Below are 57,671 nucleotides of genomic sequence, written 5' to 3' on the forward strand. Positions count from 1 at the left end.
GCGCAGATCGATCACGTCATCAACGAACTTCAGTCGAGGACATGTTCTGAGGCCGGCCCGTTGTAGATCGCTTCCAGCATGACCTCCATCTTTTCCAGACCGCTGCGGGTCAGCTCAATGTTTGGGTGCGCATTGCGATCTGTCGCCACAATATCGCGCTGTTGTAAGTGCTTGATCCACCGTGACGTCGTCAAAATTGGTATATCGTTTGTTTGGGCGATCTCATTGAGATCAAGAGTGCGGCCTTCCGCTTCGGCAAAGTAGGTGGACAGCAATATGGCCCCAATCGGATCTGGGCTTAGATCTCCGCCGAACAGCCTTTTTCGAACATCGTTCGCATGGCGCAGGCCAAGCGCCACCTCCCAAAGACGGGCTGGTGGCAAGCGGCGGTTACCTTCCTTCCAAAACAGAGTGGCAACCAGCCGGTTGTGATCCCGAAAGCAGGTGACGAGCATGTTCGCGGCCACGCTGCTTCCATCTGGTCGCAGATACCGTTCTTGCAGACGGATTGGGGCCGCACCGTTTTGCAGGCTCGTCAAAGCTTGAGCACTACGCTGGCGGTCGCGCAAGTCGGTTAGTTCAAGGTGTGATTGACCAATCACATCAAGCTCTCTCCTACAAACAAGGTATAAAAACCTTAGCCGACCGCCAGAATCACTTCCTGAACTGTACATACACAGTGAGCTGACGGCACTGTAGTTCTCCCAATTATGGTATTTTGTAGTGTATGGTAGGATTCTGCTTTAATAACAACCATACTTGTTGGGAGCCGAACCGGCGCTCTGAACCGCCCAGTATGAGGCTGTTTGGCAAGATCCCAGGAGGTGATCATAACCCCGGTTCAAAATACCTGCTTTCAAGAGTGGCCGACTTTTCTCGCTGTGATCGACTTTGGGAGAAAGCGGCCCGGCGAGTTTAAGAGCCGAGCCCTGTCGAGAAACACATGATTTTCGATGGCACCCCTGAAGTGCTGGACGCAGCCAATAATCGAGGGCCAGGGTGCGCGACAAACCCTGTCGCTTTGTCTCACTAGTCGGAAACCCGATTTTGGAGGTTTTCCGTCATTGCCTATCGTTAGCGAAGAACTGGAGCCGTTCTGTGTACCGCCCGCCCCTCGTGCTTCGCCTGGTTCATAGCGCTGGTCATGGCGGCGTGACTTCCTCGTAGCAGCCGGCCCGACGAAGCTGGCGAATGATCCCGTTAAATGCGGCTGTGACGCCTTGGGCACGACCAATCTCATTGTCCTGTGCTGCCGCGTCCCAGAACAAGGTAAGCGGCCATTTCTCGGGGCAACTCGTCGCGCACGAACGTCAGCGGATGCGCGCGAAGCGAGAGCTGCAGCGCCCGGTAATCCTCGATCACCTCTCGGCCATCAGTCAGCGGCCGCAGTGCGACGTCTGGCTCAAGACCTTCCGCGCTGAAGGTCTCGGCGGATCGATCGGCTGCCGCGAAAAGCGGCAGCGGAGCCTCGCCGAGCCCCCTCACCTTCCAAAGGCCTTGCCGACGATCGACGCTGAAGCCGTGGAAGGCATCGCCGTCAGCCAGCTTTTCGATCGCCGCGCGCTGCACGCCAGACCGTCGCCAGACGTCCTCGACACTTTCGAAGGGTGTGATCGTACGCGCGCCAACGATCTTCGCGCCATCAGCGTTCGACAGCCCGCGGATTTGGCGAAGACCGAGCCGCACGGCAAGGTAGCGCCCGCCTGTCTTTTCCAGCGTGCAGTCCCAGCGGCTCGCACTGACACATGGCGGCCGGACCTCGACGCCGTGGTCGCGTGCATCGCGCACAATTTGCGCCGGCGCGTAGAAACCCATCGGCTGCGCGTTCATCAGCGCGGCGCAGAACACGTCGGGATGATGATGCCTCATCCACGATGACGCGTAGGAAATCTTGGCGAAGGAAGCGGCGTGGCTCTCCGGGAATCCGTAGCTGCCGAAGCCCTCAAGCTGACGGAACGTGCGCTCGGCGAACTCGCGCGGGTAGGCGATGCCCTCTGCACGAACTATTTCAATTTTCTCTATGCCGAGGAAGCCAAAGATCGCCTCAAGATAAGTTGAGAGGTGGTCATTCACGGCGAACGGCCCCTGTGAATATATTCCACCCGACGATAGGCCTTGCCGCTCAGCAAGCCACGTGGGCCCTCGGCCGTGTAGCTGAAGGTTTGGCCGGCGATTGCAACGTGGTCGATCCACGCCTTCAAAGTCGAAGGCACGGTGAAATTGTACATGGGTGAGCCGATCACCACCACGTCAGCCGCCTTGAGCTCATCGACCAATGCCTTTGAGCGATTCAATGTCTCGGCCAGTTCAGGGACGTCGCTGTTATCGGGTGCCCAGGCATGCCGGATCGTCATGTCGACGTGGGGAAGCTGATTTGCGACCAGATCGCGGTACACGATCGTCGCGCCAGGACTGGTTGCTTTAAGTCGTTCGACCAGCTGGCTGGAAAGGCGGCGTGTATGGGAGGTCGCGGCATCGCTCGCGCTGGCATCGATGTGCAGGATATTCACACGATCAGCTCCGGTCTAAGAATGTGACCTGCACCAGCTATGTGACCGCACACCCCTTGCCAAGGAGGCATTTTTGCAGGACCTAGTCATATGGAACTGACCGCTCCCGAGCCAATCCACAGCGAATGTCGTCGTTTCAGCGGCGTCCTTAGCCCGATTGGCGACAAATGGGCGGTGATGATCGTACTGACGCTCATCGAGCGGCCACGACGCTTTAACGACATCAAACGGACGATTGGTGGCATCAGCCAACAGATGCTCGCCAGGACGCTGCGCGCTCTCTAACGCGATGGCATGGTCACGCGTACAGTCCATCCCACTGTACCACCTCAGGTAGAGTACGCCCTCACTGTTCTTGGCCGCTCATTGGCCGGTCCCATCCGAGGGCTTGGAGATTGGGCTAACGCTCATATCGGCGAGATCGAAGCAAGCCGGTCGACCTTCGACAAGTCGAGAAGCGTTTCGTAGCTAACGCTGCCAAGCCGATCAGCCATGGTGGTACGATCGGTGTTAAGCGAGCCATCGCTGGCGTCGGCCTAGACCCACATTCTGCCATTCGTCGCCAGGCAGGCACTGCCCGAAAGTAGTCGTTCGTTCATGTGACGCCTCGTGACCGGCTAGCCACTGAAGGTCAGCACCAATCATCCAGATAGGCTGCGAGTTCCTCGGCCGTCCCATTCGGAAAGGATTGCCGCAGGAACTTCAAGAATGCCGACACTCTGGCGTTCAGCAAGCGACGCGAGAATTAGAGCGCCCATAGGGCGATGCGTGAGCTCTGAACATCGCCCGACACGATCAGCCGCCCTCTGTGACGTCCCGGCTGACCAGCGACAGGGTAACCGAGGTCTGTTGTCATCAGACATTAAGAGTCAGCTATGGCCCGTCGCTCGTCGTGAGATCTTCAGCTGAAGGAACAGTAGGGCAACGATGGGGAATACAACTGCGGAATTGCCCAAGCGGGGCGTAGAAAAACCTCCAACAATCGCACCGCTTAAAAAACACAGGCAGATTAGGGCAAACGTTTTGGCTTGTTGCAACGCTTTGTCATCACGTTTGGGGACGAAACCTCTGAACAGCGTCTCGGCAAAGCGCCGTAAATTGCCGGTGGTCATCGTCGAATTGTACCCGCCGCCCTTCACTCGCGTAAAGTTCGTGCTTTGGACAGCCGCTACAAAAGCGATCCCGAGGATAATAGCCTCGTGGGAAAGTTCATGCGGAAGTAGTGCGACAAGGCTAAGAAAGCTTATCTCTAACCATAGGCTTATCTGCTCAGCGCGGCCCACCGGGCCACTTTGTAAGGTCAGGCGAATGAATTGGGCTACGGCTACTCCCATCATAAATGCCAAAATTGGGACGAGATGCCACCATATACCGCCCCGGTCCCCCGTGCCAGCCGCAAGCCCCAAAAGTACAACGTTGCCTGTCATCGAATTGGCAAAGACATGCCCGTGCCCAACAAAAGTGAAGGCGTCGAGGAAGCCACCTGTCGCCGTCAGTAGGCCGGCAACCGAAAGCTGCTCTGTATGCGGTACACGGATGGGTTGAAACTCTTGAGCCAGATTTTGCGCCTTTCGGATATTAACGCGGTATACCCTGGCGCTGCCAAGGGACAAGGAGGGGATCTCGCGTTTAACAGGGCATCTCCCTCAATCTTGGGCGGGGGTTTAGATGCCGCTCTGAAAGCGCTACCTCGAAAACTTACCATTCCGACTTTGGGCGCAAACCGCCGGTCCGGCAAGCAGTCGGCAAGATCCACAAATGGACATTCAGGTGCCATTCCCCGCCTCCCACTTTTGGACATTCGTTCATCCGGTCGGACAGCAGTTTTCGGACGCCTGAATCAGACGCCTGTACGACCTAAACTGGTGGAAAGTGGACCATCCGTTTAGTGTATCGGCAGCGCAGGGTCAGACGCGGCCCGCGCTTAGAACGCCGACCATTAAAAACAGGATGGTTATGACCACCGCCGGCATTCGCGTCGCACACAGGCTCGAAACAAGTTCCACATACATCCCGTTGGGGAGGTCGCGAACGGGTGTGCGATTGATGGTTATCAAAGCGTTGTACAGTAGGACAATAAGATCGACCGTTTGGGTTCGTTCTACTAGCAACCAGACCCGTTACTCGGAAGGTTCCTAAGCGACTGAGGCCGCCGCCTGTACGGTCTAAAACTGCTGGTGATCAGCCTGTCGCTTCTGGCGATGCCAGGCAAACGACTGATAAGTGAGCTACCGGCTTTCTTCGGATTTAGCGTGAATAGATGACCCCGTTCTTAAACGCGTCTCACGCCGTATTGCAAAGTCACCGTTAATCTAAAGTTATTTCAGCGGAGCATTCGATTCGCCAGCACGTCGACCGAAATTTCCGCCCACCGTTCCGAGAACCAATATTCGCCGCGTTCGCCCCGCAGCACGGGATCGTGCGTTGTATCGACGTCCTCCGGCCCGAGGAACTTCGCATCGGGCACGTAGAAGAATGTGCGGACCAGCGGCCGCGTCGGATCATCCCCGCCGTCGAGAACAATGCCAAGCCGATTAGAATGCAGACGCACTAGCGCACCTAATGGTTGAATACCGAGGTTGGCGATGAACGCATCGAGCAGTACGGGATCAAAATGCCCATTCCACGTCAGCATTTGCGCCAGCGCTTTGTGCGGCGACCAGGGCCGCTTGTAGGGTCGGACAGACGTTACCGCGTCATAAACGTCGCATATTGCGGCAATACGGGAGTGGAGGCTAATTGCGTCGCCCGCTAGCCCCTCGGGATAGCCGTTGCCATCAATGCGTTCGTGATGGTGCAGACAGACATCAAGGGCGATCGCCGTGGTCTCGCCCAGCTCGTCTAGAATGGCATGGCCCGCCGTTGGATGCTGGCGCATGACTTCCAGTTCCTCGCCCTCAAGCCGGCCGGGCTTATTGAGAATGTGTTCGGGAGTCGTCGCCTTGCCGATATCGTGCAGCAGCCCAGCCGCACCGATCGCCCGCACCTCATTCTCAGCAAGTCCCAAATGGATCGCGAAGTTCGCCATTAGCGCGCAGACGGCAATCGAGTGTAGGTAAGTATAATCGTTGTTCAGCTTGAGCCGCGTACCTTCAATTAACGCCGCCGCATCGCGCTGCATGGTAGTCGCGATATCGTCGACCAACGGCGCTACTGCCTCGATCGTTATCGTTTTGCCAAGACGCGCTTCCTGAAACAGAGCAATAACCTTCTGTTTTGCCCGGGCTAGCGTCTCATCCAAAGTTTCGGCAGTCGGACCGGCGCGATTACGACGGCGTTCAGTCAGATCCTCGTTTCCAGAAGACGAAGAAAACGGACGGGTAGCAAGCCGCCGTTCTGCATACGGGATTAACGTCGTGCCGCGGCCCTTTCGCGTGTCGATCGATACGAACGCGACCGGCGACGCAACCAGTCGCGCAATGTCTTCGTCCGTTTTGATCAAGAGACTGCGTCGCCAAAACGGGTTATCCAACCATGAACATTCCATCGATTCGACGAACATTCCGGCCTTCAGTTCTTCGACAGCGATACGGATAATCATAGACGACACTGCCCCCCTTCTGAGAAGGATCGGTATGTCTGTCTCGGTTTAGATTTCCTTACCCCTCCCGGCCAAAGTGGCTTGATAAGACCTATTGACCCAGAACCGGACGCTCATAGTATCTGGGCTTTTGCCCGGTTGCCGCGCGTATTGATGTGGCATAACCGAACGGCTATCTCGCAGTTTGGTGGTCTCCGGGCAGCCAAGCATCTTCTCGCCAAGATCCCGCCGCCCGCCGTTCGGGCACCCTGAAACAGAGATCGCATGCATGGAGCGTCACGATTTGTTATCATGCGCAGGCGTGCGTTGCCGGACGCCTTTCCGGACGAGCGCCTGCGCCGGTCCCACGTGGTCGGTCGGTAAAAAAACCACCTCGCTAGGACGCTCTTATGGCAATTGGTTTGACACGCTGGCGCTTGACAATTGCGGAATGCTCGCACGATTCTGCTCGCCCGATCCTGCTCGGACGTGGCAGCTTGTCCTGGCTAGTTCAGGTGCCGTCGAGAAGGCGGGGCTGCTGCTTTATGACGCCGTCCGGATAAAGCAGGCAGGTCAAGTCCGGCGGAATGGCCGGGCTCGTCCGACTTTGGACTGGGGCGGGGCTATGTGTCGTGGCTACGAACATGATGACCTCCCCTGCGATGCAGCAAGTGGAGGCGGGTGTCGCTAAACAACCATCAAGCGGTTTGAGTCTGGGCAAGCAGTCCAAAATGCCATTGCGAACGCAATTGCCAAGGCACTTACCAGTGCGGGGGTCAAACTCATTAACGCCGGCTACCGATCTGTTGGAAACGGATTTGAAGTACGGTTGAGTGATAACGTTTCACGGACAGCCAATGTCGCTGAGGCAGCCATCGCTTGAAGGCCCTGCGTTAACTTGGAGCGATAGAGTGCCTCACCCAGATCGCCATGGCGGCTAAGTGATCGGGCATGCCTTCTGTCGGCATCGCAATAAAGTCGAAAAATGGCCCGCAACGACTACTAATTGCGGGCCAGGGAGCGTTTCCAATTTGGAGGGGGGAAACACAGCCGGTGAGAACTCCGACACCACCAAGATAACGAAACGAATTTCGTTTAATAGTCATTTGTGGTTGATCTAGCAATATATACTAAGGTCGTACAGCCAGCCCTTGGGTTTCGCTCCTAGGCAACCGCTCGACGATGCCGCGCGACGCGAGACATCGGCGGGCACCAACCCTGCACCAGCCAACCGGTGGTGAAAAACTCAGATAGTGCGATGACGCGGAACGTGACCTTCAGCGCTTATTGTCATTTTTCGACAAATGCAGGGTTTCTAAGCTTATGCCGTGGACGGCCGTGACGGTAGTGGCGGCAATCACATGAATGCGATCCGCATCTACGCATTATGGCTTGATCGGCACCGTCTACCAGTAACCGCCAGTCCAAGGGTTTAAGTGCTCGATCCGTATTGAAATCTGCAGTAGCCTGGTGTCGCCCCGCTGCTGCAAAGGCCAGCGCTGAGCAGCGAGGAAACCATGTGGTTCGTACTCAACTCACAGCGCTGCTGGCTGAACAGCATCCGGAGCTACTCCATCTCGAAATCGAAGCCGCTGTAGCCGCGTTCTTCGACAGCATTACAGAGCCCTTGGCTAACGGCGGACGTGTTCAAATCCGGGGTTTCGGATCGTTTAGCACTCGTGATCGCACTGCCCAAACCGGTCGCAACCCGCGAACCGGCGAAGCCGTGGAGATTGATGCGAGGCGCGTGCCCCATTTCGCGCCGGGGAAGGGATTGCGAAAGCTCGTCGACGATTCAAAGACCTAATCCCAAACCGAGCAAGCTAGCACAGAACGGCACTCCGCTGCGTCCCAGTGTCAATTAATCTTACATCGTAACCATTTTCGCGGTGAAGGTCGGCGCAAATTGGCGAGTGGCACACTTATTGCGGGATAGGCGCTGGGTGAATTTGAGCCGTGATTGCCAGCTTATGCTGATACATGAGAGAGCAGCAAGTTTTGAACACGAGCTGAAATTGAGAACTGGTGCGTAGTACAGTTTGGTGGGAGGGATTTTGCATATTCAGCCGGTTCAAGAAACGCGTGTATTAGCAGTCGGTGACCGGGGATCGCGTTTCAGGGCACTCGACCAAGTCCGCGGCCTTGCCATTTTCTGCATGATCCTCGCGCACTTCGGACCCGGCGTTTACGAGCGCCTGGGGATTGGCGGTACGCCGCGCGCGATGCTCGATCTTATCGGCAGACTGGCAACCCCCGCCTTCGTGTTGATCTTCGGAATCACGCTGGCGATCATCTACGTGCCGAAGGCGCGCAAAGCGCCGGATGCGACGATGCGCGGGCTGATCAATCGGTCCGGACTGGTGTTGCTATGCAGTCTGATCGTTTCGCTGCACGGTACGGTCAACGTCTTGATGACAAACGACGAGCCAGCCTTCTGGTTTCGCTTGCTCCTTGCGCAATACAGTGTGTTGACGTTCTACACCGTCGCCATCTTCCTCACCGCGCTCGCAGTCCGGTTCATTGCGCAGGATCCTGTGCGGATCGGCTTCCTGGGGGGTGCGCTGCTGATCTTCATCGGCAGTGTGCTTGGCTATGAGGCCTTCCCTTTCCAGGGCGAGAAAGCGATCGAACTGGTGCGATTGCTGTTCGTCTCGGGCAAGTACGGCGTGTTCGTGATGATGGGCTGTGCGTGGCTGATGATCGGGGTCGGCGTGCTGATCCGCAATCACCTGGCGAATGGCACGTCGTTTCACCGCGACGTAATGGCGATCGCGCTTGGCATGGCGTTGCTGGGCTTGAGCGACGGTCGTGTCGTCGGCTGGCGGACGCTGGGGGATCTGGCGTCGGGGTACGCGGCACCGCCGCAATTCTGGTATCTGGCGATGGTCGGCGGCGCGATGCTGTCCGCGCTGGTCGCGCTCGACCGTTATACGGTGCCGGTCGTGGGGTTCGTGCTGGAGCGCATCGGACGCTATCCGTTGAGCATCTACGTCGCGCATAGCCTGGTCCTGCCGGGCGTGGCGCTGCTCCGCTGGGCGGCCCCGACGTTGCCGGAGGCGATCGGCACGGTCGGCTGCCTGCTGCTGTTTATCGTCTTCTGCATGTATAAGGTGTGGGCATCGACGGCACCCGATCGTGCACGTCGCGCGCTAGCGACGCAGTCCTAAGCGTTTGGCTCCACGACGCCGGATCAGCGTGACCAGCAGTAGAAAGGCCGTCAGCTATTCGGGCTGTGGATTAGTGTCCCCTGCAGCTGCAGTTAATAGTGGTCAATTTTTCTGTTAGTCTTCCCAATGGCGTTGCCGGCGCTTGTAGCAAATCCAAGCAGGGGCAAAGTTCAGCAACAGAAACGCGGCACCGGCGCCGAGCATGACTGCGCCCGTCCAACGCACCGGACCGAAGTCCCAGCCACCACCGATGACCGCCGCAAGCAATGCCGCAACAAGCGAACTCCAGCCCGCGACCCGCATGGCCGTACACCGTCGCGCTGACAACACGCCGCTGCATCGACGCCGATGATGAGCCTCCGTAGCAAGGCCGAACAACAGGAAGCCACAGATGCAAAGAAGGACTGTCGCGCAGCTCATAGCGTAGGCCTCTCTTCATGCGCAGAACTTGCTGAAGGGGCACGTCGTCCCGGACGCGCGACGGAACGATGAAGGGCAACCCGGCGCGCGATGAGCAGCAAGGCTAGACCAACGACGAACATTGCCGTGTCGATCCCGGCAAGCATGAAGTCGCCCGAGGCAACCGCCTCGAGCATGCCGCGCGGGGTCAGCACTGCATTGTATCCGGGCAACGTCACGAGCAGAGCGCCGGCCAGACCGAGCACTATCTGCCACGCGATCCGTGGCCTTACGAGCAATGCCACGATTGCCGCGATCGCCCAGGCGATGAACATCCAGTGGATCTCCCATTCCGCCCGGTTCCTCATGCCGATGTCGAGCAATCTGTTAGCCCAGAACAGACCCGCAATACCGAGTGGTAGGCCGGCAATGACCGCGATGTTCAACCGCTCGACGATACGGAACCCGAGGTGCGGGTGGCGCGGATCGGGCAAGCGCTCGCGACGCTTGACGGTCCACAAAACCAGGCCGCTCGCGACCATCAGGGTACCGCCGTTCCCGCACAGGAAATAGATGAAGCGCAGGCCTGCGTCGGCAAACCGTCCTGCATGCAGCCCGATCATCACGCCTGCGGTTTCGGCGGCGGCACCCGTGGGAGGAGATTGCCACAGCAATCGCCCCGTCACGCCGTCGTAGCCGAGTTGCGGGGTCCGGGTGTTGAGCGTGGAAATGGGGCTTTGGCTGACCGTGATGCGAGCCGCCGCGTCGCCAGGCTCGCTCACCTGGATGGAACTCGCGGGCGCGCCGAGGCGTCGCTCGGCGTCGGCCGCGATGCGGCGGAGATCGACCAGCGGTGCCGCTCGACCAGTGCGTTCGACCACTGGCATGGTTGGAAACAGGGCGGCGCCGATCGCGCGTTCGTCCGTGTAATTGGCGATGACCGCCCATGGCATCAGCAGCGCCATCAGCGTGACGAGGCCGGTGTAGGTGATCATCAGATGAAACGGCAACGCAAGGACCGCGACCGCATTATGGCCGTCAAGCCATGACCGCTGCCCCTTAGAGCGACGCAGCGTGAAGAAATCGCGAAAGATCTTTTTGTGGGTGACGACTCCGCTGAGGATCGCCACGAGCATCATCATGCTGGCAAATCCGACCAGCCATCGCGCCCATAGCACCGGCATATAGTGCAGGTCGAAGTGAAGCCGGTAAAAGAAGTCTCCGCCCCGCGTTTCCCGCACCGTCGCGACCTTGCCATCAGCGCCGATCAGCGCTCGCGTGTCCCGCCGTCCGCGACCACCACGGCGTCCGCTGCCCTTGGGGGCGTTGGGATTAGGCTGCGGTACCCAGAATAGCTGGCTCCCCGCGGATTGCTTCGTGGCGACAGGGATGAACCAGCTTTTTGCATGCGGTGCCTTGTGTGCGAGATACGTTTGCGCCCCTGCCAGGACCCGCATCGGACTCTCGACACGCGCCAGCTCCGGTCGCATCCAGCGGTTCAGTCCTTCCCGGTAAAAGGCGATCGTACCTGCCACGAAGACGAGAAACAGGATCCAGCCGAGCAACAGCCCGGACCATGTATGCAGGAACCCCTGCGATTGTCGGAACCCCTTGCTCATGCCCGGCCCGTCACGGCAATGGAAAGCCAGGTAATCCCCGCCGCCACGCCGCCGGCAACGGTGATCGTCCAGACCGCCCGCCACCCGCTGCGGGCGGCAAACGCCCACATCGCCAGCACGGCGCACAACGCAAGCCCGATAAGCGCCGCTGCGACCGTCGTCCCGGACCGCGTCCCCGGCAGCAGGCGCGCGAGCGCCATCGCGCAGAGGCTGGAAGCAGCGTAACCGAGTGGCACCGCGGCGAGAACGCGCAGCGCAATATCGCCGCGCCGCGCCCAGCGCGCCTGCGCGTGGGAATGCCCCCCTGTCCTGCTCATCACATCGTGTACCGCAAGGTCGCGAACACCGTCCGCGGAGAGCCGTAGTAATTGCCCCGCGCGGTCGAGAAGATGCGGGCATAGTAGGTGCGATCGAGCACGTTATTCAGGTTGACCGACACCCCGAGCCGTGGCGTCAGGCTATACCCAGCGCGGATGTCCAGGACGGCATAGCTGCCCTGTCGGACCAGCGTCGATACCGTACGTGTCCCGTTCGCCGCGACTGATGACGGCGTGCCGCCCGCGGTTGCGCCGAAGACCGTCAGTCCTCCACCGATGCTTGCCCCGGCGAACCGCCCACTGTTCGGCGCGTAGTTGGTGAAGACCTTGCCCATATGCTTGGGGATAACCGGGACGAGCGAACTGCCCTCCAGCGCCGGGTTGATGTCCTCCAGCAATTTGGTGCGGGTGTAGCTGTAGCCACCGTTGATCCGCCAACCCGGCAGGATCTCCCCGCTTGCCTCCACCTCGATCCCGCGCGACCGCACCCTGCCGAGCTGATAATAGAGCGTGGTATCGACCGGATCGTTGAACAGCCGGTTCGTCTGGGTGATCTGATACGCTGCCGCGGACAGCAACAACCGGTTGTTCATCAGCGACAGCTTGCTGCCGGCCTCATATTGCGCGCCAATCATCGGCTCGATGCCGCCCCCGTCGCCGCGTTGCCGTCCGACTGGTTGCGCTTGCGGTGTAAAGCTGTCGGCGTAGCTGGCGTACAGGTTGAGCTGCCGGGTCAGGTCCCACACGACCCCGGCATACGGGGTAAACCGGTTTTCGATCGTATACCCCGTCCGCAGACCCCGCGTCGGGAGCAGCGTCTGGCTGTCGGTATCGAACCATGTCAGGCGGCCGCCACCGATCAATGTCACGCCTTGAACCGGGCTCAACCGCATCTGCCCGTAGAGCCCATATTGTTCGAGGTTGGTGACGGTCCCGCCATAGACCTGGGTGACGCACTGCGCGGGGGTCTGCACCGGTGCGCATTGGCCGGCGGTTCCCTGAACCGGATAGGCCGGGAGCGGTCCATAAGGGTCGAGCCGCGGCTCAGCCGGTGACACCGGATTAAAGACGTCGATCCGCGCGTAATTCGACAGCCGCGTGAAATAGGATGTCCCCGAGCTCGCCTGATAGTCGGCGCCGAGGATCAGCGTCTGCTCCAGACCGAACAGCGGAAAACTGCCGATGCCATTGAAATCGAACGATCGCGTCTGCTGCTTGCTATCGCCGCGGTAAGCGATCTGATTGGTCACGCCACGATTGGCCACCGTCACCGGTTGCGCGCCGATATAGCTGTACACATCGACCCGATCGACGTCGGTGTAGAGCCCGGTAGCCCGCAGCGTCCAGCGATCCGAGACGCGGTGGGCGACCTCGACAAACCCCGACCATGTCTTCGCATCAAAGCGATTCCAGTCCGCCCCAAGATACGTCGATCGCCGAACGTCGAGCAGCCGCCCGTCGCTGCCGTCGGTTCCACCGGCATAGCCGGGAAGCCCCGACTGGACCGCCGGCTGGAAGCGATCGTAGTTTGCACCCGCCGTCACGGTCGTGCGCGACCCAATCTCGAGGGACCCGACGATGAACGCATCCAGCCGATCGCGATGGGCGGTATCGAAAAACTGGTCTTGTGCCTGCCGCATGACACCCGCGCGAAGACCGGCTTGGCTGCCGATAGGGGTCGAGGCATCCAGCTCCAGACGCAGGTTGTCGTAGCTGCCATAGCCCGCACTCGCCTGAATCTGCGCTGTGTCGAGCGGACGCTTGCGGACGAGGTTGATACTGCCCGCCGGATTCCCGGAGCCGCTGAACAGACCAGCGGGACCGCGCAAGACTTCCAAGCGATCATAGAAGAACAGGTCCGGCACAGCCGAAGGGAAGTTGACCGACAAGGTCGGGACGCCGTCGATCAGGTAATTGTTGATGGCGAACCCGCGCGACAAGAACGACGGGTCCTCGCTGCCGACACCGTTGACGGTAATGCCATTGGTCGCGGTCAGCGCGTCTTCGAGCGTAAAGAGGTTCTGGGCCTCAATCTGCTCGCGGTCGATGACGGTGACGGTGTTGGGAGTATCCTTCAGCGGCGTGACCGTCTTGCCAACAGCGCGACCGTAGGTTTTCCCGATAACGAGGATCTCTTCCTCTCTTTGTCCTTCACTGGCGACATCAACCGAGCGAATTTCGGTTCCCTCGGTGGGAACCGTGCTCAGCGTGGCGGGCGACGCGGTCGCAAGCAATATATTCCAATAACTCATGAAAATCCCCCTACTTTCGTAGCGGGTGGCTTATGTGCTGTTGCGAGTCAATATCATTAAGCATTGCTAGATTGTTTCTAACGTGGTTGCTCGTTGGCAGAGTGTGAATGGATCGCCCGGCGATCATGGCGTGAGGGTTGTTTTGCCTACGGCTGACTAACATTCAAACCGCCCTGCCATCGGTCCAACCTTGACCGTCCGTGAACACACCGATGTTGCAAACCAGAATGGCAAGTATCCTGTCGCGAATGACCCACTAGCGGACATCCGCGACCTGTTTTCAGCTAGCCAACTTCAGACATTCGTTCAGGTGAGTAGGTGACTTTTTTGGAAGGCTATGCGGTCAGCCGAAAAGGCTTACGTACCTGTGTTGCGGTTCAACTCGCAGGCGCGCCGCGCTGTATGCTACAACCCGGCTCTCTTGCGATCGTCGATATCGATGTTCATGCCTATCCATCGAACGATCGAACCGTCGCTGTCGCGCAACGGTAACGCATACACCTGCATCCATCGGTACGTGCCATCCCAGCGTTTAAGCCGGTACTGTGCCTCAACCGATTGCTGATCATGGACGGTATCATGCCACTTTCGCACTGTAGCGACCCGGTCGTCGGGGTGGATTGCGGTCACCCAACCATATCCCTTCCAATCGTCATAGCTCTGGCCGGTGTAAGTCCGCCAACTGAGACTGTCCGTTTCGATCAAGCCGTCCGGCGCGGTTTCCCAAGAGGCGACTGCGATCCCGTCAACTAGCAGTCGTGCCCGCTCTTGGGTCCCGTCTCCGGTAACGTTGACGGCGAAGCTCGGGTCGGTCGCGCCGTGCGTCCCAAAGGCAGTAGGGCGCACGACCAGTTTCCGTACAGCGTGCCGTTCGGCCTTCTTCCGGCTAAGCGCTGTATCGGCAGCGATCAGAAGCGCGTCCAGCGTCTGAGTGCGTGTTGCATGTCGGCTCGATCCTATGCTTGCGCCGACCTCGATCGAGCGTCCTCCCAAGATGTACGGTAAGTTCAAAGATTGTTCGATCCGCGCCGCTAGCTTCTCAACGTCGTTCGCGGAGGTGGTATCAAGCTGCGCCAGCACGAATTCGTCGCCCCCAAGCCGAACGGCAACATCGCCGGGGGAGCAGCACGCCTTCAGCCGCTCACCGACAAGGCACAGAAGACGATCGCCCACGTGATGCCCGTACTGATCGTTGACTGGCTTAAACTCGTCTAGGTCAACATAATGGAACGCGACCCGCCCTTGCTGTACATTCTCACTGTTCGTGGCAAAGGTATGTGCGAGCGCAAGACGGTTGCCAAGGCCGGTAAGGTGGTCTGTCTGCGCCTGGCGGGCCAGGACCTGCCGCGTCGTAGTTTTAGCACGTTGCGACCGGTAGCGCTGGCGCGCGCTACGTAGCCCCCCCGCAAGAAGCGCGAGCAGGCACACTGAGGACAGAAGCGCGTTTGTATTTGCGCGCAGCAAGAGGATGCACGTCGGTGGGATGACCGAGAGAGCCAAGCTCCAGCCGACGATCCCCGGACGCATAGCGACGGTGGATGCAGCGCCGGCGGCATAGCCGACTACCAGAATGCCGATCGGCATCTGCAATTCCGCAGGCGGAAGCATGTAGGCCCGCGCGGCGAAGGCCCCGAAGACCGCTGCGAACCCGCAATAGCTGAGGGCGAACTGACGTTCAAACCGCCGCGCGCTGTCCAGCGACATTTCCGCACGGTCACAGATCCTTCGTCCGCGGAACAAGACGACCAACCGTGCTGCGCTTACAATCCCGCCAGCCACAACTAGCGCCGCCAGCGCATGGTCGGACGAGGCCCGAACGCTCAGTGAGCCGACCATTAGGAACAAGATGGTCATCACTACAGCCGGCATCCGCGTCCCACACAGGCTCGAAACGAGTTCCACATACGTCCCCTCGGGGAGGTCGCGAACGGGCGGGCGAACGGCGGTTGTCACAGCTTTTTACGGTAGGGGAACAAAGTTAAGGGTTTGCCTCTGTTCCACCTCGTGACCAGACCGGGCGACGGGCCAGCCTCTTAGCAGCCCAATGGCTGTTACGACTGCGGAGACCCACTACGCGACATTCAGACGGACGCTCCCGCTGCCCTAAACCGGCCGCTCAGTCATGTTACAAATGCGATAATGAGCACCAGTCGAGCAAGCATTCCAGGCCTACGGAAAACGGAGGTTGAGCTTCAAGCGCTCAACAGGATTTTGCGCGACTGGCCTTCGGGATCGTCGACCATTCGGCATCGGTCGTCGAACACCATCGTCTGGCAACGGACCGGGTCGCTAGGGCTCCAGTTCAGCCCCGGCTGGCTGGGGTTGCCTGTTCGCGCGAAGGTCGCCCACGCCCCGGCCATGGTGCGCGCCAGTCGCTGCGCCTCAGGGGTATTGCCGGTGCCCTGTTCACAGCGCGCGGTGTTGTCGAAGCAGAAGGCAAGGTCGGCAGTATGCCACGCTCCCGCAAGTCCATCGAGCTGTGGCGACTGCCACTGGAACAGATATTGGTAGACCGGCGCGCCGCCCTGCGCATGTTTGAGGCGCACCATATCCTGCACCCGATTGCGATAGGCGATGCTTTGTACCCCGTAGGACAGCGTGCGAACCGCCTTCTCCGGGTGCGCCTTCCGCATCGAGGCGATCAGTGCGTCGGCCTTGGCGGCGCCGAGTTGTCCGGTCAGCTCCTTGCGCCACTCGGTTTCGCTGGGGTTCGAGCCCCATCGCATACCCTCCTCACTGGTATTGCCGATCAGCATCGGCACAGTGCGCGATACCTCGGGCGCGACATCGGCGAACGACCGGACGTCGATGACTTTGCCGTCGAGCGTCGGCCCCCAGCCGACGCGCGGTGTTGCCGGCGGCCCGCCCAGGCTCCGCACCGTCGGCCCGTTGATTTCACCGGCCACGGTGCTGCTTGCGGCAGAAAGGTCAGCCCACGCCATTTTCTGAAGCGCAGCAATCCCGTTTGGTGCGATTCCGAGATGCTTGACCAAGCGCCGCGAATATTCCCGCGACTGTTCCGCCGTCGGCAACGCGCCGCCGCCACCCGATTGCGCCGCGGCCCGGTGAATCAGCCCCTTGCCCGATGGCATGCCGAGCAGCGTGGTGACCTTCGACCCGCCGCCCGACTGGCCGTAGATCATCACTTTGTCCGGATCCCCGCCGAATGCGGCGATGTTTTCCTGCATCCAGCGCAATGCAGCGATGCAATCCGTCATGCTGACATTGACCGACTCGTCATAGGCCGACCCACCCACCTCGGTAAGATCAAGAAACCCCAGCACGTTCAGCCGATGGTTGATCGACACCTGCACCACGTCGTGATGCCGTGCCATCTGCGCACCGTCGTGCGAGGCCAGTTCGTACGAGGATCCGAAAGCGAAGCCGCCGCCATGGAAATACACCATCACCGGGCGATTGCCGCTCAGCGATGGCGTCCAGACGTTCAGCTTGAGCATGTCCTCGCCCTGAAAGCCGTCGTCCCATTGCTGCAGGAACGTATGCTCGACCGCGCGAAAATTATGCGTCGTCTGCGGGCTGTTCGCGCCATAGACGAGCGCATTGTACGGCTCGGTCCACGGCTGCGGCGGCTTGGCGGGCAACCAACGGTTTTCGCCGCCCGTGTCCTGCCCGTAGGGAATGCCCTTGAAGGTGAAAACGTCGCCAGCGACATAGCCGCGCACGGGACCATATCGCGTCTTGGCAATCGCGCTGTGCGGCGTCGTGCCGTCCCGTCCGGGTCTGCGCGACACGGTGCCAGTGCTGTGCGCCTGCGTTACAGGCAAAGCCAGTCCGGCACCCGCCGCGATCGAGGCAATCAATACACGCCGACGGTCGATTAGCGGTCCGGCCATATTCTGCTCTCCTATCGCCGCCTCGTTTCGGGCGTGTGTGAAGCAAAGCGTAAAAGCGGCTATCCACCGCGTCAATACTCATACAAGATGTGCCAAGAGTGGAGAAAATATCGTATGCGAGCCGTGCCCCTCTTGCTTGCGTTTGCAGCGGTATCGATCGGTTCGATCGTCCATAGCCAGGAAGTAGAACGCGGCAGCGGCCCCTACCCCGTGATCTTCGAAGCGTGGGACGATCTTCCGAACCACGTGGTCTATCGCCCCACCAATCTTGCACCGGCACGCTCGCACAGACTGCCCATCTATGTGTTCGGCAATGGCGGATGCAGCGCCGACGACACCAGTTCGCGCAACCATCTGCTCGAGATCGCGTCGCGTGGATATCTGGTCATCGCGTTGGGCGCGAGCTGATCTGAACGGCTGAAGCTAACTCTCGCCAATGGCAGCTTTGCGACCGATTGACTCACAACACGACATTCAGCGGTCGTTTCGCGCTCTCCAACTGCGGACACCCATTCATGTTCGCCCGACGCCTCGAACAGCGATAGCGGAAATGGCGAGAAGTGGGACAATCCTGCCGTTCGTCACGGCGACAGAAAACGTCCGGCTATGCTGATACCGGCCATTCGTCGATCCGCTTAGACTAGATGTTTGGTCCCGGCGATTGATGGTGCAATATCCGCAAGCGAGTGGAAGGATGCACTATGGGACAGGTTCTCCATGGGAGCGCCACGACGACAGAGGCGATCCGTCGAGCGATACAGCATAGTAAAGAGAGCCTGAGGGCGCTGGCCAGGCGGCACGGGATTAACCACACGCTGCTGCCGCTGGATGACTGCCTCTATGCGTTGCAGGCAACGATCCCGCACCTGTCGCGCTCCGCGCTGCACCGACGCCTGCAACGCCATGGTATCAGTCGACTGCCCGACGTTGATGGTGACAAGCCGGCCAGAAAGAAGTTCAAGGCGTATCCTATTGGTTATTTTCACGTCGATCTGGCCGAGGTGCGCACCGAGCAGGGCAAGCTCTACCTGTTGGTAGCGATCGACCGGACGTCGAAGTTCGCCTTCGTCGAGCTGCACGACAAAGCCACCCTTCGGATCGCCGGCGACTTCTCACACCCTACAAAGCTATCTGCAAAGCATGGACAGATGACCCAAGCCGCTTCATCTCAAACCCGCACCATCAATCGCCGGGACCAAACATCTAAGCCCCTTCTCCCAGGTCCGGCCTGTTGGACTTTGCAGACTTTCCGGCCTCAATGGCTGTGAAGCGGTAAACTGCCCCTCGATCGGCGGACTTGAGAGCGAAGCGCATGTCCGCCTGCGAACAACATTCCGCCGTTCGGGGGGAGGTTGGCGAATGGCAAAATAATCCCTGAAGCCGCTACCGCAGTTGATCTGGGCAGGCGTCGCCGTGCCTTTAGTTGTTTGCCTGCTAAAGTCCCCTCTGCTGTAACGTTGTGGAAACATCACATTGGCACACTTGATGCCGCCGGAAGGGGCATCCACCCCATCAACTCTCAGCAGAAATCGACAATTTCGGCAAAATCTATTCAAGTGTCGGCGGCGTTTCGCTGGACCAAGCCGATAATTTCACGATTTCACCGGACCCACTCACTGGGAAGGACGTGCTCATCGCGTTTCCTCCGCCTATCGATGTGATCGGGGATCACTCGCCGCTGCTCGTAAACATGTGTTCGCTACTCCAAGTCGCGAGCACCTTGGAGGCATCGCGTTGGTGGCTCGAGCCGCCTTTCGATCGCTCCTCGCGGTTACGCTTGTGTCTAGACACGCCATTCAAGCTCACCGCCCGTAATAGGGCTCCAGCGTCGTATTCGAACCTCCTGTTGCGGCGGGCTGGTGTAGAACAGGTTTTGCTGGGTGACGTACTGCACAAGCCAGACCGCGATGAAGGATACGGTTCCGCCCATGATCTCGCGCTCCTGCGCGATATGCCGGAGTTCGTGCGCGAGCGTCACATATGATCCGTCGCGAAGCTCGGTCATCGTATCCGCGCTGGTGTGTACCGTGTTACCGAAGCTCGTCGACACGCCACCGTTGGCCCAGTGGATCAAACCTCCGCTGCGATAGACGACCGACGAGGGGTCCGGCTGGATTATCCTGCCGCTCAGGAAATTGCCGGTGTCGTCGGCATTCTGCTTCGCGTAGTCGAGACCGACTTGCCGGTTGTAGTCGGGCTGGATTGACTTCGGGTCGTAGCGAACCCCGAAGACGGCGATCTTTAGCGCCGAAAACGCCGCCCCCATCGCAGCGCCGGACCAGAAGCCATTTTCGAAAGACTTGTGGGCGAGAACGGCGCTGGTCCCCGATTGCATGCCAGCGATGAGCGCGTCGCCGCCGATTTCGATCATGGCGTTCGCCGATTTCACCCAGAAGCCCTCGCCCCCGACCGTCGGCAAGGTCGAGGTAAGCGCTTCGCCAGCTGCGCCAAAGGCGAAACCGAGCGCAGCGCCCGTCCAAATCCGGCCGTCTCCGCTCGCAGCCGATGACGCTGCGCCGATGGCCGCTCCTTTAAGCGCACCGCCGAGCAGACCGTAATATCCCGCCAGGCCACCGACGATCGCGCCGATGAGCGCGCCCGTCCAAGGATTTTCGCCATTCTCCTCGGCCGCCCTATTTCCGAGGTAAGCGCCGATGAGCGCGCCAATGACGACGGCCAGGATCGGGAATCGTCCCGACGGATCGTGGAAGCGGTACGGGTTGCCGGCAGCGTAACTGTAGAGATTGAAAGTCTGCGGATCGCCCAGAGCGACGTCCGGGCACTCCAGGACATAATGGTCGGGGCTGATGAATCGGCCTGTCAGCGGCTCGTAATAGCGGGTGCCGAACTGGGTCAGGCCGACGAGGGCATCGGGCGTTTTCGCAAGGTAGCGCCGAAGGAAGCTCAGGGTGCCGTTCATGTTGGTCGGCGTGATCTCAGCCAAATTCTCTAGGGGCCGGCCTGCATCGCATCCAAGATTACGTCATCGTCCGTCGTTAGGCTGTCGTGATAGAGCCGCCATGCCCGGGAGAAGCTGTCGTCGCGGCCTTCCCGCCTCCGACGCTCCTCGACGGAACGCGCCGCCTCACGCAGGACGTTGCCCCGGAAGTAACCCAGCGCCACTCCATCGAGGATCGGCTCGTCCAGCTCGTCCGTCGAGCCATATCCGTATCGCCCCAAGAGCTCGCGCCAGCCCTTCTTGTCCGCCGGTTCCTCCTTGCGTCCGAACAGACCGCTCATCGGATTGAACCCCCTGACGAAGTCGAGGCTGGGCGCTAAATCGCGCTGGAGGAAGCACCAGCCTCCCAGCACCACCGTGGCCGTCGCCTGTGCAAGCGTCGCGGCGTCGAACCCCCGGAGCTCCGCCTCGACCAGCCTTGCCCACCGCTCGACCTTCTTCATCACCCGCATGTTGGTGACGTCCAGCGCGACTAGGCGATCGCGCAACGCCACCGCAACTGGATCGTCGCCCCCGATCGCGATCGCCGCAGCCTCCGCGCTCGTCGGCTCGAAGATCAGGAAGGTGTCCACCACCTTCTCGAGCTGGCGGTCGAGCTCCTCCGCCTGCTTCGCCTCCGCCTGCTCCTTGTTGAGCAGCAGCACGACCTTGCAGCCCCTCTGCTCCCGCAGCAACGATGCAAGCCCCAGGACGTCGCGCATCTCGAGCGACTTGCCGGCGCGTTCGAGGTCGTCGAAGCATACGAGCTGCCCTCGCACCGTCAGGAAGGCGGCGCGATACAATGCGTCGCCGGCATCCTTCATCCGGAAGAACCCGGCGGCCACCTCCAGCGTTGGCCGGCTCCTCCGTGCGAACCGCTCACCCTCGCGCAGCATGCCGTGGAGGCTCGACGCATCGGGCAGTGACGACCTGCCCGCCACCACCGTGTTCTCCACTATGGCGCTGCGGAGCTCGCCGAGGCTGTTCAAGCCGAAAAGGGACACGTAGGCGTGGCGGTCCACGCCGAGCCGACCCGCGGTCTCCTCCTCGCGCAAGAAGGTCTGCCAGGAGTAGGTCTTACCCACCCCCCACCGACCAGAGACGCAGAGCACCTCAGGAGACGGTGATCTCAGAAAACGCTCGATTTCGGCACGGACGATCGCATAGGACATGAGCGGGTTCTCGCACCGGGCTCGATCACTGTCGATCCCATCGGCGGCTCTCTCAAGCATCCGTGGAGTCCTCGCCAGCGCACCTTGACCGTTGTCAAACCTGGGTAGCGGGCGCTTTCGTCGACATCATCGGGCATGCTCCGGCTCTTGGAGGCGTCGACATCGAGCCGGGCGACGTTGACGGTGGCAGTCTGTATGAACGAACGTCCGCTTACCGGGTGTGGTCGGCGGAAAGCGGCCTTTCCGCTCTCCACCCAAATCGGACGTCCGTGACGCAAAGCTAGATTTTCGGGTAACGTCTGGGTTATCGGTCTTTAAGCCAATAACTCCCCTTCTAGTTGCCCGATTGTAAAGGGCTTACAGAGGTACCGTATGCCATCTGGCAGTGTATCAGGCTTAGGATTACCGGACATCAGCACGACGGTCGCCGGCATCCTCGCTGAGTCACTTGCTATGAATTCCATACCTGACCGACCAATGCCCAAGTCATCATCACAAAGCAGCATATCGACATCGCCGTCGGCAAGCGGTGCCTGTGCAGCCTCGATTGAAGCTGCCTCAATGACGGACAAGCCTAGTTCGCGCGCAAGGCTAGCTATCATCTGACGAACTAGCGCATTGTCATCTACGATCAACAGTTTGCCACTAGCCATGCTCACCATCCTTGGTTCAGTATGTATTTTAAAAACGTTGGGAACTTAGATGATGTCTCGTGACCGTTGGGTTATCCTCTTCGTAGATGACGAGGAAAGGATACGAACATTGATCGGGGATCAACTAGAGACCGTGGGCTACGAGGTAATCCTGGCAGCCAGCGGCGATGACGCATTCAAGATCCTGCAAGGCGTAACTTGCATCGACCTGATTGTGACAGACGTCAGAATGCCTGGAGCTATAAATGGTTTCGACTTAGTTCAAAAAGCGCTTGCCGACCGCCCCCACCTTCGGACGATTATCATCTCAGGCTATACTGGAGAAAACATCCAACGCGCAGGGCTTGCAGACCGCTTTCTACAAAAACCGTTCACGTTACGGACTTTAGAAAACGAAGTCCGAAGTCTGTTAGCCGCTTAACCTGAAGACTCAATGAGACGATAGGCGCGATCGCTACGGTGCAGTTCCTAAGATGGGCTGATAGCTACGGTGACCTGCTTCCCGTTTCATGCCGCTGATGAGCTAGCTTCGGAGTTTATATTCTTAGCTGGCGCGGTTCGTGGAACGTTGTGGAGCGCCAACATGCAGGAGCTAATGCGTCGACATACGGTATCAGAGTCCATCTTCTATGCAACAATCATACGTTTGACGCTGCGTTACAACTGGTTCTGCTCTTGGTTACTTATGATTGCGAGCCGCCGGTAGCCAAACTGGCAACGCTTTGCCTGCGCATCCTTTCGGTCACGCCGCCTCTCACCAATCGATTGAATTAATGAGCCTGAAGTCATTGTCGCATGGTAACGACCCATCCCACTGAGGCGGTGTCGGACGATAAGCGACCTTCGTGCACATCTGCGGCTTGTTAATTCTTCTGTGCAGCTCGATGACGCCTTTACCTAACGTTTCAGTGTGGCAGGATGGCGTGATGACCCTGACGATCACCACTACCCCGTTTCTCGACCAAAAACCCGGTACCTCTGGCTTGCGCAAAAAGGTGCGAGTGTTCCAGCAACCACATTATGCCGAAAATTTCCTGCAATCCGTGTTCGACGTAATCGGCGACTTCGGAGGCCAGACGTTGGTTGTGGGCGGAGACGGCCGGTATCTCAACCGCGAAGTGATCCAGACGACGATCCGGATGGCGGCTGCCAACGGATTTGGCCGGGTGCTTGTGGGCATTGGCGGCATCCTTTCTACGCCTGCGGCGAGTAATGTCATCCGCAAATATGGGGCGTTCGGTGGCCTCATACTCTCCGCCAGCCATAATCCTGGCGGCGTGGACGAGGATTTCGGCATCAAGTACAATATCGGCAACGGCGGTCCGGCACCGGAGAAAATTACCGACGCCATCTACGCCCGATCGAAGATCATCGACCAATACGTGACCGTGGATACCCCCGACGTCGATCTCGAGCAGCTCGGAGAAACAAAGGTGGCGGAAATGACCGTCGCAGTGATCGATCCAGTCACCGACTATGTCAAACTAATGGAGCAGCTGTTCGACTTCGACGCGATCCGCAAATTGATCGCTGGCGGCTTCCGCATTCGCTTTGATGCGATGCACGCTGTCACCGGTCCATATGCGCATCAAATTCTGGAGCGTTGCCTCGGCGCGCCGGCTGGCACGGTTGTGAATGGCACGCCGCTGCCAGACTTTGGCGGTCATCATCCCGATCCAAACATGGTCCATGCGCACGAGCTGTTCGCACGAATGTTCGGTGCCGATGCGCCCGACTTTGGAGCAGCCTCGGATGGGGACGGCGACCGGAACCTGATCCTTGGCCGCAACATCTTCGTGACGCCATCGGATTCGCTGGCGGCGCTCGCCGCAAACGCCCACCTCGCCCCCGGCTATGCCGGTGGCTTCAAGGGCGTCGCCCGCTCGATGCCGACCAGCGGCGCCGTTGATCAGGTGGCGCACGCCCTCGATTTACCGCTGCATGAGACGCCGACCGGCTGGAAGTTTTTCGGCAATCTGCTGGATGCGAACATGGCGACAATCTGCGGCGAGGAAAGTGCCGGTACCGGTTCGGACCATGTCCGCGAGAAGGACGGGTTGTGGGCAGTACTTCTTTGGCTCAATATTCTGGCGGTGAGGCGCCAGAGCGTGGCCGAAATCATGGCCGGCCACTGGGCGCGATTTGGGCGTAACTATTATGCGCGACACGATTATGAGGGGCTAGAAAGCGCGGCAGCGGAGCAACTCATCAACGAGTTGCGCGCCGCTCTGCCGACCCTACCTGGCCGCAAGATGAAAGGTCTTACCGTCGTCAAAGCGGACGAGTTCGAATATCTTGACCCGGTTGATGGTTCGCTTAGTCGCAATCAAGGGCTACGGCTGCTTTTTGAAAGTGGCGCACGTATCGTGTTCCGTCTATCTGGCACCGGCACCAGCGGGGCCACTTTGCGCGTCTACCTGGAGCGCTTCGAGGGACCAGACGGGATACTGAATGCCGAGACTTCGGTGGCGCTAGCCGATCTCGTAGCCGCTGCAGATGACCTTGCCGGCATTACCCGCCACACCGGGCGAAAGTCTCCAACCGTAATTACGTGATTTAAGAAAGGCTATAGGAGGCCGAGTGCCCCTGTCCACTTCAGTACTCGAATTGTACAAATCGTGCTTTGTAGAGGAAATGCTCGGCACCGGTGTTTTCGGTATTAATTGCCATCCCTAGCGGCGTACCTGTCGGTGCATAATAGGACTGCTTTAAAGTTGGTATTCATGACGGCAAAAAGCCTAAATTGGTGAAGGTTTAGCCATCTCATGTCGTCTGGGACACGCGCTAGGCGATGCCCTTTAGTACCGAACGCTCGGACCGTTCGGTTGCAGTCATAGATGGCCGTTTTTGCCGCGTGATCTGACCAAGAACGTAGGCGACACGAGAACGCTCTTGGTTGCGATCTTCGAGTTAAAGGAGTACTCCGATCAAGTGGAGATATTCCCTGAAAATGCGACTTCCTGCATTTCAGACCCGGGGAAGCATCCGGTGGATCGTGTGATTGGCTAGACAGTTTGAGCCTTTGCCCCATTTTAACCTATTGGCGTGATGTGGAACCGAATGGAAGGGTTGATTTCGCGTCTAAGACGATTGCGCCATTCGGATCAGGCGGTTGCCGCGCATGTGCGGGAAACGCTGACTCAGTCGCTGTACGCATCTCCGCAGTCGCTGGTGATTGGCGCGGTGACAAGCAGCGTAATTGTCGTATTGGTTGCTATGATAAGCGGTCGCGCCGCAATGTTGGCTTGTGCGTTGGCAATTCTGGTTGTTGCAGGCATTCGCATCGTTGATGCATTGCGGTTTCTTCCCTTGCTCAGCAAGGATCGCGCAAGCTGCTTCGGCGGCAAGCGGCAAGAACTAATATATCGCTTTGGTGCCCTGGCATACTCGGGCCTTCTCGGCACCTTCGGCTTCCTGACGCTGATCGGGACCGAAGACGGGGAGCTGCAGCTGCTCGCAGTGACGACGGCGGTTGGATATGCGGCTGGAATCGCAGGCCGCAATGCCGGTCGCCCCTGGATCGCGTTGTCCCAGTTGTGCTTGGCCGCAGTACCACTTGCTCTGGGCCTGTGCCTGACGTTCGAACCGTTGAAAGCGGTTCTTGCCGTCGTCATCCTGTTCTTCGTCGTGGCAATGATGGACATCACGCTTCAGACCTACGGCGTCATCCTGCGCGCCACGGTGGCTTCGACGGAAAAGACCGCATTGGCAGAGCATCATGCTGCGGTGGCACGGCGAGATGACTTGACCGGAGTGGCCAATCGCACTGCCTTTCGCGAACGCTACGAGGCTCAACTGGAAGCGCTGACTTGGTCGGAAGAAAGCGAGCGCAAAGGCTTGGCCATCTATTGGCTCGATCTCGACAAGTTCAAGGAAATTAACGACAGCTTTGGACATCTGGCTGGCAACGCACTCTTGTCGGGCATTGCCAGACGGTTGGACGAGGCCTTTGGTATAGATGGAATAGTGGCGCGATTGGGGGGTGACGAATTTGCTGTTGTATGGGCGATCCGCGACAAGGAAGAGGCAATCGCCATTGGCCGTCGCATTCTTGATCTCGTAGAATCTCCTGTACATCATGATGCCCGAGATTTGAACGTCAGTGCTTCGATCGGTATCGCCATCGCCCCAGCGGACGGGATAGACGCGGACACGCTTCTGAAAAACGCGGATCTCGCTCTTTACCGAGCCAAAGACAGCGGACGGGGCGTTATGCGTTTTTACGAACCCGTAATGGACGAAAAGATAGAGCGTGCCCGTGACTTGGCGGCCGAGATGCAAGGTGCTCTAGGTCGCGGCGAGTTTTATCTCGTATTCCAGCCGATCTTCGACCTGAATGGCAGAGGGGTTCAGTCCTGCGAAGCCTTGCTGCGCTGGAACAACCGTAGATACGGGGAGGTGTCACCGGGCGAGTTTATTCCGATCGCCGAAGGTAATGGGTTCATCGTCCAAATTGGCGGCTGGGTAATTCAAGAAGCGTGTCGCACCGCAAGCCAGTGGCCCAACTGTGTGACGATTGCGGTAAACCTATCCCCGATCCAGTTGCGTTCCGCCAATCTGCGAGGTGTCATTGTGAATGCCCTGGCGGCAAGCGGCCTAGCCGCCGAGCGGCTGGAACTTGAGGTCACGGAATCGGTGCTTCTCGAAGACATCGATGGCTCGCTTGCAGCATTGCAGGCTATCAACCTCCTGCACGTTCAAACTACGCTTGATGATTTTGGCACGGGATATTCCTCGCTAAGCTACCTTTCCAAATTTCCGTTTCAAACGCTCAAGATCGACCGCTCCTTCATTGCCGATCTCGATCAAAGCCCAGCGTCGGTAGCGATTGTGCAAGCGGTGATCGACCTTGCCGCCAAGCTCGGAATGCGTACCATAGCAGAAGGGGTCGAGACGGCCGCCCAGCTTGCACAGCTTCGTCGGACACGATGCGATGCGGTGCAGGGATACTGGCTGAGCCGTCCGATACCGGCAAGCATGGTTACGACCATGCTTGCCGGTGAGACCCCCAACACCAGCTGCCGGGCGTCTCTGGGCGCTAACCCAACTTAGGCATGGGGCGGCTTGTTAAGAAGTCTGGTCTGGGCAGCAACTAGCCGCCGCATGAGCTTCAAGTCGGTCTCGCTGAGACGCAGTGCAGCATCTGCCCAAAGATCCACAACTGCCTCCAACTCGCCCAGCGACAGCGGGTTTACGGAGCGCGATGCTTCATAAATGGCACAATGTCCGCTATGACGCCGTCGGTTTTGTCGCACGTACCGCTCTACTTCCGCGCGTCCATTTCCGCGGTCCGCAAGACCGTGGACGATCCCGAGATCGTACAGCTCTTCAGCTGAATAGGATCGACCGCTCAGGATCATCTGTTCGGCTCGCGCAGCCCCTAGCCGGCGAGACAGGAAGCAGTGGGCACCCATGCCTGGAAACAGGCCGAAGGCGGTCTCGGGCAAGCTAAACTGGGTCCCACGCTCGGCAATGACGACGTTGAACGATAACAAGGCCTCGAACCCGCCTCCCAAGGCGTCCCCCTCCACCAGCGCGATCGTTACGATGGGCAGGTCGAGACTGAGCATGTTGCGATGAAGAATGCGCACACAGGCCCGTCCGTACCGAACCAACGCTGCTTGATCCCGCGCACGAATATGTGCCTCAAACAGATCCAGATCTCCACCAAGGGAGAACACGCCGGGAAAGCGCGAACCCAGCACGAGATACCTTAACGGTACCGCTCCCGATGCCCTGGCTATCGCGATATCGGTTTGCCATTGGTCAAATTGGGCAAGCAGGGTTGGATTAAAACTCGGTCGAACGCGCTGATCCATATAGGTCCATAGCGTCTCAAGGTTTGGGTCGAAGCTAACGTCGAGATCATCGTAGTCGAAATGCGCAATGCTTCTGTTGGCGCTGGTGTCATTTACCACCGGAGGAACGCAATGATTACCTGCCCGAACAATTGGAGGGTACTGAATTGACATGGTAGTTACCTTTCTACGTGCAGCGTATCGCTGCTCGCAAACGGTAGGCCGACACAGATAACAAAGGCGATGCCTGGGATCGCAACAGGCTTGGACAACCAAATTGCCACTGAACGACTGTATTAAAGTTGATTCGCAGCCTCGTTCGCAGCGGGCAGTTGGTCTGGTCGGAACGTCTGCGTCCAGCCCGGCGGTGGACGTTACGTGCTACTCGCCGTGGTAACAAACGGTACCGGGGTATAAGTACCCTGATGGCGCATGGTAAATCGCCAGAAGCCTACTCACTTTTGTCCATCAGCCTGCTCGTTACCTCGACAGGCGGACAGTTGCTCGTCTGTTGTCGATGAACGATGCCCTAATTTCGCGTACAGCTCAACGTAAGGCGTCCGGTGCATAGGCATCAGGCTGAATCACCGGCCATCATGGACACGGCGGTAGTTTTATGCTGGAGAACCAACATGGATGATAAAGGAAAAGCTCGATCCCTATGGACCGTTGCATTCTTCCTACCGTTATGGGTGTTGTACTTTGTCGCAAAAGCGTTTGTTAGATGGATGGATGACAACGTTTAATCTGAAAGATAGCTACTCGATCCTATGTGTCCGTCCGCCCTCTGTGGCAGTAGCTCCGCACAGGCCGATCGTAGATAGCAATTAAGCTATCTAACGGCATGCTGCCGTCTTTCCCCCCGTGGCGCTAGGGTTGAAGCATGGCCCGATCATAGGGCTCGGAGGCTGCCCTCGCTTACCCAGGAAGTGATAACGCTTGCTGATCGCTTGTCGGCACCGCCGCGCCCCTCGTGGGTAGGGGCGACTGACCGTCGAGCGCAACGTCGATTATAGCGTTCCAATGCGCTACAGCGACATTCCGATCGAAATTTGCCACAGCCGACATTTTCGGGTCCGGCTCGCGCATAGCGATAAGAACGAAACGCGCAGTTAGCTCGAAGCTTCGCCACATTGGTTTTCCATTATATACAGCATTCTCGGAAAGTCCGTCGGCTCTACAAAGAGTGCGTGCTACCCGCTCAATCATATCCATATACGATCCCCGAGACAAATAGCTACCGCGTCAAAAGCCAAAACCGTGTCTGATCGCCAAGGCGATCTTGATGAGTAGGCAGAGCGTATACTCCCGAATGTTTCTACCAACTTAATGTCGAGATGCGAAAATGTCCGATGTGGTTCGTTCGAATGTTAGGAGGATCATATGTTGCCGATGGTAAGAATTTCGTTTTGCATCCTTACCGTACTGTTCGTGGCCGCGTGCAGGCGTACGCCGCACTCGGCCGCTGAAACGACCGTCTTCAAAGATACCCAGGCTGCTCAAGAACGTACCAGACAGAAGGCCAACGACGATGTTAACGCCGCCATGTATCGGGCAGGAGATCAAAATAGCGGCCCTGCTGCAACCGGTCATACCAAGCGTTAGGGGCAAATGTCCGCCGTAATGGATTTGTCTCGCCTGGATACGTTATTTCAAAAGAAGTACTAATGTCGACTTCGAGCTAGCAGATCGACTGCGGCAAAGCCGATCCCTTGCACCATACTGCCAAATAAAAATGCCCACGGCAGAAGCTGCCGTGGGCGAGGTTGTAAAGCCTGCGGGTATGCGTACTAGGCCCGCTGGCACCGCCTTATCTTAACGGTCAACCAACGTCTACGGATCGCAATCCTCAGAACGCATTGATCGCATCAAAACACTAAATTCGGGTGAACGATACCAGTTTGTCCAGGGGGACCGTTGCCCGAGCTGGCGAGCTACCCTCCTGCCACTCGCAAGACGCCATAAGCGCAGACCCGGGCCCTTCAGAACTGATCGCCGTCACCAGCATCAGCGGACCACCTGTCTTACGGCGCACGATAAAGTCGACTTGAACCACGTCATGCATGCCGTACCCTTTTTGATGGTGGACGCACTCTTAACCCTTTACAAACCCGAACAGTCTACCGTTAACCGGGATGGAGCACGGCAATGCGGATTTTAGTAATTGAGGACCGTTCAGCCGCCCTAACAACGCTTCTTTCCGTGGCTCTGAACGCGCATACGACATGCTCTGGTGAAGAAGGCGTAGAGCTCGGAAAACTGTATGAGTTTGACATCATTCTCCTAGACCATTCTCTCCCGGACATCACGGGTTTTGAGGTTTTGAGAAGGCTTCGGTTGAGCCATGTAACGACGCCGGTTTTGATGCTCTCTGATGCTAGTGGCGTGCAGCACAAGGTTCGTGCGTTCAATCTCGGCGCGGACGACTATGTTACACGGCCCTTTCACCCTGCTGAACTTCTGGCGCGCATCCATGCTGTGGTCCGTCGCTCGCAAGGACACAGCCACTCCGTCGTTCACGTCGGCAAGATTGCAGTCGATCTTAATACTAAAACAGTTTCTATCGCTGGCACACCCCTTTTCCTCACTGCCAAAGAGTACGCCGTTTTAGAACTACTCGCGCTACGCAGGGGAGCAACACTTACTAAAGAGGTGTTCCTGAATCTGTACGGCGGTATGGAAGAGCCTGAGGTGAAAATCATCAATGTGTACATCTACAAACTCAGAAAGAAACTGAGCCAAGCCTGCGATGGAGACGAATATATCGGCACGGTACGTGGCAGGGGCTACTTTCTGGCCGTCCCAGAAGCCGACGCAGTAGTGGCACTTGCGGCTTGAGTAAGTGACACAGAAAAGTTCACCCGCACAATGATGACAACCAACGTAGCGGGTGAACCTTCCGTCAATCAGGCAGCTTACTGCGTAGATAAGCCGCATGAACACCCTGCATTTATGGTTAACGACCGTCAACCAGTTTATTGATTCGGCACATAAGGTGGAGGCCTTCAGTAGCCTTTGAGGCTGATGCACAATGGCCTATCACCGATCTTCCGGTTTTTAGGTTCTGCGTCCAATGTCGACGGTTAGAAGGTGATATCTATGGTGTCCAGTTCACAGCCATACGTCAGTTGAGCGCATCGTTGTCGCGTCGTTTGGCCTATCTAGCGGTATATGGTCGAGGATGGGGTACTAGGGTTAGCGGTTAGTCGTCTTGATCAGACTTCTTGCGCACCAGTTTTCTGACCTCTTTTCCCGGCCTAAAAAACGGCACTCGTTTCGCCCCTACCTCTACTTGCGTGTTTGTTTTTTGGGTTTCGCCCAGTGCGGCGATCTCGGCTTCTCGTTTCGAAAACGCCAAACCCCCGGATTTCTACCCGTCCTCCTCTGATCAATTGTGTTTCAATTATTTCAAAGAATGCCAGAACGATCGTCTCGACGCGTTTTGGCGACAGACTTGGGTTGTTGACTGCGATAAAGTTAATAAGATCAGATCGCTTCATAGTCTGCCCCCGGCCAGGGTTCGCTATAGGACGTATGACGTAGCCGCACGAGATTGAACAGGCTCCATGCACTGGTTCGTACAGTTTAGCGCCACAGATTGCACCGGGTTAGCAACGGACAAGGGCATTTGTCTCAAACCAAAAAACTCAGCTGTTATGGCGTGCCGGCCTGCACACCACACAAAATCATCTAGGGTCCCATCCTACATATTTAGGCGTATCGGGTGACTAGTCGTTTTGAGGAGATCGAACCAAAACCGGACGAATGGCTATTTTTCGAGCTGACAGCCACGAACTCGTCGGTTGCAACTGAGGAATTTATATCTGACCGCCCGGCCATGAAAATTGTGTGCATAGTGGTTGGCGTGTTGGCATTGGTTCTCGCTGGAAGTCCCTTAGAACGCTGGCTTCGATCTGATAATCTGACAGCTACTGCGGTTATAGATGGATTACATCGGTGCGGCATCAGTTCAAACAGAATATCCTGAGCGATCAGCCCAAACAAAACGTTAGTACTGCGAAGGGCTTCTGCTCTCACGCCAACCCTACCTATCCAACAGGCCGCCTGTTTCATGCATTGGACTGATAAACGTCGCATCAAGGTCGACTTTATCAGCTGATAGAGCCTTTAACCAGCAAAGCAGTTAACGGCGTTCTTTCGGTCCGCTGGTAAGCGTTTTCAGATTGGGTTTTCAGACAAGACGCAGAGCTTTAAGACCTATGAACGATCAACTGCATCATCAGGGTCGTCCCATACGAAACGCTGCTCTACCTCGTTACCTTCCCCAAGGTGTACCTCGTAGCCTTTACCGGCTTCCATACATCGTATCTGGGCGACGATCGACGTTGGGTATATCCCCAGCACATGCCACGGCACCATTCGTATGACGCCCCAACCTACGGTTTCTGTTGTCACTCGTTTCTCCATAACAACCGGACGACCGGCCGCAGTTTATGCTTTGCTATCGTTTCCCTCACTGACCGGTCTCCATGAGGTCGCCAAACGATCTACTCGCGGTCACAAATGGTGGTCAGCGATTCCAAATCTGAGTTCCGTTCGGCAGGACTGGCACCTCACCCCCCTGGTAGATCGCCGCATATTCGCAAACCCGGTGTGACACGGCATGGCGACACCCCAACGACCTGTGCTTGAACCATTTTTGGCAGTTTTTTTACAGGTAGAGAGATTTCTGAGCTGCCCTATCAGATAGATGAACAATGGCATGATGTTTGCAACAGTTCCTGGTCGATGCGTCTCAGAGTCACCGGAGCCGGAAAGTGCGGAATACAATCACCTCCATGCCGTTCGCTGGTCAGCAATGAAGAGGACGACTGGATGGGCTGTAGTAAGGCTGGTGCCCTGGCACTTGCTTGGCATCTTCCCCACATCCGCTGAGGCACGTATAAGGTGTCTCGAAGCCGGTCCCAAATATGTGGTACACTTTGGCGAAGGCAATGTGGAAGAAAACGACTTTTCGTGGATCGATCCCGGGGTCAAATAGCCATCACGGGCGCCTTTCCTAGCATGCGACCTTGTTATGCTGGCAGGCTCGTGCCAATTTATCCGTTCAAAATGCGTTCCGCTTGCCGCGCAAGGCGTCCAAGTGCCGACATATCTGGCGCCACCTCGCGTGGGGATGTGTCGACGACGCATAAGGCACCGAGCGCGTAACCGGACCTGCTGATGAGAGGGATCCCGGCGTAAAAGCGAACGTAAGGTGCGCCAATTATCATTGGTAAGCCCGCCGAGCGTGTATCAAGTGTCGTATCAAGAATGATGAGAGGCTCGCCCGGACGGAGAAGAGCTTTGGCACAGATTGACTCGGAACGTAGCGTTTCGGTGGCATTGATACCTACGCGCGCTGCGATCCACTGACGATCGCGATCAATAATTGATATCGCCCCGATTGCTGTGTCTGCAGATGCCGTTGCGTGCTCGACGATAGCCTGCAAAACCGATTCACGTTCTGCAGTCGTTCGTCTTATAGCGTCTACCGCAATCTGCCGATGTCGTTCGTAGTCGGACCGAATAGGCTGAATTGCTTGGTTTTCTATCATGTCATTGGACGGATAAGAGCTCGTGCCGAATGGGCACTACGGTACCTCGCGTTAAAGGGCGGTCTCTCGTCTTATCGTTACCCTATGCATTACGAGGCAACTCAGCAATAAGATGCATACGCCTTCGGAACTCTACCGCCATCTTAGTGCTGGCGGTAACGCCTCAAACTGTCAGTATGCCTTACAACCCGCCCACCTTACACGCCCCAGTTTGGCACAATTCCGCCGTTGGCGCATTCCTTGCAATGTATGCGGTATCATCCAAAGGAGGTATCAATATGCGTACCAAGCTTCTCTCCGCCGTCGCAGCAGTTGCGCTGGTCTCGATCGCAAACGTCGCACCGGCGTCGGCAGCAGTCTTCCCAGTTGGCACGACGACGCCTGGCGTTGGCTCGTTCCAGGCAGCACCAGGACCGAATGGCACGTTCAACGGCGCTATCAATCGTGTTGGCCTTGGTGAAGGCTCGTTCACTGACACGTTCACGTTCACGCTCCCGGCCGCTGGTTTCGGCAGCGGTTCGGTAATCAGCTCGAACGTTGGTGGCAGCACGGCTCTCACCTTCTCGTCAGTGACGTTCAATGGGACCTCGCTGGCCATCGACATGGCAGGCAACCTCACATTCGCTGGCGTCAACAATGTGCCGATCTTCGCAAACCAGCTCAATACTCTGGTCGTTTCGGGTATCTCGGCAGGTGGCGCATCGTACGGTGGCAATCTGACGTTCGTTCCCGGTGCCGTTCCTGAGACTGCAACGTGGATGATGATGCTCGCCGGCTTCGGCCTGATGGGTGCAGGCCTGCGCTACCGTCGTCGTAGCGCGACGGTGTCGTTCGCATAATCACATAAAACAGTTGATGCCGCCGGCGGAAGTCGGCGGCATTCTACCTGACGCGATGAGTTTGGTAGGTGGATTAAGGTCGGTGATACGACAGCGTCTAAGGTCGGTGATACGACAGCGTCTACGCCTACTGGGCAAGCCTGGAATTCTGTCGCTTGAGTTTACAGCGTCATGGTTAAATTAACGTAAATCGTCGATAATTGGCCATTGGCACGCTCCTTGCTGATGAAGGGAAACCTATCAATCAGGAGTGCCTTGATGCGTACCAAGTTCCTTTCCGCCGTCGCCGCTGTTGCAGTCATCGCAATCGCAAACGTTGCACCTGCTTCGGCAGCTGTGTTCCCCGTTGGCACCACGACGCCTGGCGTTGGCTCTTTTCAGGCTGCAATGGGCCCGAACGGCACGTACAACGGCGCAATCTCGCGCGTTGGCATCGGTGCTGGCACGTTCAGCGACACCTTCACCTTCACCCTCCCGGCAACTGGCCTCGGCAGCGGTTCGGTGATCAGCTCGACCGTTCTGATGAACGGCGTGACCTCGCTGACCTTCTCGAAGGTCACGTTCAACGGGATGGACCTCACCATCGGCGCGCTGGGCAATCTCGTATTCGCTGGTGGCGATGCTCTTCCGGTTGCAGCAGGCCAGCTGAACACCCTCATGGTTTCGGGTACGTCGCAGGGCGGCGCTTCGTATGGCGGCAACCTGACCTTTATCCCGTCGGCAGTTCCTGAGACCGCCACGTGGATGATGATGCTGGCCGGCTTCGGCATGATGGGCGCAGGCTTGCGCTATCGTCGTCGTAGCTCGACTGTCGCTTTCGCATAAGCGAAACGCAGTAAATGCCGCCGGTGAAAACCGGCGGCATTTTTTTGTTTGTCACAAATCCGTCAGGTAGATCTTTACCAGCGCGTTGCCGTCCATCTTGCGCTGGATAGCCTCGTCCGAAGTCAGCTCCTCGGCCAGCTCGAGCGCATCGTCACGCGAGAAAAATAGCGAGTATAGCGACCGTTGAGCCTTGTCTGACGTCGCGTTTACCGCAGCCATTTCAATGCGGGGGCGAATGCTTGCGATTTCCAGCCACATAAGCTGCGACGGTGCGGCAACGCTCTCGTTGGTGCGTGGTGCACCAATTGGCTTGAAGCCCAACATTGCCTCGTAGAAGCGGCGATGCCGCGGATTGACCTCGATAAACAGGTCGGTGCAGCGATGGTGGTGGTATCCGTAGATGAAGACGATGTGAAACAGCGCTGCTAGCAAAGGCTTGGACGGCAAACTCGTCTCAAACGCCAGGCGGCTTAGTTCACAAATCTTTCGGCCTTCGGCGTTACGGAACGCATCAAGTTCTTCTGCGAAGATTTTGTCCGCTGCCAGTCCGACATCGGAGTCGACCACGAGCGTGACTGTCCCAAGTACCTCGGACTGCGCGGACGCAGTAAAGGTTGCACTGGCACGGTGCGATGGCAGCGCATGATGGTTGCCATATCCGCGCCAGGCGTAACGCTTGTTGATAAGCGAGCACGCCGTTTCACGTCGATCACTTGTGTCAGCGAGCTCGATGTCCACAGCTTGGCTGAATATGCCTGGGACAAGTTTAGCGCGCTGTTCGTCTGGAAGACGATCTCCAAACCCTGGTTTGGCCTGCCCCATTGCTGCGGCAGAGAAACGAGCTTCAGGTTGAATAAACACCACAAACCCCCGGAAAAGTACAGCGCGCGTCGCTGATCACGGACTTTGTCTGAGGTATGGGGCCATAAGAACGGATTGATGGATTGCCTTACCAGACAATCCACCTTGCTCATTCATGGTTAACGAGTACCAGCACTGTAGGCCGCCATGTCGGTCAGCCGTGCTATTTGTAAGATTAACGTGTTACAATCGCCGCGAATCTAGCGGACCATCATCAAAACGGACGAGGTCCAAAACGCAGGACTTAGTGGAACGTCAAAACGCTTCGATCGGCATGCTGATAACTGACAAATGAGTCAGCAATAGTTGGATCGCTGTAACATGCACCATCCAACCATGCCATGAAGCGGACTTCATCCGCCCTGACCATCGCGTCTGCGATCAAAGGTTCAGCGTTGGTCGCTGCGAACCCAGCCTCAAAGGTTTCGGCCAGTTCGTCGAGGTATCGATCACATAGCATAGTGTGGCAACGATACGGTTATGCCGCTTGTTCCAACCGGGGCTAAGTTTGCAGAACATTGCACAAATATCACAGATATGCCCCAATCGAGCCTTGGCGATCGTCGGTGCCAAAGCCTGCTACCATGCATCCCTCGCGTATGGCGAACGTGGTGACCACGTTCGCCGCGCAGCGTTAGTCAGTCGAGGCGGACTTTGCCGGCCGACCGCGCTTTGGCGCGTCCGCGGAGGTCTGCGGCTTTGCCGCGACTTTCTGCCCAGGCTTACGGCCAAGGCCAATCTTTTTGGCCATTTCGCGGCGCATTTCCGAGTAGGCAGGCGCCGTCATTGGGTAGTCAGCCTTCAATCCGTAGCGGGCACGGTACTCGTTCGCTGTGAGACCATTGGTCGAAAGGTGCCGCGTCAACGTTTTATACGGCTTGCCGTCGATCATCGAGATGATGACATCCGGGTTGGCCAAGGACTTTCGCGCCGTGACGGCCGCAGTATATTGGGTAGCGCTTTCCTCATCCACCGAACTCTCGACTGGCGCGCCGGTAAGGCCGTTAACTGCGTCGTACATCGACTTCAAGAATGTCGGAACATCCTCAGCTGCAACCCGCGTGTTGGCATTGGAAAGCCACGCCATTGTCAATTCCGCGGCAAGCTCCACAGTGTTATCGGTCTCTTCTGACATAAAATCTCCTTCGGGCGGCCATCTAAGTTCAGGGCCTTTAACCGATCCTGAACGTACGCTAAATGACATAAAGTTTAATATTTAGACCAGTTACGCGCATGATGCGCATCCTACTCATCAACTCTTCCTAATGATTTTTTGCATCGCATCTACAGCGCACGTGCGCAAAAAGTCTTGGTCTTCAATATTCCAGTTAAGCTTTGGTTGGCAAGAGGTGACGCACATTGCCCCAACGAGATACCCTTGTTCGTCCCTCATCCCCGCAGCCGCGTAAAAGTCTATGTCTCCACTTTCGACCAATGGATAGGAAGCGAAGCAGACATCATTTTTTGCACTTGGGACATAAAGTGCGTCTGCGTCAGCCTGTATCATATGGCTTACAAATGATGTGGATCGGTTAAAAACACCGGGGCGCACACGGTCCTGCGCAATGACGAAAATGTTGTAATGGCTCACAGCGCAAACCATTGCTGTTTCGGCGCGACAATGGATACGCGCGCGTCGCGCCAGGTCCATAAGCGTGGGATCGCCGACCGCATTTAATATGCCGGATGCCTCCGTTGCCTTTTGACGCTCGGCCTCGTTAGCGGGCATGCCAGCCGAACTGTAGGAGATGATGTTCATTGTGCGGGCTTGTTCACATTAGGTTGAGCAGTTCGCTAGTATGAGAAACTTTGCTGGTGGCTGAACACCCACACAAAGGATGACTTGTCCTGAAAACGTACGGCTGCTCGACGAAGCTATCAGATGTTTCAGAGAAAATTCGAGCATGACGACTGCAAAAATTGACTACGAAAATAGGCATGATGGCAACCGGCGAACGGATCGATGAAACAGGAACACTTATCCAAGCTGGAGGGATAATGTTTCTCCGGCGGGACCATGGCGGCCGTTACCAGCTTGAGTTGCACCGTTTACCCGTCAACCTCCTTCAACAGCGGGTCCGTTTGGTTGGTACGTTGGTTGGCCCGATGCTGGTAAATGCCGAGCGGGTAGCGTTGGCCTGATCAGTGGTTGGGCTTTGAGCGGCCGGCCGCAAATCCGATTCAGCTCGACTCATACCGATTGTCAGAATCGCGCCGCTGGCGATCATGCCGCCATGGGACACATCATCACGCATGCTTGCGGCCACGGCCAAATTCACCACCTCGCCGGCTATGCTCGGCAACAGGAACAGAAGGCCAAGTGGTTGGAAACCACGCGTTGCCGAGAGTGCTTTATTGCCGACAAACAAGCCGTTCAGGCGGAAGCGGCCGCACGCGACGTTGCAGCTGTAGCCCATCTTACACTACCAGCGCTCAGCGGCAGTGACCGCCAGATTACCTGGGCGACATCCCTGCGCGCGGCTCGCCTCCTAGCTATGACATCGCACGAGGCTGATGACGTCACCTTGAGTGCATTAGTCAGCCACCTGACGGATGCAAAGTGGTGGATCGATGGCCGCGGTCTAACCGACATCGAATGGCTCGAGCAAGCCAAGCAAATCGCTGCCGCAAGGGTTCCGGTCTCCTACGGACGTGAAACGATCCCTGCCCTACCAGTACAGGAAGCACATCGGGTGGCCCTTCCACCACATTTTGCAAATTAGCGTTAGCTGCGAGGCAGGCACTGATTGCGCAATTGCCTACAAAGGCGGGCCGCGACCAGTTGGAGTATGGAAATGCGCGACCCTGGCCACCCTGTTACCCGAGAAGGTCATGAGTGGTTACACGATCCCTATGCCAACGTGAACTTGCCGCCAACAGTTATTGCGTCAAAGGCTGCCGGGATGCGCGACAACGTTAGAGACGGAGACGATCTGCGACGGATCAAGAGCCGCATCGATCATCACATTCCAATTTACAGCGGCTACTTTCCAGTCAAACTGTGGAACTGCTAGCATTTCTAGACTGGGCTCGCGCATGGCCTCGAGGACAAGCCGCGCCGTCTTTTCATATGCCCGCCACATCGGCTTGCCCTGACAAACCGCTTTCTCTGATTGGCCTGCCGCCTTACACAAAGTACGAGCAACGCGTTCGATCATCCCCATATGCGCTCTCTGAAACGAAACACCTCGGGCCCTGTTTTTATCAGCAAGGCGAGCAAGAAGAGATCGGGCCGCCGTTCGGAATACTACCGTAGCAACAGCCCTGGCCGCCCTGATCGCCGGGGTGGGTGACTTGGACGGTTGGGAAGATAGTACATTCACAAATAGCGCTGACAAGAGAAAGCTCCAGCAGACGCCACTGCTGGTTTAGAAGCGGCCCTAGGGTTCGCACTGCTGCTGCCCAATAACAAGGGCGTCGCGTCCAACGCCAGCGCTTAACGTCGAGCGTGACAAATTACCGACAGTCCCAACGAGATCGATGCAGCACTGCCACTGCACGCTATGCAAACCTTCGATTTTCAACCATCGCGTTAACCATAAGGTCAACCGGTTAAAAATCAGGAGTTAGGCAGATGGCAATGAAGTGGGCGTTCGCAGTTGGTATCCTGGGTATCCTCGCAGCCAGCCCCGCCTCTGCCGGTCGAGCAACCGAGCGCTTCACGTCGCTGACGGTGTTCGGCGACAGCCTGGTTGACGCCGGAAACCTGTTTATCGCGAACGGCGGTACCCGCCCTGATCCAGCTCTTGGGTACTTCGAGCACCGCTTCACCAACGGCTATGACTACCCCGACCTGCTGTCGGTCGATCTGTTTGGAAAGCCGACCACCCCGTCTCTGGCGGGCGGCAACAATTATGCATTTGGTGGCGCTCGGATCGTCGATACCGGCGATAGCATCCCTGACCTGCAAGCGCAGATCAACGCTTTCAAGCTATCCCCACAAGGCATCGACGCAAACGGTCTGTATGTCCTAAATTTTGGCGGCAACGACGTCTTTGGTGCAAAAGGGGTGTTTGGCCCGATAGGCGCGACCGGGTCATACCCGGATATCAGCAGCTATCTGCAGGCAGCTGCCCAGCAATACGTAGGCGGGATCCAGGAGCTCAACAACCTCGGCGCTCGAAACATCCTGTTCACCGACTTCCCTATGGCAGGCGATCCGCTGACGATCGAAGCTAATGGCTACCTCGCCACCGCACTCAAAGGCCTGACGCTGAGCGCGGGCACGGATCTGTTCCAATACAGTCTTAACGATCTCAACCAGCGCGCCCTCACCGATCCGGCTTCGCTCGATCTCCCTCCGCTACGCTTCGACACCAACTGTGTTGCAGCGGGCGCGCAAGCGACCGGATGCGCAGGCTTCTTCTCGTTTGACGGAGTACATGTAACAGCCGCTGTGCAAGCCGCCGGCTACAAAGACATGGACCGCAAGTTTGGGCTGACGATGGCACAGGCGGTACCAGAGCCCCAAAGCTGGGTCATCATGCTGATGGGATTTGGGGTCATCGGCGCGGCACTGCGTTACCGACCGAAAAAGGCGCTACGTCTAATCGCTGACTAGAAGCATGGTCATGCCGATCGGCCTATCCGCCCGGTCCGATCGGCACCCCTTCTACGTATTACATAAAACAATTATAAGTCAGCAGAGTTCTTTAGCCGCTTAGCGTGCCGTGAAGTGACTGTCGCCACGATAACATGGAAAAGCTCATTATGAGCCTCGTCTTCGACGTTTACCCGCCAATGGCCATCGTCGGCGAAACCGGGATGGTCAATGAGATATGCACCTAAGTATCTGACTGCCTCATTACGCGCATCCGACAGAGAGTTGCATTCGAATGTCTTGTACGCTTTCTCGCGTCCAGCAAAACTAAATATGTAAGAGGGCATTACAAACTCATCACAGATATAATTATCACAGAGTGGCTACTCACGAGCAACCTAAAGTCTGATGGCCCCCTACACCTACGGCGTCAAGGCGAGGAGTTTCTCACGGTCCCCAAGCGAGGGAAGGGATTGAGTACCCTAAGATCAGACTGGTGCCGATACAGCCTACGACTCATCCAAGGTTGCATCTCAAAAAGTGCCGCAGGCCTTTTAGCTAGACCAAGGGCGCTGAACGTGGGTTAGGCTAAAATCAGCAAATACATCACTGAGCCGAGGCAGCGCGTGTGGCACGGGCGATCGCGGTCACGCGCTTGACCTGGGCAATGCTGCAACCCGCCAACTCTGCAGTCTTGGCAATACTCATGCCTGCATCTCGCAGGCCGATGATGCGCTAGATCCGGCTTTTGCCCGATGTAGCGCTCTGCTCGCTTCGCGAGTTCGATCCCGTCGCGTTGCCGCTCACGGCGAATTTCGTGACCATCGCAAGCAGTTCGAAGGGCAACACGCACAAACCGAGTCACAGGGCGACCGTTCCGCGTCCTCAACATCGTCGACGATGTGACGCGCGAATGCCTGCGGGCCTTGCTCGATACGTCGATCTCGGGCAAGCGAGTGGTGCATAAGCTGGCCGTTCTCATCGCCGAGCGCGGCGATCGCCAGCGACAACCGAACCGAGCTCACCTCGAACGCAGTGCGGCGCAGAACGAGTTCGTAGAAAGCATCAACGGTAGCATAAGCGACGAACTGCCCAACGAGACGCTGTTCTTCACAATCCGTCAAGCGCGCTCGATCCCCGCACACTGGGTCGATGATTACAAAATCAAGCGACCGCACTCCTCGATAGTCTACACCACACAGCGGCGTTCGCTGCCGAACTCGCAAAGCAACGGGCGGGTTTAAATCCGCCCGTTGCCTTACACGCGCGCCGTCGCAACAACAGCGGTCAGCCTCTGGTTGCCGCTTGATGAACGCAGTGGTTAGTCAGATAAACCCAACTAGTCATCGGCGGTGCTACTGTCGTTTTTCTATTTTGATATTCTTAAGCTTGCCACTTGGCTTGCTATTCTCTGGAATGCAGTTTGCAAGGCGCCACTATCAGCAGCGTAGTAAGCCTGTCCAGGCGATGCGCATGCACTCAATTGGCTATTAAGCGTTTTTCCAAAAGCGACGACAAAGACAGTGATGTTTTTGCTTTTTGCGACTTGGCATTCAGCAACAAATCGAGAGTTGTGGTAACTGGTCATAGTACCCCCGTCTGGAGAGTCATTTCCTACAATCCGACGATCATAGCGCTCTATACCATACAGCCCATAATCGTTTGGATCAGTTTCGAGAGCACCATCCGTCATAAATACGATATAGCGGTTCGGCGGCTGTCGTCCTGGCCATGCACTGGTATCATCGGCGAACAACCCCGTAGGCGATATCAGACGAAGCCCCCATATCATCCCTGCATCATGGTACGTGTTTCCTTGCGCTTTGAAATCGTCCGCGTTTACGTACCCGGCGACGTCACCCCGCGACATGACTGCAAGTCGTTGAGCGCGTTTTGGGCATGAGTATGCGTTTTGTGCGTTTGTTTGGTACAGCAGCATGCTCGTATAGTCTGTACTTTTTGGCGTGGTGTCTGACGCCATAACATCCCCATACGGGTTCGTTCCGTTTCCCGTAAAGTCGACATTATCCGGGTTGTTACCGCGATAATAGACGACGTCAGGCCATAACGGTCGCCACTTTGTATCGTCAGTGTTTGGTACGGTATCGGGATCCAAGTCGGGGGGTACATTACCTGTGTCAAACGAGCTCGAAGACCGCGTTGACCTTTCTTCTATGCAGCCTTGCCATTTTGATGGTGGACCCGCGACGCGGGTGGGGTCTGCTACGCTAACGCCGGTTTTAAACACGCTAACATCATAAGTCCATTGCTGGTATCTCCACACCGGTATCACGGTATCTCTGTTCAACGTACAACTCCCCCCGTTGGCAGGTGACCACACCGGGGTTACAGCGGAGGCCGTTCCGTCCTCAGCGTATGCATAGACCTTTCCATTCGTCCCGTCAGGACGAGTGATCGTTTTTACTGCTGGGTTACGACTGTAGTTTGCCATGCAACTGCTTTGTGACATGGCGCCGGCGTTAGAGGAGGAGTTGGTTTTTAAAACTTTGTCTCCCACCGCCTGACGTGATTGGTAAGCCCAACTGTTAACCATGTGCGACGGCTGTAACAGATAGCCGACGTTTGCGGTCATAGTGTACGGCACAAATCCATAACGAATATGTGTCGACGAGTCTGCAGTGTCCGCCATGGTGTCATAAAATGACAATACCGCGCTTCTAAGTGCGGCAATCTTTGAGCCGGACTTTTCCTGATTTGCATAAGCGACGGTGCCATCTACGCTCCGCGTGTACTTATAACGCGTAGGGCCGCAACCATTTACGTCTGCAGGAGCACACGCCATAGACCCAGTTGTGTCCAAAACGAACATAATGTCGGTATCGGCTACGTCATATCGTGCTTGACAGGTGACCACGAGCGTTTGAGTAGTTTGCCCAAACATAGTCGTAATGGTCATTGGAACGTCGGCAGTTGCCTTACCTGCAACCTGAAAGTCGCTTGTTACGCTAGGAGTGAATGCGACATTCTGCGTTCCGAACCACCCTGTCCGAAAGTTGTTCTTAAAGAAAGATTGTGCCTGTCCGTTTTCAGAGGTGTCGATCGTGTTATTTGTCATCGACTTTCTACCGGCAAGAACGCCAGCGTCACAAGCCTGCTGCAGACGCGTCTTCACAGTATAGAGTCTTGCAATGTCCACCGCAGAACCAGCAAGGGCTGCAAGCGGGATCATGAACGCTGCCATCATCGCCAGCACATTCCCTCGCCTGTCGCGAGCTAGACGTGTCAGAAAGCCAGCGCAGGGGACCGCTCGAAAAGGATTACATTGCATTCACTAAGTCCAGACACATTCGAGCGATCAACCGCCGACATTGCCTGTCCATGCCAAAACGCTGTTAACGGAATGTTCCCCTGGCGAGGTTATTTACCCGTAGAATGGGTTACACGCTAGCGGCGCAACGCGTCAGCAGCATAGTCCGCTTTCCCGATGAATACCGCCCTACCCCGCCCCCCCCTCTCCCCCCGCCCCCCCTTCTATATGCTCAACTTCCGCCGGTACGTTTTAGGTATATCCTTAGCGCACCTCTGTAGGCCAGTCCTCTTTACGTCAGCAGATGACGCATAAAATCCTTGCCGATTTTTTCGTCAGGTCCGGCTGAAGTGTTAGCCAACGAGGACCATACGGCACCCATTCAAACGGCACCGTTGAAGTTACGAGCAGGGCTAAGGAGGAGCCGTGCCGGAGGAGAAGCAGCCCTTCTGCTATCGCCCAATAAACGTCGTTCAGGCGCGCCTATCAAAGGTTCGAAAGCCGACGTAGGATGTGCCTATGAAGATCGCTGCCCTGATGATCGGATCTGGCACGCTGCTAACGGCAGGCGTGGCTTTGGCAAACTTGCCGGTGCAGAACGCTGGATCAGTCGTGCAGAAATGGAGCCTGCAGCAATTCGAAGGTCGGTCCGTCAAGCACGCCAATCCGGAGGCTGTCACTCTTCGGTTCCTGGCCAATAACAAGATCGTTGGAACCGCTGCTTGCAACGATGTTGGCGGCGATAAATTAACTTGGTCTGCCGATCTTGCGGGCACGAAAGGCGCATTCGGTCGCAATCAGGCGGGAGCGACAATCATCACGACTGCCGGCTGTGCAAACGCATCTTCGATGAGGACGGGAAGCCAGTTCTGGACGCGAATGAGTGGCGCGCATGATTGGTCTTTGAGGGGAAAAGCCCTCACGATCAAATTAGCTGACGGCGCAACTGCCGTGCTGGTGCAAAAAACCGACGCTGACACCAACCGCAAGTAGCCTTTCTGCATTCGCCCAGTTGCGGACATTCTGACTTGCTGCCGCGATCCTGATGGGGGACACAAAGGGCGACGCTGAGGTGGACCGAAGAAGACCATGAGACCGTTCATTATAACAGCGGTGGCCCTGACCATCGCGGCGATCTTTTTGGTGTCACGCCTTTGGAATCCGGTCGAGCTTGGTCCTGATCTCGCCAACCCCGAGAAGTTTTTCGGCTGCTATGGCTCACAGGCCGAAAAGGTCACTGTGAATAGCACTGATGTGGCTGTCCCATCTCGAGGTCAGAACACCAAGGTAAAGAGATATTTGATGCGCAAACGCGACGCGGTCGTCAGCACGGTCAACGACTTGCGGCTCGATGCTAGTGGCAAGAGCCTATCTGTGGGTAACGCGGACACGGGATTCTTTTACAAGTTTGATAGCGATGCGAAGCCTACGGCAATTATCATTCCCGATGATAGCGGTGTTGAGAGAGTGCTTCCGCGCGTTCGCTGCTGAGCGTCTGCTTACAATTCTTGCCGTTCAGACCCTTCGCGTGCGTTCATCGCACCTAAAAGCCGGCAAGCAGCTATCGGGTGGGAGAGTTGCCAGTCCGCCAACGCCCCATTTTCAGCCGACATTAGCCGCGTCCCACAATTCTGTAACCGGCGGTACGTTTATCGTCTGAGAGCCGCTGCCGATTGCCGAGATCCAATTGTACAGTATGGCGTGCCTCGTCCTTCGTTCGGCCGGCGCGGCAATGGCGAACACGAGCAAAGCGGCCACGACCGGCGGAAGCAACGCACTTGAATTCTCAACATAGTGGCCGGGTTGTCAATCACGCGGTGCTCGCTGGACCCATGCGCGCTATCGCTGCCGGACGATCACCATCAGGCCGCCATCCGCTTTGATCGTCTTGGACTTGCCCGACTCAAGCGGAAACGTCTCATTGAACGACACCGCCCGACTGTTGCCGCGACAGTCGGTGCTGTCCGGCCTACGTTCCCATGTCGCGCGGGCTGAAACAAGCGCTGCGGGGGCATCGCGCATCGATAGATTGATCGACAACCTTTCGCGCATGGTGCTGTCATAGCCCCGCTCAGAGAAAGCACATTGTTCGGGCGGTGCATCGGACTGGCGGCGGTCGAGTGACGCGCCGTTCTGCGTCGAGACACGCATCTGCCCCGACCACAAAAGCTGGTCGCCACCGCGCACCTCAACGTCGAAGATCGCGGACCTGACCTGATCGCGCGGGGAGTTGCTGCGCGAAGAATTACCATAAGACGGTGTGGCAACCAGAACAGGCGGCGGCTGCGTCGCGCTGCCGGCTTGCGCCGCGATGATCCACAAAAATGACGTCAACATCCGCTACCTCACTAAGTTGTGACTTACGGCGACATCATGAACCCTAATCGGTAAGCAACCATTACCGTAGGCGTCGGCGGGCCGGGTGACGTCCGCTTTCCACTAAATCACGGCGTTTTGTGCGCTGCTAGACCCGTGACCGTTCCCAAAGGCCGACTGGCGGCTATTGGGCGGAAAGGTGGACGGTCCGGAAACGCCCAATTATGGTTGATCACTCATTAACGTCAAACCTCAAAAGCAGACGTTCTTGGCACCGCAATGTAGACAGAGATCTGCGGTTTAAAGTAGCCGAACTACTGAGCAGGTTTTGGAGAGATCGCCGGGACGGCCGCTGTCACCGGAGCACCCAGATCGTAGGTGACGTCGAACCGCCGATCGGTTTGGTGTTCCCAGGTGAGACTGGGTGGGTGCGGCGGACCCGAGCCGTCATCATAGATGTGACAGCCGTCTCGGCGACACATCCATGAGGTACCTCCCGGTGATGTTACCCCTATCGAAATCCTTTGCGCATCTGGAAGCAAAAAGGCCGCGGGCTTAACAATTTCGTAGGGTCCCATTTGGAGAGGTGTACGCGATGCGTGGACATTGCCGACCAGGATCAGCATCAGCCCCTTTGATTCTTTGGATATTGTCTTCAATCGCTTGGCCATTACGACATTGCGATCACGAGTGTCTGACCCGTCCGCCGCCTTATCAAAAGCCTTTAGCGCGGACACCTTCCCTAACGTGTGGAGTACGCGTAGCCTCTCGAACATTCGTAAAAAGGCAACGCTCGTCAAGCCAGCTTGGTCTTTGTAGCGCCAAGCCGGAGCCGACAGCAGCGCAGCTTTGGCGTGCTCGCCGCCATCGGAAGCTAGCCATGCATCCAAAAGAGCTTGGGTTTCGACCGGCCATTCGATGACGACTGTGACCGGCCCGCGCTTCTCGGCCGCTAGGCAAACCAGATTTGTAAAAGCGTCCGGCATTTCGTTGGTACCGTGCATTTCGCCCAAGAACACCCAGCGGGTTGTGGACGATGCCCAAAGGGTGTCGGCGTCTTTCAATGGTGTACAAGCTGGCGCAGCTGCCAACATCAAAGCGATCAACGATACAATCGTCACCAGTCGGCGCTCCCAGAGACATTTGCACTAACAGCTAATCCGAGCCAATAGCAGCTATTGTAATTTTGTGATACAAAACTGCCCGGTCGTTTCTCACTACATCCGGCATGCAAAATTAAAGGTATCGCATCTAGTATCACATGACTTGCGCCCATCTGTTAGGGAATTCCGATTACCGCTTGGGTACAAATATCTCCGTTTTGCCATCAGCCCCATTACGAAAAATTGGAGCGGCGCTGCCGCCCAAAACCGCAACCATGTCATGCTTCAAAGTCGCGGTATCAGGCATTCCTATGTAATATCGCCACCCAGTGAAGTCGGTTTTGGTCACCGTGGCGAGGAGGTAGCCTTCGACAGTGGCCGACTTACCCTCTTTCGATGCACTGATCGCCTTTATGATGTCCGTCACCGGGATGATCTGAGCGATGGGATCACCCTTCCGAGCCGGCTTGGCCGACCGTTGTCGACCAGCCTTGTCATCACCGTATAGCTCGTATGACGCCGCGCCGGCAGTGAACTGGCCCAAGTCGCATGATGGGTTTTTCCTTGCCGCACTCGAATAGTCGATGTGCATCAGCTTTGGCAGCAAGCTCATAGAGGCTACGATGTTTGCGTCTGCTTGAACTGTCAAATCGATTGATTTTGCGACAGCTCCAGCATCAGACGATACGGTGCACTCGGCAAAGGCGGGGCTCGCGTTGACAAAAATTGCTACAGCCGCGGACACGGCCAATCGATTACGCACAAGCGGTCCCCCTAAAGTTCTTGTGAGTAGCACTGCTAGGCGATCAGTGAAAATGAGTTGCCGAAATTATGGAGAACGACCGGCAAGAGCAAACTTCCCGTCCGCAAGCGCAGAAAGACGGCGAAGAAGGATGGGATTGCCGTTAGGGCCATCGTCATAGCATCGAAGGAAAAGCTGCCGTGCGAGAAACCGAACGCGTGTGCCATTCCGAACAGGATACATGACATAACAGCTCCCCAGCCCCAATCGACCCCGAGGAACCTTTTCCTGCCGATGAAAGCCTGATTAAGCGCAAACAGTAGGATACCGCGGTAGAAAGGTTCCTCCTCGAGGCCCGGCATGGTGAGCTGGAAGGCAACCTCCTCGCTGCTGGATCCGCCGCCTTGAAAGGCGATGGCGATGGCGACAAAGAAGGCACAATAGAGCGCTGCGACAGGCAATGCAGCCTTCAGGCTTGCCCGCTCCTGCACGGTCGTGAGACCGACGCGGCGGAAGCCGAAAGCCGGCAACGCAGCGATGGTGAGCGTTGCGGTCAGCGCCAAGGCCTTGCCTTGCCAGTTCCACTCTCCGCTAATCAGATCGGGCAGCAATTTGTACATGCGTGTTAGAAGGGCATCGTTCACCGCTACAAGCAGCGCCGCGAAAAGTAACCAGCGTGGGCAGAAACGTTGTCGATCGACGCATCCCACCAACACTCCCAAAGTGAGGAGAATCGCCAGCGTTCCGCCCAAGGCAATCAGTCCATTCACGCACTCAACCCCGTCAAACTAACGAAGGCTGACGCATGTACCGTTCGTGATCAACCGCTTCCTAAAGGCGCGCTCCGACGCCTAGGTCCGCTTTCCACCACAACTCAACATGGTCGACGCGGAGGAGCCAATTGACGCAACCGCGCGTTATGGCAGTATTGCTTCGGCCTAAATCAAGACTCCAATGCCAAAGGAGAAATCATGCTGCCGATCCTGCTTGCCGCGGCTGCTGCCGCGAATACGCCGACCGTAGTGCCGAGCCGTGGAATCGACGCACCCTACCCCAACGTTGCCGAAGGCATCGTCTACGTTCCCACTCCGGTCAGTATTTCATCGGACATGATGCATCGCAAGCGAATGATCGCGCTCCGTACCGAAGCACTAGACCTGCAGGCCCGTGACGGAGGTACGCTGACTGCAAGCCACAAGGACCTGCTGCAGCGGAAGCTCGATCGGATCCAACTGCGCTTCGCCGAAATGCGCCGTCGCGCAGATATCTTCTCAGTCGATGCCACGGGTCAAGCGATGTACACCGCATATACCCGCCCGAAGGTCGTCTATCCACCCAACACCGGACGGACCGGCGTCGCGAATTGAGCCGCATTCCACTTAGGTGGACTGACCGCTAACGTCCAATTGCGGTCATTCGGCGTCGGGCGTAACATCCAACCATGTTCGATAAGCTGATCACCCAAGAGGTTTGGCGCCTTGCACTGCTCGCAGTTGTGGGTGGCACGGCTATAGGCCTGCTGCCAAGATCCCGCGTCCGTTTTGTACTGTTTTGGATATGGGCGCTGACCCCACTGGCCGTAGCAGCGGCCGCACTTGGCGTTACAGAGGCTAGCCAACTAGGATCCAGCTTATCGTTCGTCGGCTTTTTTGTGCTCGCGTCGCTGTTGCCGTGGGCTGGACTGACGCTACTGCCCTACCATTTGGTGCGCCGGTTGCGTCAGCGGCAGTTCGGCGTAGGCCCTCGGAACGGCAGCTAACCACCAGGTCGCGACGTTTAGGCCCTGCTGTCGTGGCAACCGTTCTTCAAAGCCGACCGGCTTTCCCGCCCCATAGCGGTCGGTCGGCTTTCCAGCGCGATGGACGCTCGCGAAGGGGCTAATCGGCAATAGGTGGTGGAAAGCGGAACGCCCGCTTTCTTACCTTGGAACGCGAAATTTAACGGCCAAAGATTGCTTATCCGTTGGTCCTGACAGACCGGGTTAAGTCAGCTTGACGATTGCTTGCGAAGCAGTCGATTAAGCTCTCGCTTGTATCTCTGACAGGTCGGCGTGAGATGCCCCTGTTTCTCTTCACTCAAGCATCTAGACTGCAACGGTTTGTCGGTACGATATTGTTGATCAGTGAGATATCTACCCATATCATAAGCGGCCGGATTGCTAACGCTTGTGCTTTGAGCAGTAGCGTTAGGTACAAGCCCCACCAAAAAAGCAGCGCCTACGGGGGCAATAAACTTCCTCACCATCATGTTTCTCCTATTGCTCGCTTCTGATAACGCAGGAGCTATCCGAAAGGGCCATCCATTCTCAGTAAGTCCTTGGTTGTAAACCGCGCAGGCTTCTTGACGACGTTATCGTCGCGCGATCTGTCGCTCTCGAGTAGCCGCTCGACGCCGCGGAACAGCAACTTGTGGGCGTTTCCGGCCTGTCCGCTTTCCGACGGGCTAGTTGCCGGCACACGCAGCTTAACTGCTTAGGTCGGCGCCCGACCCGCTTGTGCGCGGTCCATATTCCCGTATCGTCAAGAAAACGAATGAGAGGGTAATTCGTGAAGTTAGTGTATCTTGCCGCGCTTGTCGCGGGGGCGGCAACCGGTGCCCAGGCGCAGGCTTTGGACGCCGACCCGTCGGTGCGATACGGTCGGGACACGCGTGAAACGACAGGCACTTTCAGCGAGCAAAAGTCACTGCGGACGCGGTGCGTCGCCGAAGAGCGAGGCGGGCGCCATCTCTCTTCAACCTGTGCACAGTATAAGGCAGACCTCAATCGATTGCTGCGGCGTCAAGCCAGGAAGTAGATCCGTGATTGCGGCCTCTGCACGATTTGCGGCCGGATCGCCCACCGCTGTAATTGCAGCACTCGTTGTCACTGTTTGTCATCGCTAAATAGCATGCCCTAACGGATAGGTTTGGGCGTTTCCGGTCCGTCAGATTTACCGCCCGAAAGCTGCCAGTCAGCTTTCAGGAACGGTCGGAGCGGATGAACGTCGCGACTTGGTGGAATGCAGCCTGACCACTTTGGGCGGTATCAATGGGGAACGGACAGGCAGTTTTCGGCGGTGGATGGATGGAGAGCAGACATCAAGTTGGTGTCAGGAACGCCCGATAGATCGCATATCCCCACGAGACAGCGAGTAGAAAGTATGCCGCATACACCAAGCTGGCGGACGGTGCGTCGATCCAGTTCAACGATCCATAAGCTATTGCGACCGTGGCGCAGATCAGGATGCCGGGCAGCATCATTCCGGAGAACAATCGGCGTGCACCGGGGAGGAGGCAGGCCAGCGGAACGAGCGCCAACGGGAGAGCCATGGCCGCAAACTCACTCACTCCCAGAAGGTCAAGAACGAGAACGAAAACGCCATACAGAACGAGCACGCCTGCCAAGCCGAGTTTGTTAGTCCAGTAACGAGCAAGCATGATCGTCCCGTCCTAAGTCGCATCCATTGCCGTAAGGAACCTTAACGGTCGGCGGCTTTCGGGCAAGAGACGGTGAAGGACGAACGGCAAGCTTTGGGCGCTTCCGGTCCGTCCGCTTTCCCGACGAATACCGCCCTACCCCGCCCCCCTCTCCTGCCGCCCCCCCCCTTCTATACGCTCAACTTCCGCCGGTACGTTTTAGGTATGCCCTTAGCTCACCGCCTCAGGCTGGTCTGTTTTACGTTAAAAAAACGGCGTATCGAATTTTAGTCAATTTGCTCGCCTAGTCCGGCTGAAGCCCTAACCAAACAGGACCATACGGCACCCATTCAAACAGCACCGCTGAAGCTGCATTCGGAGGGCGGTACATTGAACGGACTTAGATACGCTAAGCCCCAGCAGGTTGGCTTAGGCGTCACAAAACACCTGTTTGTCGCGCATCCATGATGGCGACAGGGTTTTCCGTCATCTCTAGGGTCGGCGCATCTTCCAAGAGCTAGTCGGCAATGCTGGCTTTGGCCGCAAACACTTCTTTAGCTGCAAACAAACCGTTGAGTGCGGCAGGGAACCCGGCATAGACTGCCATCTGCATGAGGATCTCCGTGACCTCATCGCGTGTAAGCCCGACGTTCAATCCCGCCTCAATGTGCACTTTCAGCTGTGGGGCGGCGTTTCCCATGGCAGCCAGTGCGGCGATCGTCGCGATCTCCCGATCACGCGGGTTCAGGCCAGGCCGCGAATAGATGTCGCCGAATGGAAACTCGATCAGATAGGTTGCAAAATCCGGCGCAATATCGGCAAGGGCCGCAACGACATTCTGGCCGGTCTCACCATCGATGGCGGCAAGTACGCGCTTCCCGCGTTCCAACCGGCTTTCACTGCCCTGCGTGTGCGGCTCTGTCATAGTTTCGTCCTGTTGTGTGGGAACTTAGTCCGGCCAGGTGGTGTGGGTCGACGCGGCAGGCATACAGTGTGCCGATACCAGCTTACGGTGTCAGGAAGGCTCTGACGTCCTCATCAGAACCATCCCCGCGTGATGCAGAACATCAGGCGCTACGAAATCGCCATCGGCGGTGAAGCCGGTGTCGTCGACATAGTCGATATGGCTTCCGCTCACCCGGTAACGTCCCTGATAAGCGTGTTCGCGGCCATCCCGAGCCTCGTTGTAACGACCATCTGGACGCAGTTCGTGTCGAATGCCGCGATCGGCTGTGACCCACATGCCAACGTAGGGGTGGGGTGCCGCAATGGTCACGCCGGGTTGCCGACCGGGCGGACCACGATCTCGGTCGTATCGACGTCAGCCGGCTGCGTTATTGCATGAAGGATGGCGCGACCGATCGCCTCGGGCTTGAGTGCGACTGCGCGGAAGCTCGCCATCTCGCGACGTGCTGCTTCGTCCGAAATGCTGTCGGCCAGTTCGGACTCGACGACACCGGGGCAGACGCTGGTCACACGAATAAGGTCATTCTCCTGACGCAATCCGTCCGAGATCGCACGAACTGCGAACTTTGTCGCGCAGTAGACCGCGGCCGTGGGCGAGACCTGAAGACCGCCAATCGAGGCGATGTTGATGATGTGCCCTGAGCCCTGGTCGTTCATCGTCGGCAGCACTGCAGCGATACCCCACAAGACGCCTTTGATGTTGACGTCGACCATTCGCTCCCACTCGTCGACCTTCAGCGAGGCCATCGGTGACAGCGGCATGACCCCTGCATTGTTGATCAGCACGTCGATACGCCCGAACGTTTCAATCGCGTCCTGCGCGAAGGCCGCTACATCGGCGCGGTTGGTAACGTCGAGTTTAGACACGCGCGCGGTGCCGCCCCCGGCCGTGATCTCGGCCGCAAGGCGGTCAAGACGGTCGGTCCGTCGCGCACCAAGGACAACGGTCATGCCGGCCTCTGCCAATATACGGGCAGTGGCCTCGCCGATGCCGCTGCTTGCTCCAGTGATGAGTACGATCTTGTTCATGAGCTTCACCTTTCTTGCTGGAACACAAGATAGATGGGCGTTGAGCAGCCGACTATTGCGTCAATGCTGCATGGCTTGGTAAGCTTGGCTGTACAATGCGAATTGACCTGAACGCTCTTGCCACCCTAGCGGCAGTCGCACACGCCCGCAGCTTTCGCGTGGCAGCGGAGCAACTCGGCGTCACACGATCCGCCGTGAGCCAAGCTGTCCGCAAAGTGGAGGATGCGCTCGGTGTAGCGGTTCTGCGCCGGACAACGCGCAGTGTCACGCTGACCGAGGCAGGCGAAGCGCTGCTTGATCGGCTTGGGCCGGCGCTTGCCGAGATACACGCGGCAACAGAAGCGGCGTCGGACGGTCAGGGCCAGCCGACGGGTGTGCTGCGCCTTGCAGTGTCTTCTATCGCTGAAGACTTCCTGTCAGGCGACCTGCTTGCATCGTTTCGTGCAGCGCACCCCGGTGTCCGGCTCGATATTCTGGTGACCGATGAAGAGTTCGATATCGTCGAAAGCGGCTTCGACGCCGGCGTCCGGCTGGGCGAGGTGGTCGAGCACGATATGATCGCGGTCCCGGTCGGCGTCGATCAGCGCCAGATCGTCGTCGCCGCGCCGGCCTATCTGGCGGCAGCGGGGACGCCACTTCACCCACGCGATCTAACGCAGCACCTGTGTATTGGCTGGCGACCCTCCGCCGACGTTGCACCTTACCGTTGGGAATTCACCGAGGAAGGGCGTGAGTTCGCCGTCGCGGTCGACCCGGAAGTGACCACCAACGATATGAGATTGATGGTCGGGATGGCACTCGCGGGCGCCGGCCTGACGGTCGGTATGGCAGAGACGTTCGCGCCGTGGTTGAGGGATGGTCGGTTGTGCGCGGTGCTCGACCCGTTCTGTCCATCGCTGCCCGGATTTTTCCTGTTCTACCCAAACCGGCGCCATCTCGCACCCAAGCTGCGGGCGATGGTCGACCATGTGAAGGACTGGCGCAGACGCTGAGCCGCGAAAGCCATGTCGATGGCCTTATATTGCGCACGTTCCCAGGTTCGAACGTTTGGAATGTCGTCACTCCAACGCTGTAGCTAGGTGGCAATGGCTTTCGAAAACTCCCGCGGCGAATGTCCGAACGTCCGCTTGAACGCCGCACTGAAAGCGCTTTCGGATTCGTAGCCGACGCATGCGCCACGACCGCGATCGAGACCCGCCCTGTCGCAAGGTGATCCGCCGCTAACATCATGCGCCAACGCGTGAGGTAGTCCATCGCCGGCTCCCCGACGGTTTCCTTGAATCGCACTGCAAAGCTGGACCGCGACATCCCGCCTACGCGCGCCAGATCGGCCAGCGTCCAGCGCCGGGCGGGTTCGGCGTGCATCGCCGCGATCACCGCGCGCATCTGCTTGTCGCCGAGTGCGAACAGCCATCCCGTGCTGTGCGGTGACCGTTCGGCAAGGTGAAGCCGCAGCGCTTCGATCAGCAGCGTTTGTGCCAGATGCCCCGCCATCAGCGTGCCCCCTGGCTGGGGATCACGCAGTTCGCGCATCATCCGTTCGATCAACCAGCCCAGCGCCTCGCGTGTCGCTTCGGCGCGAATATGAACGATGGGCGGCAGGATGCCGAGGAGTAGCTCGGTGTGCAGTCCGGCGAAGTCGAAAAAGCCGCCAACCCCTAAGCAGTCACCCCCACCGTTGAGCACACCGGTCTCGCCGGCAGGGAAGGATGTAAAGAACTCAAAGGCGCTCGTCACCTCTGCATCGGGTGCACTGAAGAGTCGGAACGCCGACCGCCCAGCCAGCAGGATGAAGTCGCCGGGGTGAAGCGCCATTGCCTCGGGCTCGCCCTCCAACTTGATCCAGCATATGCCCGAATGAATGGCGTAGCACTTCAAGCCCTCGGTCGCTGGGTAAGCGAGCGCCCACTTGCCGCCCGCATTCAGTCTGCGAAAGCCGTAACTGTTCGGCTTCATCAGCCCCAGCACATCCGATAACGGGTCCATCAACACTCCTGGACGCTGACGACGATTTCGCGGACGTACCAGCATGGGAAGTCCAAGGCCATCCGCCTATCTCCCCCATCAGCGGCATGCCGATGCACGGTCGCCGCTGGAGGTTCCCGATGACCGACAACACTGCTCTTTGGCTCCGGTCGAAGCGTTCGCCGTTCACGATCGCGCCCGCACCATTCCCACAGGCACAAGCGGGGGAGCTCGTCATCCGCATCCGTGCGATTGCGGTAAATCCTTTCGACCGGCTGATTCAGAGCTCGGGTGACCTGATGACCCCATTTCTCAGCTATCCAGCAGTGCTTGGTACTGACGTCGCCGGCGAGGTGATAGCGGTCGGCAAAGGCGTGACGCGTTTTGCTGCCGGCGATCGTGTGCTCGGCTTTGCCTCCGGTACAGACAAGACGCGCAACCGCGCTGCAGAAGGAGCTTTCCAAGCCTATGTGGTCCTGCTCGAACACATGACCTCGCCACTTCCTGATGCGCTGTCGTTCGAGAACGCCGCAGTGCTGCCGCTAGGCATCTCGACGGCTGCCTGTGGTCTGTTCCAGGCCGACTATCTGGCTATGAACCCGCCCTCGTCCAAGCCGGCACCCAGCGGGCAGACCTTGCTCGTCTGGGGAGGCTCGACCAGTGTCGGCGTCAACGCGGTCCAACTTGCCATCGCGGCCGGGTACGACGTCGTCGCGACCGCGTCCCCGCGCAACCACACCCTACTAAAACGACTGGGGGCGACGGTGGTATGCGATTATCGCAGTCCGACCGTCGTGGCCGACCTGATCACTGCTCTGCGCGGCCACACAATAGCCGGCGCGCTTGCGATCGGGGCTGGCTCCGCCAAGCCCTGCATCGATGTTGTCGGCGCGTGTGAAGGCAACCGGTTCGTCGCCATGGCGACGCCGCCCGCATCGTTCGATGACGTGCCGGCGGGACGCGGTCACTGGCGCCATCTGGCGCCCGCGATGGCGGGCACCGTGATGGGAAACATCTCGCTCGCGCTCCGCGCATGGCGAAAGAACGTTACGACCAAGATGATCTGGGGCAGCACGCTGATCGCCAACGATGTCGGCCCGATGATCTTCGAGGCCTTTCTTCCCGACGCGCTGGCAGACGGGCGTTACGAGGCTGCACCCAAGGCAGAGGTTGCCGGGCACGGGCTGATTGCGATCCCTGCCGCGCTAGAGCGGCAGCGCCGTGGTGTATCGGCCGCCAAGCTCGTGGTGACGTTGTAATTCCGCCGTCCCTTACTCGTAGCTCCAGCTCCAGCTCATCGGAGGCAAATATGTCCATCGTCAGTATCACCCGGTTTCGCTTGCGCGGGCTCCGGTATCTTCCCTTCTTCATGATCCATGCGCAGCGATCCCTGATGCAGATTCGCCAGGCTGATGGGTACCTCGCTGGCGCCGTCCGTCGTGATCGGAATCTAGCCTACTGGACCGCGAGCGTATGGCGCGACGAGAGCGCGTTGCTGGCCTATGTGACCGGCGGCGACCACCGAACCGCGATGCCGAAGCTTGCCGATTGGGGTGACGAGGCAAGCACCGTGCGATGGGATCAGGACGGGTTCGACCTGCCGGACTGGTCTGTCGCCATCGAAAGCATGCAGCGGGAGGGACGGGCTTTGCCGCTTCGGCATCCGGCACCCACCCATGCGACGGTAAGCTTTGCGGAGAGTCGGTCCTTCCAGACATCGCGCATCTGAGATGACGTCACGTCGCGCGCTTCGGTGTCGCGCGACGTTACCGCGTAATCGGGTCGCCGTTGCGGTGGTGATCCACTCGGCAAGATCGGAGATTTGCCATGCTTATCAATATTGAGGCCGTGGGCGCGATCAATGTCGCCACGACAGCCAAGCGTGATGGATCGCCCTTGCTCCTGCTCCATCCGGTCGGTCTGGACCTGAGCTGGTGGGGCCCGCAGTTCGAAGCGTTCGGACGTGATCGCCAGGTCATCTCGTTCGATATGCCGGGGCATGGTCAGTCGGACGGCCTCTTATCTCCGCCCAGTTTCGAAATCATGGCACAGGCTGCAGCGAGC

General features: G+C 57.8%; 49 protein-coding genes and 6 pseudogenes (1 of these 55 cut by a window edge). 22 read left to right on the forward strand and 33 right to left on the reverse strand.

Features of this window, described 5'->3' with window-relative positions; all coding sequences use genetic code 11:
* Positions 1-29: 29 nt before the first annotated feature.
* The 3 genes and pseudogenes from AC3WJR_RS18460 to AC3WJR_RS18470 all read right to left on the reverse strand — a co-directional run bounded on the left by AC3WJR_RS18460 (position 30) and on the right by AC3WJR_RS18470 (position 2,510).
* Positions 30-602, reverse strand: coding sequence for a PAS domain S-box protein (locus tag AC3WJR_RS18460; RefSeq protein ID WP_492726875.1), 573 nt, complete (start codon positions 600-602; stop codon positions 30-32).
* A gap of 682 nt (positions 603-1,284) precedes the next feature.
* Positions 1,285-1,983 (reverse strand): annotated as a pseudogene (locus AC3WJR_RS18465) (helix-hairpin-helix domain-containing protein); the annotation flags it as partial.
* Positions 1,984-2,069: 86 nt separating this feature from the next.
* A complete protein-coding gene (locus AC3WJR_RS18470) occupies positions 2,070-2,510 on the reverse strand; it encodes an FMN-dependent NADH-azoreductase (protein ID WP_492726877.1) in 441 nt (146 codons plus the stop codon).
* Between the two features lie 90 nt (positions 2,511-2,600).
* On the opposite strand from AC3WJR_RS18470, the pseudogene AC3WJR_RS18475 reads away from it, so the two are divergent.
* Positions 2,601-2,978, forward strand: a pseudogene (locus AC3WJR_RS18475) (winged helix-turn-helix transcriptional regulator).
* A gap of 401 nt (positions 2,979-3,379) precedes the next feature.
* On the opposite strand, the gene AC3WJR_RS18480 reads toward AC3WJR_RS18475, so the two are convergent.
* Positions 3,380-4,123, reverse strand: a complete 744-nt coding sequence (locus tag AC3WJR_RS18480; RefSeq protein ID WP_492726879.1) for a YoaK family protein — start codon at positions 4,121-4,123, stop codon at positions 3,380-3,382.
* Positions 4,124-4,833: 710 nt separating this feature from the next.
* The gene (locus AC3WJR_RS18485; RefSeq protein ID WP_492726881.1) at positions 4,834-6,051 is read right to left on the reverse strand and encodes a cyclic di-GMP phosphodiesterase; all 1,218 of its coding nucleotides are present in this window, start codon (positions 6,049-6,051) and stop codon (positions 4,834-4,836) included.
* 1,498 nt (positions 6,052-7,549) lie between these two features.
* Here AC3WJR_RS18485 and AC3WJR_RS18490 point away from each other — a divergent pair.
* Positions 7,550-7,837: an HU family DNA-binding protein gene (locus AC3WJR_RS18490; protein WP_492726883.1), complete on the forward strand. Its 288-nt coding sequence runs from the start codon at positions 7,550-7,552 to the stop codon at positions 7,835-7,837.
* A gap of 235 nt (positions 7,838-8,072) precedes the next feature.
* Positions 8,073-9,197 (forward strand): acyltransferase family protein, encoded by a 1,125-nt coding sequence (locus AC3WJR_RS18495; RefSeq protein WP_492726885.1) that lies wholly within the window; start codon positions 8,073-8,075, stop codon positions 9,195-9,197.
* Between the two features lie 114 nt (positions 9,198-9,311).
* Here the strand turns inward: AC3WJR_RS18495 and AC3WJR_RS18500 are convergent, their stop codons facing one another.
* The 6 genes from AC3WJR_RS18500 to AC3WJR_RS18525 all read right to left on the reverse strand — a co-directional run bounded on the left by AC3WJR_RS18500 (position 9,312) and on the right by AC3WJR_RS18525 (position 17,638).
* On the reverse strand, positions 9,312-9,617 hold the full coding sequence (locus AC3WJR_RS18500) for a DUF3325 domain-containing protein (protein WP_492726887.1): 306 nt from the start codon (positions 9,615-9,617) through the stop codon (positions 9,312-9,314).
* Entirely contained in the window at positions 9,614-11,215 is a 1,602-nt protein-coding gene (locus tag AC3WJR_RS18505; RefSeq protein WP_492726889.1) for a PepSY-associated TM helix domain-containing protein, read from the reverse strand. Before AC3WJR_RS18505 ends, AC3WJR_RS18500 begins: the two co-directional genes overlap by 4 nt.
* Positions 11,212-11,532 (reverse strand): hypothetical protein, encoded by a 321-nt coding sequence (locus tag AC3WJR_RS18510; protein WP_492726891.1) that lies wholly within the window; start codon positions 11,530-11,532, stop codon positions 11,212-11,214. The genes AC3WJR_RS18505 and AC3WJR_RS18510 overlap by 4 nt, the downstream gene beginning before the upstream one ends.
* Entirely contained in the window at positions 11,532-13,784 is a 2,253-nt protein-coding gene (locus tag AC3WJR_RS18515) for a TonB-dependent siderophore receptor (RefSeq protein WP_492726892.1), read from the reverse strand. The genes AC3WJR_RS18510 and AC3WJR_RS18515 overlap by 1 nt, the downstream gene beginning before the upstream one ends.
* Before the next feature lie 405 nt (positions 13,785-14,189).
* Positions 14,190-15,638, reverse strand: a complete 1,449-nt coding sequence (locus tag AC3WJR_RS18520) for a diguanylate cyclase domain-containing protein (RefSeq protein ID WP_492726894.1) — start codon at positions 15,636-15,638, stop codon at positions 14,190-14,192.
* 338 nt (positions 15,639-15,976) lie between these two features.
* Entirely contained in the window at positions 15,977-17,638 is a 1,662-nt protein-coding gene (locus AC3WJR_RS18525) for a carboxylesterase/lipase family protein (protein ID WP_492726896.1), read from the reverse strand.
* A gap of 123 nt (positions 17,639-17,761) precedes the next feature.
* On the opposite strand from AC3WJR_RS18525, the gene AC3WJR_RS18530 reads away from it, so the two are divergent.
* Both AC3WJR_RS18530 and AC3WJR_RS18535 read left to right on the forward strand, forming a co-directional pair.
* Positions 17,762-18,046, forward strand: a complete 285-nt coding sequence (locus AC3WJR_RS18530) for a hypothetical protein (protein ID WP_492726898.1) — start codon at positions 17,762-17,764, stop codon at positions 18,044-18,046.
* A 293-nt stretch (positions 18,047-18,339) separates the two neighbouring features.
* A pseudogene (locus tag AC3WJR_RS18535) lies at positions 18,340-18,750 on the forward strand (transposase family protein); the annotation flags it as partial.
* A 671-nt stretch (positions 18,751-19,421) separates the two neighbouring features.
* Here the strand turns inward: AC3WJR_RS18535 and AC3WJR_RS18540 are convergent.
* The 3 genes from AC3WJR_RS18540 to AC3WJR_RS18550 form a co-directional block, all read right to left on the reverse strand.
* Positions 19,422-20,558, reverse strand: coding sequence for an RHS repeat-associated core domain-containing protein (locus tag AC3WJR_RS18540; RefSeq protein WP_492726899.1), 1,137 nt, complete (start codon positions 20,556-20,558; stop codon positions 19,422-19,424).
* 29 nt (positions 20,559-20,587) lie between these two features.
* A complete protein-coding gene (locus AC3WJR_RS18545; RefSeq protein WP_492726901.1) occupies positions 20,588-21,748 on the reverse strand; it encodes a hypothetical protein in 1,161 nt (386 codons plus the stop codon).
* Between the two features lie 314 nt (positions 21,749-22,062).
* Positions 22,063-22,401: a response regulator gene (locus AC3WJR_RS18550; protein WP_492726903.1), complete on the reverse strand. Its 339-nt coding sequence runs from the start codon at positions 22,399-22,401 to the stop codon at positions 22,063-22,065.
* 52 nt (positions 22,402-22,453) lie between these two features.
* Between AC3WJR_RS18550 and AC3WJR_RS18555 the strand changes: the two genes are divergently transcribed.
* From AC3WJR_RS18555 to AC3WJR_RS18565, 3 genes are all read left to right on the forward strand, one after another.
* Positions 22,454-22,822: a response regulator gene (locus AC3WJR_RS18555; protein WP_492726905.1), complete on the forward strand. Its 369-nt coding sequence runs from the start codon at positions 22,454-22,456 to the stop codon at positions 22,820-22,822.
* Between the two features lie 505 nt (positions 22,823-23,327).
* A complete protein-coding gene (locus tag AC3WJR_RS18560) occupies positions 23,328-24,956 on the forward strand; it encodes an alpha-D-glucose phosphate-specific phosphoglucomutase (protein WP_492726906.1) in 1,629 nt (542 codons plus the stop codon).
* A 505-nt stretch (positions 24,957-25,461) separates the two neighbouring features.
* Positions 25,462-27,453: a putative bifunctional diguanylate cyclase/phosphodiesterase gene (locus AC3WJR_RS18565; RefSeq protein WP_492726908.1), complete on the forward strand. Its 1,992-nt coding sequence runs from the start codon at positions 25,462-25,464 to the stop codon at positions 27,451-27,453.
* On the opposite strand, the gene AC3WJR_RS18570 is transcribed toward AC3WJR_RS18565, so the two are convergent.
* Positions 27,450-28,373, reverse strand: coding sequence for a crotonase/enoyl-CoA hydratase family protein (locus AC3WJR_RS18570; protein WP_492726910.1), 924 nt, complete (start codon positions 28,371-28,373; stop codon positions 27,450-27,452). The genes AC3WJR_RS18565 and AC3WJR_RS18570 overlap by 4 nt on opposite strands.
* Before the next feature lie 1,974 nt (positions 28,374-30,347).
* Between AC3WJR_RS18570 and AC3WJR_RS18575 the strand changes: the two genes are divergently transcribed.
* Positions 30,348-31,037: a response regulator transcription factor gene (locus tag AC3WJR_RS18575; RefSeq protein ID WP_492726912.1), complete on the forward strand. Its 690-nt coding sequence runs from the start codon at positions 30,348-30,350 to the stop codon at positions 31,035-31,037.
* 364 nt (positions 31,038-31,401) lie between these two features.
* Here the strand turns inward: AC3WJR_RS18575 and AC3WJR_RS18580 are convergent.
* Positions 31,402-31,699 (reverse strand): annotated as a pseudogene (locus AC3WJR_RS18580) (HU family DNA-binding protein).
* 1,560 nt (positions 31,700-33,259) lie between these two features.
* Positions 33,260-33,757: a GAF domain-containing protein gene (locus AC3WJR_RS18585; protein ID WP_354283615.1), complete on the reverse strand. Its 498-nt coding sequence runs from the start codon at positions 33,755-33,757 to the stop codon at positions 33,260-33,262.
* 278 nt (positions 33,758-34,035) lie between these two features.
* Between AC3WJR_RS18585 and AC3WJR_RS18590 the strand changes: the two genes are divergently transcribed.
* Positions 34,036-34,596 carry an FxDxF family PEP-CTERM protein gene (locus tag AC3WJR_RS18590; RefSeq protein ID WP_354283613.1) on the forward strand — a complete coding sequence of 187 codons (561 nt, stop codon included), beginning with the start codon at positions 34,036-34,038 and terminating at the stop codon, positions 34,594-34,596.
* A 258-nt stretch (positions 34,597-34,854) separates the two neighbouring features.
* Positions 34,855-35,421 carry an FxDxF family PEP-CTERM protein gene (locus AC3WJR_RS18595; RefSeq protein ID WP_492726915.1) on the forward strand — a complete coding sequence of 189 codons (567 nt, stop codon included), beginning with the start codon at positions 34,855-34,857 and terminating at the stop codon, positions 35,419-35,421.
* Between the two features lie 51 nt (positions 35,422-35,472).
* Here the strand turns inward: AC3WJR_RS18595 and AC3WJR_RS18600 are convergent, their stop codons facing one another.
* The 3 genes from AC3WJR_RS18600 to AC3WJR_RS18610 form a co-directional block, all read right to left on the reverse strand.
* A complete protein-coding gene (locus AC3WJR_RS18600; RefSeq protein WP_492726916.1) occupies positions 35,473-36,282 on the reverse strand; it encodes an N-acyl amino acid synthase FeeM domain-containing protein in 810 nt (269 codons plus the stop codon).
* 634 nt (positions 36,283-36,916) lie between these two features.
* Complete coding sequence (locus AC3WJR_RS18605) at positions 36,917-37,417, reverse strand: Ros/MucR family transcriptional regulator (protein ID WP_492726918.1); 501 nt, start codon at positions 37,415-37,417, stop codon at positions 36,917-36,919.
* A gap of 117 nt (positions 37,418-37,534) precedes the next feature.
* Positions 37,535-38,041, reverse strand: coding sequence for a GAF domain-containing protein (locus tag AC3WJR_RS18610; RefSeq protein WP_492726920.1), 507 nt, complete (start codon positions 38,039-38,041; stop codon positions 37,535-37,537).
* Positions 38,042-38,220: 179 nt separating this feature from the next.
* Here AC3WJR_RS18610 and AC3WJR_RS18615 point away from each other — a divergent pair, with 179 nt between their 5' ends.
* Positions 38,221-38,424 (forward strand): DUF5818 domain-containing protein, encoded by a 204-nt coding sequence (locus AC3WJR_RS18615; protein WP_492726921.1) that lies wholly within the window; start codon positions 38,221-38,223, stop codon positions 38,422-38,424.
* 92 nt (positions 38,425-38,516) lie between these two features.
* The gene (locus AC3WJR_RS18620; protein WP_492726923.1) at positions 38,517-39,005 is read left to right on the forward strand and encodes a hypothetical protein; all 489 of its coding nucleotides are present in this window, start codon (positions 38,517-38,519) and stop codon (positions 39,003-39,005) included.
* Positions 39,006-39,170: 165 nt separating this feature from the next.
* On the opposite strand, the gene AC3WJR_RS18625 is transcribed toward AC3WJR_RS18620, so the two are convergent.
* Complete coding sequence (locus AC3WJR_RS18625; protein ID WP_492726924.1) at positions 39,171-39,446, reverse strand: hypothetical protein; 276 nt, start codon at positions 39,444-39,446, stop codon at positions 39,171-39,173.
* 410 nt (positions 39,447-39,856) lie between these two features.
* On the opposite strand from AC3WJR_RS18625, the gene AC3WJR_RS18630 reads away from it, so the two are divergent.
* Complete coding sequence (locus tag AC3WJR_RS18630; RefSeq protein ID WP_492726926.1) at positions 39,857-40,843, forward strand: SGNH/GDSL hydrolase family protein; 987 nt, start codon at positions 39,857-39,859, stop codon at positions 40,841-40,843.
* 71 nt (positions 40,844-40,914) lie between these two features.
* Here AC3WJR_RS18630 and AC3WJR_RS18635 read toward each other — a convergent pair whose 3' ends face one another.
* Positions 40,915-41,169 carry a DUF6894 family protein gene (locus tag AC3WJR_RS18635; RefSeq protein WP_492726928.1) on the reverse strand — a complete coding sequence of 85 codons (255 nt, stop codon included), beginning with the start codon at positions 41,167-41,169 and terminating at the stop codon, positions 40,915-40,917.
* Positions 41,170-41,428: 259 nt separating this feature from the next.
* Positions 41,429-41,530, reverse strand: a complete 102-nt coding sequence (locus AC3WJR_RS18640) for a hypothetical protein (RefSeq protein WP_492726929.1) — start codon at positions 41,528-41,530, stop codon at positions 41,429-41,431.
* A gap of 158 nt (positions 41,531-41,688) precedes the next feature.
* On the opposite strand from AC3WJR_RS18640, the pseudogene AC3WJR_RS18645 reads away from it, so the two are divergent.
* Positions 41,689-42,021 (forward strand): annotated as a pseudogene (locus AC3WJR_RS18645) (integrase core domain-containing protein); the annotation flags it as partial.
* Between the two features lie 170 nt (positions 42,022-42,191).
* Here the strand turns inward: AC3WJR_RS18645 and AC3WJR_RS18650 are convergent.
* The gene (locus AC3WJR_RS18650; protein ID WP_492726930.1) at positions 42,192-44,036 is read right to left on the reverse strand and encodes a pilus assembly protein TadG-related protein; all 1,845 of its coding nucleotides are present in this window, start codon (positions 44,034-44,036) and stop codon (positions 42,192-42,194) included.
* A gap of 573 nt (positions 44,037-44,609) precedes the next feature.
* On the opposite strand from AC3WJR_RS18650, the gene AC3WJR_RS18655 reads away from it, so the two are divergent.
* Complete coding sequence (locus tag AC3WJR_RS18655) at positions 44,610-45,083, forward strand: META domain-containing protein (RefSeq protein WP_492726932.1); 474 nt, start codon at positions 44,610-44,612, stop codon at positions 45,081-45,083.
* Positions 45,084-45,203: 120 nt separating this feature from the next.
* Complete coding sequence (locus AC3WJR_RS18660) at positions 45,204-45,581, forward strand: hypothetical protein (protein ID WP_492726933.1); 378 nt, start codon at positions 45,204-45,206, stop codon at positions 45,579-45,581.
* Between the two features lie 348 nt (positions 45,582-45,929).
* On the opposite strand, the gene AC3WJR_RS18665 is transcribed toward AC3WJR_RS18660, so the two are convergent.
* The 4 genes from AC3WJR_RS18665 to AC3WJR_RS18680 all read right to left on the reverse strand — a co-directional run bounded on the left by AC3WJR_RS18665 (position 45,930) and on the right by AC3WJR_RS18680 (position 49,021).
* Positions 45,930-46,427: a hypothetical protein gene (locus AC3WJR_RS18665; RefSeq protein WP_492726935.1), complete on the reverse strand. Its 498-nt coding sequence runs from the start codon at positions 46,425-46,427 to the stop codon at positions 45,930-45,932.
* 293 nt (positions 46,428-46,720) lie between these two features.
* Positions 46,721-47,527, reverse strand: coding sequence for a hypothetical protein (locus AC3WJR_RS18670; protein WP_492726937.1), 807 nt, complete (start codon positions 47,525-47,527; stop codon positions 46,721-46,723).
* Positions 47,528-47,699: 172 nt separating this feature from the next.
* Positions 47,700-48,272 carry a hypothetical protein gene (locus tag AC3WJR_RS18675; protein WP_492726938.1) on the reverse strand — a complete coding sequence of 191 codons (573 nt, stop codon included), beginning with the start codon at positions 48,270-48,272 and terminating at the stop codon, positions 47,700-47,702.
* A gap of 35 nt (positions 48,273-48,307) precedes the next feature.
* Positions 48,308-49,021 (reverse strand): CPBP family intramembrane glutamic endopeptidase, BDIM_20840 family, encoded by a 714-nt coding sequence (locus AC3WJR_RS18680; RefSeq protein ID WP_492726940.1) that lies wholly within the window; start codon positions 49,019-49,021, stop codon positions 48,308-48,310.
* Positions 49,022-49,222: 201 nt separating this feature from the next.
* Here AC3WJR_RS18680 and AC3WJR_RS18685 point away from each other — a divergent pair, with 201 nt between their 5' ends.
* Positions 49,223-49,618, forward strand: coding sequence for a hypothetical protein (locus tag AC3WJR_RS18685; RefSeq protein WP_492726941.1), 396 nt, complete (start codon positions 49,223-49,225; stop codon positions 49,616-49,618).
* Between the two features lie 1,711 nt (positions 49,619-51,329).
* Here AC3WJR_RS18685 and AC3WJR_RS18690 read toward each other — a convergent pair.
* The 4 genes from AC3WJR_RS18690 to AC3WJR_RS18705 all read right to left on the reverse strand — a co-directional run bounded on the left by AC3WJR_RS18690 (position 51,330) and on the right by AC3WJR_RS18705 (position 53,642).
* Positions 51,330-51,668, reverse strand: coding sequence for a hypothetical protein (locus tag AC3WJR_RS18690; RefSeq protein WP_492726942.1), 339 nt, complete (start codon positions 51,666-51,668; stop codon positions 51,330-51,332).
* Positions 51,669-52,164: 496 nt separating this feature from the next.
* Positions 52,165-52,572: a carboxymuconolactone decarboxylase family protein gene (locus tag AC3WJR_RS18695; RefSeq protein WP_492726944.1), complete on the reverse strand. Its 408-nt coding sequence runs from the start codon at positions 52,570-52,572 to the stop codon at positions 52,165-52,167.
* Between the two features lie 90 nt (positions 52,573-52,662).
* On the reverse strand, positions 52,663-52,923 hold the full coding sequence (locus AC3WJR_RS18700) for an Atu4866 domain-containing protein (protein WP_492726946.1): 261 nt from the start codon (positions 52,921-52,923) through the stop codon (positions 52,663-52,665).
* On the reverse strand, positions 52,920-53,642 hold the full coding sequence (locus AC3WJR_RS18705) for an SDR family oxidoreductase (RefSeq protein WP_492726948.1): 723 nt from the start codon (positions 53,640-53,642) through the stop codon (positions 52,920-52,922). Before AC3WJR_RS18705 ends, AC3WJR_RS18700 begins: the two co-directional genes overlap by 4 nt.
* Before the next feature lie 95 nt (positions 53,643-53,737).
* Here AC3WJR_RS18705 and AC3WJR_RS18710 point away from each other — a divergent pair, with 95 nt between their 5' ends.
* On the forward strand, positions 53,738-54,634 hold the full coding sequence (locus tag AC3WJR_RS18710) for a LysR family transcriptional regulator (RefSeq protein WP_492726950.1): 897 nt from the start codon (positions 53,738-53,740) through the stop codon (positions 54,632-54,634).
* 505 nt (positions 54,635-55,139) lie between these two features.
* Here AC3WJR_RS18710 and AC3WJR_RS18715 read toward each other — a convergent pair.
* Positions 55,140-55,673, reverse strand: a pseudogene (locus AC3WJR_RS18715) (cupin domain-containing protein); the annotation flags it as partial.
* Positions 55,674-55,747: 74 nt separating this feature from the next.
* Here AC3WJR_RS18715 and AC3WJR_RS18720 point away from each other — a divergent pair.
* The 3 genes from AC3WJR_RS18720 to AC3WJR_RS18730 all read left to right on the forward strand — a co-directional run.
* Positions 55,748-56,866 carry a zinc-binding alcohol dehydrogenase family protein gene (locus AC3WJR_RS18720; protein WP_492726952.1) on the forward strand — a complete coding sequence of 373 codons (1,119 nt, stop codon included), beginning with the start codon at positions 55,748-55,750 and terminating at the stop codon, positions 56,864-56,866.
* A gap of 50 nt (positions 56,867-56,916) precedes the next feature.
* Entirely contained in the window at positions 56,917-57,336 is a 420-nt protein-coding gene (locus AC3WJR_RS18725) for a hypothetical protein (RefSeq protein WP_492726954.1), read from the forward strand.
* A 98-nt stretch (positions 57,337-57,434) separates the two neighbouring features.
* Positions 57,435-57,671, forward strand: the start of a protein-coding gene (locus tag AC3WJR_RS18730) for an alpha/beta fold hydrolase (protein WP_492726955.1). It continues 570 nt past the right edge of the window; 237 of the gene's 807 nt are visible here — the first part of the coding sequence; its start codon is at positions 57,435-57,437; its stop codon lies off the right edge, out of view.

The sequence above is a fragment of the Sphingomonas sp. FW306-05-A genome, assembly GCF_058782275.1.

What these genes read in the sequence shown, in the direction of transcription:
- AC3WJR_RS18485 (WP_492726881.1), bottom strand. Translation starts at nt 6,051, where the DNA reads ATGATTATCCGTATCGCTGTCGAAGAACTGAAGGCCGGAATGTTCGTC.
- AC3WJR_RS18500 (WP_492726887.1), bottom strand. Translation starts at nt 9,617, where the DNA reads ATGAGCTGCGCGACAGTCCTTCTTTGCATCTGTGGCTTCCTGTTGTTC.
- AC3WJR_RS18505 (WP_492726889.1), bottom strand. Translation starts at nt 11,215, where the DNA reads ATGAGCAAGGGGTTCCGACAATCGCAGGGGTTCCTGCATACATGGTCC.
- AC3WJR_RS18510 (WP_492726891.1), bottom strand. Translation starts at nt 11,532, where the DNA reads ATGAGCAGGACAGGGGGGCATTCCCACGCGCAGGCGCGCTGGGCGCGG.
- AC3WJR_RS18515 (WP_492726892.1), bottom strand. Translation starts at nt 13,784, where the DNA reads ATGAGTTATTGGAATATATTGCTTGCGACCGCGTCGCCCGCCACGCTG.
- AC3WJR_RS18520 (WP_492726894.1), bottom strand. Translation starts at nt 15,638, where the DNA reads ATGACCATCTTGTTCCTAATGGTCGGCTCACTGAGCGTTCGGGCCTCG.
- AC3WJR_RS18525 (WP_492726896.1), bottom strand. Translation starts at nt 17,638, where the DNA reads ATGGCCGGACCGCTAATCGACCGTCGGCGTGTATTGATTGCCTCGATC.
- AC3WJR_RS18540 (WP_492726899.1), bottom strand. Translation starts at nt 20,558, where the DNA reads ATGAACGGCACCCTGAGCTTCCTTCGGCGCTACCTTGCGAAAACGCCC.
- AC3WJR_RS18545 (WP_492726901.1), bottom strand. Translation starts at nt 21,748, where the DNA reads ATGTCCTATGCGATCGTCCGTGCCGAAATCGAGCGTTTTCTGAGATCA.
- AC3WJR_RS18550 (WP_492726903.1), bottom strand. Translation starts at nt 22,401, where the DNA reads ATGGCTAGTGGCAAACTGTTGATCGTAGATGACAATGCGCTAGTTCGT.
- AC3WJR_RS18555 (WP_492726905.1), top strand. Translation starts at nt 22,454, where the DNA reads ATGTCTCGTGACCGTTGGGTTATCCTCTTCGTAGATGACGAGGAAAGG.
- AC3WJR_RS18560 (WP_492726906.1), top strand. Translation starts at nt 23,328, where the DNA reads ATGACCCTGACGATCACCACTACCCCGTTTCTCGACCAAAAACCCGGT.
- AC3WJR_RS18565 (WP_492726908.1), top strand. Translation starts at nt 25,462, where the DNA reads ATGGAAGGGTTGATTTCGCGTCTAAGACGATTGCGCCATTCGGATCAG.
- AC3WJR_RS18570 (WP_492726910.1), bottom strand. Translation starts at nt 28,373, where the DNA reads ATGTCAATTCAGTACCCTCCAATTGTTCGGGCAGGTAATCATTGCGTT.
- AC3WJR_RS18575 (WP_492726912.1), top strand. Translation starts at nt 30,348, where the DNA reads ATGCGGATTTTAGTAATTGAGGACCGTTCAGCCGCCCTAACAACGCTT.
- AC3WJR_RS18585 (WP_354283615.1), bottom strand. Translation starts at nt 33,757, where the DNA reads ATGATAGAAAACCAAGCAATTCAGCCTATTCGGTCCGACTACGAACGA.
- AC3WJR_RS18590 (WP_354283613.1), top strand. Translation starts at nt 34,036, where the DNA reads ATGCGTACCAAGCTTCTCTCCGCCGTCGCAGCAGTTGCGCTGGTCTCG.
- AC3WJR_RS18595 (WP_492726915.1), top strand. Translation starts at nt 34,855, where the DNA reads ATGCGTACCAAGTTCCTTTCCGCCGTCGCCGCTGTTGCAGTCATCGCA.
- AC3WJR_RS18605 (WP_492726918.1), bottom strand. Translation starts at nt 37,417, where the DNA reads ATGTCAGAAGAGACCGATAACACTGTGGAGCTTGCCGCGGAATTGACA.
- AC3WJR_RS18610 (WP_492726920.1), bottom strand. Translation starts at nt 38,041, where the DNA reads ATGAACATCATCTCCTACAGTTCGGCTGGCATGCCCGCTAACGAGGCC.
- AC3WJR_RS18615 (WP_492726921.1), top strand. Translation starts at nt 38,221, where the DNA reads ATGATGGCAACCGGCGAACGGATCGATGAAACAGGAACACTTATCCAA.
- AC3WJR_RS18620 (WP_492726923.1), top strand. Translation starts at nt 38,517, where the DNA reads ATGGGACACATCATCACGCATGCTTGCGGCCACGGCCAAATTCACCAC.
- AC3WJR_RS18625 (WP_492726924.1), bottom strand. Translation starts at nt 39,446, where the DNA reads ATGGGGATGATCGAACGCGTTGCTCGTACTTTGTGTAAGGCGGCAGGC.
- AC3WJR_RS18630 (WP_492726926.1), top strand. Translation starts at nt 39,857, where the DNA reads ATGGCAATGAAGTGGGCGTTCGCAGTTGGTATCCTGGGTATCCTCGCA.
- AC3WJR_RS18635 (WP_492726928.1), bottom strand. Translation starts at nt 41,169, where the DNA reads ATGCCCTCTTACATATTTAGTTTTGCTGGACGCGAGAAAGCGTACAAG.
- AC3WJR_RS18640 (WP_492726929.1), bottom strand. Translation starts at nt 41,530, where the DNA reads ATGAGTATTGCCAAGACTGCAGAGTTGGCGGGTTGCAGCATTGCCCAG.
- AC3WJR_RS18655 (WP_492726932.1), top strand. Translation starts at nt 44,610, where the DNA reads ATGAAGATCGCTGCCCTGATGATCGGATCTGGCACGCTGCTAACGGCA.
- AC3WJR_RS18665 (WP_492726935.1), bottom strand. Translation starts at nt 46,427, where the DNA reads ATGTTGACGTCATTTTTGTGGATCATCGCGGCGCAAGCCGGCAGCGCG.
- AC3WJR_RS18685 (WP_492726941.1), top strand. Translation starts at nt 49,223, where the DNA reads ATGCTGCCGATCCTGCTTGCCGCGGCTGCTGCCGCGAATACGCCGACC.
- AC3WJR_RS18690 (WP_492726942.1), bottom strand. Translation starts at nt 51,668, where the DNA reads ATGCTTGCTCGTTACTGGACTAACAAACTCGGCTTGGCAGGCGTGCTC.
- AC3WJR_RS18695 (WP_492726944.1), bottom strand. Translation starts at nt 52,572, where the DNA reads ATGACAGAGCCGCACACGCAGGGCAGTGAAAGCCGGTTGGAACGCGGG.
- AC3WJR_RS18705 (WP_492726948.1), bottom strand. Translation starts at nt 53,642, where the DNA reads ATGAACAAGATCGTACTCATCACTGGAGCAAGCAGCGGCATCGGCGAG.
- AC3WJR_RS18710 (WP_492726950.1), top strand. Translation starts at nt 53,738, where the DNA reads ATGCGAATTGACCTGAACGCTCTTGCCACCCTAGCGGCAGTCGCACAC.
- AC3WJR_RS18720 (WP_492726952.1), top strand. Translation starts at nt 55,748, where the DNA reads ATGACCGACAACACTGCTCTTTGGCTCCGGTCGAAGCGTTCGCCGTTC.
- AC3WJR_RS18725 (WP_492726954.1), top strand. Translation starts at nt 56,917, where the DNA reads ATGTCCATCGTCAGTATCACCCGGTTTCGCTTGCGCGGGCTCCGGTAT.